This window comes from Arthrospira sp. PCC 9901, assembly GCF_059013425.1.
This window is the reverse complement of sequence record NZ_CP102296.1, coordinates 230686-288356: the sequence shown is the minus strand read 5'-3', so window position 1 is coordinate 288356 and position 57671 is coordinate 230686. Positions and strand designations below refer to the sequence as shown.

The window sequence follows — 57671 nt, the reverse complement described above, 5'->3', positions numbered from 1 at the left end:
AACCACATTTCCGATATTCCGTAGGGGCGGGTTCCGCAGTCAACCACATTTCCCAGCAGTAAGATTAATAAACCCGCCCCCCTCCGCAGTCAACCACATTTCCGATATTCTGTAGGGGCGGGTTCCACAGTCAACCACATTTCCCAGCAGTAAGATTAATAAACCCGCCCCCCTCCGCAGTCAACCACATTTCCGATATTCTGTAGGGGCGGGTTCCACAGTCAACCACATTTCCCAGCAGTAAGATTAATAAACCCGCCCCCCTCCACGGTCAACCACATTTCCGATATTCCGTAGGGGCGGGTTCCACAGTCAACCACATTTCCCAGCAGTAAGATTAATAAACCCGCCCCCCTCCAGAGTCAACCACATTTCCGATATTCCGTAGGGGCGGGTTCCACAGTCAACCACATTTCCCAGCAGTAAGATTAATAAACCCGCCCCCCTCCACGGTCAACCACATTTCCGATATTCTGTAGGGGCGGGTTCCGCAGTCAACCACATTTCCCAGCAGTAAGATTAATAAACCCGCCCCCCTCCACGGTCAACCCAACGCCACCATCTCTCCATCATGTTGGGTTTCACCCAACCTACATGGGTTTTGGGAAGTAAGAGAAAATTACCACCGTTGATTCTGTTAATATTAATTTTTTGGGAAAATTTAGTTACAATATGTAGTAACAGTCAAGGCATGGAATTTGAATGGGATGAAACTAAACGTCTGACGAACCTCCGCAAACATGGCATTAATTTTATTGATGTTCCCCTTGTTTTTGATGGAGATATCGTAACCTTTGAAGATGACCGATTCAATTATGGAGAGCAGAGGTTTGTGACTTTGGGTTTGTTGCAAGGGCGAGTGGTCGCTATTGTCCATACAGAACAAGAAAAATGTATTCGGATTATTTCTGCGAGAAAAGCTACTAAATATGAACAACAAATTTACTTCGAGCAACTCTCAAACTGACTGGAACCGCCTAGACCGGATGACTGATGAAGAAATTGATTTTTCTGATTGTCCTGAAATTACGCCAGAAATGGTTACTAAAGCAGTAGTTAGGCGAGGTTCACCTAATTATCAGACCAAAACACAAGTGACTTTAAGTATTGATAGTGATGTTTTAGACTGGTTTAAATCGCAAGGTCAGAGTTATCAGACTGAGATTAATCGTTTACTGCGATCGCATATGGAAGCCCAGCAATAGCCTTTTTTCCCAATTTGAGTAGGTTGGGTGGAGGTACGAAACCCAACGCCACCGTCTCTCCATCATGTTGGGTTTCACCCAACCTACATGGCTGGGGTTTTGGCAAGTAGTCAACCACATTTCCCAGCAGTAAGATTAATAAACCCGCCCCCCTCCACAGTCAACCCAACGCCACCATCTCTCCATCATGTTGGGTTTCACCCAACCTACTAAAATTATTAATTGTTAATTGTCGCTAATACATCAGCAATAGTCTGGGAAGGGACTCGATCGCTAATAGTTACTGTGCCAATTTCCCTGGGGAGAATAAAGCGGACTTGACCATCTTTCACCTTTTTATCAGTTTGTAGGATATCGATGATTTCATCAATCTTTAATCCTTGGGGAAGATGAATAGGTAAACCTGCCTTTTTAATCAGTAATTCCTGGCGGCGATCGCCATCATTTCCCCATAATTGCATCTTCACCGCAATTTGACTAGCAGCAACCATCCCAATAGCCACCGCTTCCCCGTGTACCAATTCCAAGTATCCCGTCAGACTCTCCACCGCATGACCGATAGTATGACCATAATTCAAAATCGCCCTCAGTCCCGATTCCTTTTCATCCTTGCTAACCACATCAGCCTTACTTTGACAGGAACGAACTATAATTTCGGTGAGTAGTTCCCCCGTCAAATCATCAATGCTATGGAGGTTATCTGCCTCTTCTAGGCGTTCAAATAACTGTTTATCCCAAATCACCCCATATTTAATCACCTCCGCCATTCCCGCCCGAAATTCTCGTGCTGGTAGAGTCGTCAAAACCTGCGGATCTATCACCACTAAACGGGGTTGATGAAAAGCGCCAATCAAGTTTTTACCCTGGGGATGATTTACCCCTGTTTTCCCACCAATAGAAGCATCCACCATAGCCAGTAGAGAGGTGGGAACCTGTACAACATTAATTCCCCGCAGCCAGGTAGCAGCAGCAAACCCGGTCATATCTCCAATTACTCCCCCCCCTAAAGCGATCATAGTGGAACTACGTTCTAGGCGGTGTTCTAGGGCGCTATTATAGATAGATTGGACGGTGGAGAGTGTTTTATACTGTTCTCCAGCGGGAAGGACTACTGAGGAAACCTGAAAGCCAGCATTCTCCATTGAGGCGATCGCCCTTTGTCCGTAGTGTGCAAAAATTTCCGGGTTAGATACCAATAGGGCTTTTTTTCCTAACTTCAGGGAAGACACCAAAGACCCCAAGCGGTCTAAATTCCCCGCCGCCACAGAAATATCATAGGACATTGGCCCCAAATTCACCCGAATGACAGACGACATGATGGCTTCCTCGCAAATTCCGCTAATTTCCCATAGAAGGCTATATTCTAGCGCAGGTCGTGTTTCAATGGAAAATGAAAAAGTTAACTTATCGGGAGATATTGACGATGACCATTGATGGTGCGATCGCTTATGCTTTACTCTATGTAGTAGCTATCGGCGCTGCGGCTGGCATTATGTTCACCCTGCGACTGGTAAAACTGATCTAAATAGTCTCATAGGCTAATTATGCTGTATCTGCGAACTTAATCTGATTCGCCGATGCAGCATTAATCTATAATTGGGGAAATTAGCGATTTTCGGTATTGAGTTGTTTCTCCAATTTCCGACTGGCTAAAGACATTAAATAGCAGAATAGCCAGTAGATAATACCCACGAATAGATAAACCTCCGCATAGCGTCCCAAAAATTGAGGGTTAGCTAAAATTGAACGGCTTATCCCTAGCAATTCTACCAGTCCGACTATGGCTAATAGGGTGGTGTCTTGAAACAGGCTAATAAACTGACCGACAATGGAGGGGATGGAGATTTTTAGGGCTTGCGGTAAGATAATTAAAACCATAGTTAAGGGTGCATTCATACCTAGGGCTTTGGCGGCTTCATATTGACCCCTGGGGATAGCTTGTAGTCCGCCTCGGACGTTTTCTGCTAGGTAGGCTGAACTAAACATGGTTAAACCTACGATCGCCCTCAAAATGCGATCGGGTCGCATTCCTTCTGGTAAAAATAGGGGGAGAAGAATTTGACCCATAAACAGAATGGTAATTAGGGGTAAGCCTCTGATAATTTCAATATAGGCGATGGATAATCCTCTAATTACTGGTAAATCGCTTTGTCTACCTAAAGCTAATAAAACGCCGATGGGAAAACATAGTAAAATGCTAATTACTGACATCAGCAAGGTTAGCATTAATCCTCCCCATAGGTCGGTGGAAACTCCCCTTAATCCTAAGCCGCCACCTATTAACCACAGGCTGATAATTAATAGCACAAACCAAGAAAAAGGCAGCCATTTTCCCAGTAGAGGTTTCCGGCTGCCAATTTTTCGCCCTCCCCAACTGCTAAATACTAGGACACATAATAGGGCGATCGCTATGATACGATAAGATATGGCAGTTGGTAATAAAGCCATTAACATGGCGACGACACTCAGGAAAATGACAATATTTTGGCTGAAGAGGATGGTTTGGCGGCGGGCTAAAAATCCCCAGGTCAGACCTGATAAAATGCTAACTATTCCCAACAATAACCACAAGCGCCAATATTGATCACTGGGAAACCGACCGACCATAAATAGGTGCAAATTGGCGGGGATTACTTCCCATTGGGCGACTAATCTCGCCCAGGATACAAACCCTACTAACATCCATAGTAGGAAACTGGCGATCGCTATGGTAACTAACCCATTGTACCAGGTATTAAACAGGTTATCACGCAGCCATTGGGGAAAGTCTGTTGACTGGGAAGGGGCTTGACGGGTTAAGGTAGGTTCAGGATTTGCTGTCATTTTTAGAATAGGTAATTCTTAACTGTGATGGTGGGGAAGGTTGGGGATTTTGAGATTTGCTAAAACCGCCCTGATAGTCATGGTTAACTCTAGTTATCTTTCCTGAAGTTTAACCCGGCGATTAAGGAAGTTCATAAATAGGGAAATAATCAGGTTGATGGTTAGATAGGTTGCCATAATAATTAGCATGACCTCTACCGCCCTCCCACTCTGGTTAAAGGTGGTGTTAGCTACATTATAAAGGTCAGCATAAGCTACAGCGATCGCTAAACTGGAATTTTTCGCCAAGTTCAAATATTGACTATTGAGAGGAGGAATAATCACCCGCAAAGCCTGGGGAAACACGACCAGACGCATGACTAAACCTGATTTTAACCCTAGGGATCTGGCGGCTTCCCATTGTCCTTTGGCTACAGATTGAATCCCGGCGCGGACAATTTCGGCAATATAAGCAGCAGTATAAAATACTAACCCCACTAACAAAGCACTAAATTCAATAGTTAGCCTGAGACCACCTCGTAAAATGGGATTGTTTTCGCTTCCGGTAATGGCGGGAACTTCCCAACCAAAGCCAAACAGGATGATTAACAACGACACTAGGGCGATGATACCTAGGGCGATTAATTGGGGTTGACCAGAAACCCCCTTTTCTACCATAATTTTAGTGCGTTGTTTCCAAATTACAAAAGAGGCGATCGCTGCTATTACCAAAAACCCTAACCACACCCAAATTAGAGAACTAGATGGCCAAGGAATAAACAGTCCCCGCTGAGTTAGGAAAATGGCATTAAAAACCCCCAGGCGATCGCTAACTGGGGGGAGTTGTAGAAATATTCCATACCAGAATAGTAGTTGTAGCAGTAGGGGTGTATTTCTGACTATTTCTACATATACTAACCCAATTTGACGCAGTAGCCAGTTACTGGAAAAATAGGAAATTCCCGCAATAATTCCTACAATGGTCGTCAGGATAATCCCAAAAAACATCACTCGCAGCGTGTTCACTAAACCCGCTAGGAGAACCTGTCTATAGGGATCTGTCGGTTGGTAGGGGATGATACTTTCACCGATCGCAAATCCGGCGGTACTATTTAAAAATCCGAACCCGAACCTAATTCCGCTTCTTTGTAGGTTCTGATTCAGGTTAATGGTAAATATGCTAATAATCGCGATCACAATTACTAGGATGATTACCTGGAAGGCGATTTTCCAGAAGCGATCGTCTCGCCAAAGGGGGATTTTCGGTTGATTTGGATTCGTTGTCATTTTCCCTGATTTGTGATTTTGGGTGCGGTATTTTCAGCATAATTAACTATTGCTAAAATAGCCGTACAAATTGCTACTAATTAACTACTGATTTTTAGACATTTATTGAGAGTTTTTATCATTAGTTAATATTCTTGCCCACAATAACTGGGATGATCATAGTACAAAATTAGCCCATGTAGTCAACTGGCAATCAACCAGGAAAACCCGATAAATAGCCACGCCACCACCGCCAGAGGGGTTGAAAGTCCCATATATACCCGCAACCGCGCCTAACCAGGAGTGGGAAGCGGGCTGATCTTGTCTCATCTTACTACCGCGCCATGTTCAACCGCAATCACTTTTGGCGGCTGACTCGGGCAAATCCCCATCTGGGAAAATTCCATAAAACTTAACAGGGACTTAGTGAGAATATATACGAATAATGTCCTATGATGGTAGAGGGTATTGATTGGAAACTTTATCAATAAACCCGGCGCACAGTTAAAGGAAGGTTAACAGAACTAACGATGTCTGAGTCTGCTATCTTGGATATGGTAGGGATATCAAAGCAGTATCCCAACACTTACACCCCCGCCGTCGAGGATATAAGCATAACCTTGAACCAGGGAGATATTCTGAGTCTACTGGGTCCGTCTGGATGTGGTAAAACTACTCTGTTGCGGATAATTGCAGGGTTTGAACAGCCAGATAGGGGAGTGGTAGAGATTGCGGGACAGGTGGTTTCTGGGTTCAAACAGTGGGTTCCCCCAGAACGTCGGGGGGTGGGTATGGTGTTCCAGAATTATGCCTTGTTTCCTCACCTGACAGTAGCCCAAAATATTGCTTTTGGTTTGGAAACTCTCCGCCAAAAATCCCCCAAACAACTACAGTTGCGAGTGGCGGAAGTGTTAGAATTGGTGGGGTTGTCGGGATATGCCGATCGCTATCCCCATGAAATCTCTGGGGGACAACAGCAACGGGTGGCTTTAGCACGAGCCTTGGCCCCTAATCCGGCGTTGGTATTATTGGATGAACCCCTGAGTAATTTAGATGTACAAGTGCGGCTGAAATTGCGCCAGGAATTGCGGGAAATTCTGAAAGCAGCACGAGCATCAGCGGTGTTTGTTACCCATGACCAAGAAGAGGCTTTATCAATTTCTGACTGGGTGGCGGTAATGCGCCATGGACATTTGGAACAGTGGGGGACTCCAGAGGAAATTTACCTAGAACCGGCTTCTCGGTTTGTGGCGGAGTTTGTTACCCAGGCTAATTTTATCCCAGCACAGCGCCGGGGGAATTTGTGGGAAACTGAGGTGGGCTGTTTTGCGATCGCCTCTAACTTGGATTTGGATGATGATTCCGATATCACTGAAAAAGCAGATTTGATGGTGCGCCAAGAAGATTTTATCCTCAAACCTGACGAAACGGCTTCGGTGGTGATTCGCGATCGCCAGTTTTTGGGTCGCGAACTTCATTATTGTTTACAGGTTCCTTCTGGAGGTGAACTGATTGCTCGTACTCCCTTCGGAGGGGGATCGCTTCCTGTCGGTATGCGAGTACAGGTGATGTTTCCTCAAGACTCCGTGCGCGTGTTTCCCTCTGTTTCTGGCTCTGGAACTCCCAGATCAGCTTATGTATCGGCTCCCCATTAAGGTAGTCCCCCCGAATTTTGCTTTACAAAACTTTAAATTTTTCCGGTTCTGATCACAAAGATTAACCAAATGTTGAATTGTGATCAGTTTTTGGTAAGATCTGGTTAGAGCAGCTAAGTTGTAGAACGGCTGAGGAGGGGGTAATGCCAAGAAAGAAAAAACGGGGAGTCACGACTTTGTATTCAGAAACTAAGGTAAAAATAGGGGTGTCGCTAACACCCACAGGAGCGAAATTATTAAGCACAACTGCTAAAGAGTTGGGTCTGTCGCGTTCGGAATTTGTCGAACGTATTGCTAGGGGTGACTTTAAGATCTCTATGGATGAAGAAGGCACAACTATTAGCCTGGCTAACACTAATACACAAACAGAAGTTGATGATCAATCCGATGATAGCCCGGCTATTACCGCCGAATTAGAAAAGCGATCGGCTGAATATGATCAACTTCAGCAGGAATACGAAACCCTGCAAAAACAAGTTATAGAACAGGCGAATACTATCGCTGAACTAGAACAAAAACTAGGTCAGTTGCCAGAATTACAAGCGCAACTTGAAAATAGTGTTCCGGCTAAGGAATATCATCACGTTCAGCAAGAACTCCAACAACATAAAGACTCAATTACTGACCTTAAAAAACAGCTTAAACGGATTGGAGAACTTGAGAGTAAACTGGCGAACACGGTTTCTCTGGAAGACCACGAAGCCCTGAAACAGCAAAATCAGGAAACTCTTAATCAACTCCAAAGCCAACTGGGTGACTCTCAAAAACTACAACAGCAATTAGAACAGCAGAAATCTACTGTGGCTGATTTGCAATCACAGTTAAAACAAACGGTGACGGCTGAGGTTCACCAAAAGCTACAACAGCAATTAGAACAGCAGAAATCTACTGTGGCTGATTTGCAATCACAGTTAAAACAAACGGTGACGGCTGAGGTTCACCAAAAGCTACAACAGCAATTAGAACAGCAGAAATCTACTGTGGCTGATTTGCAATCACAGTTAAAACAAACGGTGACGGCTGAGGTTCACCAAAAGCTACAACAGCAATTAGAACAGCAGAAATCTACTGTGGCTGATTTGCAATCACAGTTAAAACAAACTGTGGCGGCTGAGGTTCACCAAAAGCTACAACAGCAATTAGAACAGCAGAAATCTACTGTGGCTGATTTGCAATCACAGTTAAAACAAACGGTGACGGCTGAGGTTCACCAAAAGCTACAACAGCAATTAGAACAGCAGAAATCTACTGTGGCTGATTTGCAATCACAGTTAAAACAAACTGTGGCGGCTGAGGTTCACCAAAAGCTACAACAGCAATTAGAACAGCAGAAATCTACTGTGGCTGATTTGCAATCACAGTTAAAACAAACGGTGACGGCTGAGGTTCACCAAAAGCTACAACAGCAATTAGAACAGCAGAAATCTACTGTGGCTGATTTGCAATCACAGTTATCTGCAAGTGTTTCCATGGACACCTACCAGAAACTCGAACAGGAAGCAGAACAACACAAAAACCTGATTAATCAGTTACAAGAACAGTTAGAAAATCGACAAACAGAAATGGCTGAGGTTCGGCAAAAACTTACTCGTATTGCGGAACTGGAAGCTATGCTATCACAAACTGTTCCGGCGGATAAGTATAGCGCTTTACAAATACAATCAGAACATCAGCGCTATATGGTTGAAACCATGAAAAAACAGTTGTGGGATTTGGTCAGTTCAGAGAATAACCTAGAGTTTGGAGAACTGGAAACTGTTGATGGTCTGGTTAAATGCTGTGGGCTGGTTAGGCAAAAATTAGAGTCACAGGCGCGGGCGATTTCGGCTTTGCAACAAAGAACTCAGGAGTTGCAGAGTTTGGCAATGTTGGCTGAGTCTCATTTGAATAAGTGGAGTAACCGCATTTTTTCTAAGACTTATTAATGGCTGCTGTGGGTTTCTCTATTGGTTAATTTAAAGGCTAAAAAAAGGGCGCATCAGTTAGATAAAATGCGCCCCTAGAGTCTTGAAAAGGTTAGTGATGATTAAACAGTTAGATTAAACAGTTAACTGCTCGATCGCTTTTGTTTCCGGGTTGATGGACATTTTTTTCAGCCAGCTATAGTTAGCAGCTAAAGCACCAAAAAAGGTTTGATGTACGGCATAATTAACCCCAAATTCTTCACAAACTTCTGCTAAAATCGGGGCGATTTTAGGATAATGGATGTGGCAGATATGAGGAAATAGATGGTGGACGGTTTGATAGTTTAATCCCCCTACATACCAGTTAATAATTGGGTTTTTGGGGGCAAAATCAACGGTGGTTTTTACTTGTGCGATCGCCCATTCATCATCAATGTGTAAATTGTCGGGGTCTAAAAATTCCGCCGGTTCAATGACATGGGCTAACATAAATACGACACAGGCGATCAGTCCATGGGTCATATACACAATAGAAGCGCCGATAACTGCTTCTAAGGGAGAATAACCAACGGCGATCGGTATAATTAAAAACACAGCCACACCGAAGGCTTTAAAGGCGAGCAAGGTTGCTATATCTACCCATGTCGGGGGGGGGATTTCGTGGTCATGATATTGGCGCTTAAATAGCATAGTTTGTACATCTGCTATAGACCAATAGTAGGGGATAAACGGATAGACAAACCAAATGAACCAATGTTGATAGCGATGATACCAGCGATATTCCATGCTAGGAGACATCCGCACCAATTCATCCCCATGAATTTCCACATCATGACCTAAAATGTTGGTGTAGGTATGATGAAGTACATTGTGGCGAAACTTCCATAAATAACTAGAAACTCCGATCGCATCATGGGTTAATCCAGATAGATAATTCACCCATTGATATTTAGAATAACCTCCATGATTTCCGTCATGGCTAATGTTAAAACCGACGGCGGAAACTCCAAAACCTAAAACAATGCAACCCAGTAGTTTCATCCATAGCACATCAGGACCAAAAACCACGAAGGTCCAAGCTGATACTACCCAAGCCAAAATAATTGCTGTTTTCAGGTACATGGCGGGGTTATCACGAGGGGAAATATTCTCCGCTTCAAAATAAGCGTTTACTCGACGATTTAGTTCTTTGCGGAACCCAATACTTTTCCCAAAAGTTACTTTTGACGTTGTTGATGTCATTAAACCAAAATTTTATTGATCACAAGCATGAGATTATAACACTGGTGGCAAAAAAAAACTTCACTGTCAACCCATGTCCCTAAAAATTAAGGTTTTTTTAAGACTTTTGTGGAGATAGCCCACACCAGGGCCAGCCCTTAGGGAATCATGGAACTTGATTATATTTCGCAAATATCAACAGTGGACAACATAGGCAAATGTCAATAATTGCTGGCAAAATTAGCCCCAAAAAATTGGTATTTTGGCAAATTTATTGTATAATTTAAATGGGGATATTAACCTTAAATATCCTCACCTGAAATAGGAGAAAGTTATGCAAGAAATGTCTCAGGGGGCAACGGGACTGCGACAACGTATCGCCCAACTATCAGCCAATCCTAATGCTCAAGCCATTGCCATTGGAGTGACAGCAGTAGCGCTGACTCCAGTGGTTTTGCCCCTGGTTAAGCCAGTTCTGAAGGCTACGATTAAATCGGGTGTGACTTTGTTTGAAAAAGCTAAAGTCGCTATGGCTGAAACTGGGGAAATGGTGGCAGACATAGCAGCAGAAGCCAAAGCGGAAGCCTTGACCGAAGCCCAAAAAAGGGCTAGTTTAAAGTCGGCTATTTCTACCCCGCAACTCTCGCCCAACCAGGAATAAGCTAAAGGGGGATTGAGACTATAATTATAGGTGGCTTGAATATTCTATCAGCCACCTGTGGATGTATTACGATTAATTCAAAACTGATAATTCGTGAGCATTCCCATGGTTGAAAGCCTCAGAACTTGGGGTAATCATGGGCTTATAGATAGAATTGGATAACTCCCGTTCCTTAGCTTCTGCTATCCACTGGGAGAGTGGAATTTCTCGACGACGTGATGAAGATAACCGGGGTTTACTAACTGTCTTGGTGTTTGTGTGAGAAATTTTAGTAATAGCTGGCAGGAGTTTTGGCCCTAAAACCAACACCCCCAGACCTACCCAGGTTAAGGGATGATTGCCATGTCCATCCTCGATCATCTCTTTGAAATGAAAGGTGAGTACCGATTTTTCCAAATGAATCAGAGACATAACTCGTTCGACTCAAATATAATAACATCAAAATTCTGCTATTTATCAGGTTAGCAGGATTTGGCACATAACTGACAACAATTTGCAACAATTTGTATCGGGGGAGGAACTAGCCCCACCCGGAGGGCGGGTTTATTCATATCGTCCTGGGGAATTGAGAATTGACCATTATCAATTATCCATTATCCATTAATTACCGGGTGGGGTGGGGTGGGTTTATTCATATCGTCCTGGGGAATTGAGAATTGACTGCGGAACCCACCCCTACAATTATCCATTAATTACCGGGTGGGGTGGGGCGGGTTTATTCATATCGTCCTGGGGAATTGAGAATTGACTGGGGAGGCGCGCCCCGACCATTATTAATTATTAATTATTAATTATTAATTGTTCATCTGGTGTTCAACTAGGGGTCGGAGACTATTCATTCCGGCGGCGATCGCCGAACCATTGTGGATAGCAGTAGCCACTAAGGGATTAAGTCCTACGGTGGAAGCCAACCCCAAAGCTGCTAAATTCGGGGCGACGACGAGAGCGATATTTTGGTCAATTAAATTGCGAGTTTGACGGGCGATATCAATGGCTTCTAAAACGTCTAAGAGGTTATTATTCATCAACACTACGTCGGCGGTTTCACGAGCAATATCAGAGCCATGTTGAAAGGAAATGGAAACATCCGCATAAGCCAAAGCGACGGAATCATTTAATCCATCTCCGATAAAGGCGACAGTCCGACCGGCGCGATGTAAATCACGAACAATACGAGCTTTTTCATCGGGGAAGGCTTCGGCATAAACCCGCGATTTGGGAATCCCTAATTGTTCAGCAACTAAGGCGGCGCGTTGGGGGTTATCTCCGGTGAGTAAATGGACTTCGATCGCATAATTTTTTTGCAGGGCTTGTATGAGGCGATCGCTTTCTGGTTTCAGGGGGTCAGTATATTCAATCACCCCTTGAAAATCGCCATCACAAGCGACATAAATTTGGGTCATTTGGCTAGTAGAAATCAGGGAATTATCACCCCAATTAACCCGCTGTTGTTCGAGAAAACGTTGACTTCCCACCAATACCTGATGACCTTCAATTTGCGCTCGTACTCCCAAGCCTAAATCATAGAACCATTCTCCTCGTGGGGGAATAGTAATGTCAAGTTGAGCAGCATAATTAACGATCGCCTCGGCGACGGGGTGATTAAGTCTCATTTCCGCGGCCGCCGCCAGTTTTAGCAGTTCGGTTTCGGACATTCCTCCGGGAAGCGTCCGCACGGCAGCGATCGCAATTTCACCCTCGGTCAGAGTTCCGGTTTTATCAAAAACCACGGTATCAACTTCGGCGAGTTGTTCCAAAGTACGACCACTGCGAACCAAGATACCATGGCGGGTTGTATGATTTAATGCACCCCAAAAAGCTGTCGGAATTGACACTCTAATTCCGGTGACAAAATCGAGGGTAAGAATAGCGGCAGCCCTAGCAGCATCTCGGCTAGTAACTAATACAATACCCGCCAAAAGTAGAGAAGGCAAGATTAACCTATCTGCGACTTTTTCGGCATAATTAGCCATGCGGGTATCATAAACGGGAGCCTTTTGTAATAATTCTATACTCAAAGCAGCCCTAGTTTGAGAACCGACGCGATCGGCTTTTAAGTAAAGCTGTCCTGAACGCACCAAAGTCGAAGCTAAAACCGACTCTCCCACCCGTTTAACTAATGGCATTGCTTCCCCAGTTAAACCCTGTTCATCAATAACGGCTTCTCCTTTTAAGACAGTACCATCTACGGGGATTTGTTCCCCCGGATAAACGACGACTTTATCCCCCACCTGAAGGCGATCGCTTGGGATTTGTTTCGGGGGTAAATCATCATCCACCACCACCCATGCAAACCTACCAATAGCATCCATCAAACTCGCCGTGCGTACCTCCGTCGCCCGCGCCGTTTGTTCCCGAATTACATCCCCCAATTCATGCAGTAAAATCACCATAGCCGGGGTAACTAACTTACCCTGAGTCGCACTTAAACTCAGGGCGAGAAAATCCAGACAATCAATATTCAACCTTCGCTGATTAATCAGGCTGTTAAAAGCCCGTTTAGCCACAGGAAAAGCCGCTAGAATAAACGCTATTCTCGCCACAGGGCGCAATGGTGTTAATTGCGGAAACCGACTTAAAACCGCCAACGCAGTCGCTATAATTGGCAGCCGCAGACTCGACTCAGTTTCCTCTAAAGTCCCTGATTCTTCCTGGGTTTCCGGCTCATTATTAACACCATAAATTGGCTTATCATAAAATTGATGATTTGTCAAGTCTTTGACTACATTAATCACCAAATTTGATAAATCAACCGCCGCTAATTTATTCGGGACATATTGCACCACCATACAGGCGGCTATGGGGTTAATCCGCACATAGGTAATACCGGAGTTTTTTGCTAAAATCGGCTGAATTTCAGTAGCTAATTGGGGATGTTTAGCTAATAGGGGAATGCGAAAGCGAGTCCGTCCAGCTACCTGATGAATAACCTGGCATTCTTGATTAGATAATGATGTTGATATCGCGGTGGTCATGATGTGGGTTCAGAATCATCGGAGACGGAATTTGTATCAGGTTCAGCAGTAGTTTCAGCCTTTTCTAGGATAGTAACTAAATACATACCTAACTCCAATTCCGAAACCCCAGCCGGGTCATATTGAATAATCAAAGATGCAGCGGTGCGGTTAATGCGTACCGACTTAACTAGCTGTTCATCAGACAACAGTTTTTCTAAGCGTTTCGCATAGAGAACATCAGTCATTAAACGGGGAATACGCAGCCGAAGCCGTCCGGGTATAGAATGAACAATAGTATAATCTTCGGTTTCAGTTGTGGTAGCTTTCGGACTATTATCTTGATGGTTATTAGGACTTGTGGCTTGAGTGGAATTAGTAGCGGGAGAGTTAGCTTTAGCCTCCTGCTTCAATTGTCGAACTAATTGGCGAATAATTGCAGCCATTAACAGGTTAACCATCAAGGCTTGCGCCCCCCGTAGCCGCAGGCGACTGGTAACTAATAAACCCGCTAACACAGGTAAAATCGTCACCACTTCCTCATAGTCTTCTAACCACCGACCTATTTGGGGAAGAATGTCGGGATTTTCTGCTGTTTGAACTTCGGTAGATAATGCTGAATCCGTCATGGTCAATTTACCTTATTTTCAGGACAGTATACCATCGATAATTTACCAACTATATAACTAGGAGAATTGACAACCTCTCCGGCGCTGATGTCGGTGTCCACCATAACAGTTGTTTTGATTAGATATGGCTATGGTTTGACTACCTCTGGTGACACAACGTTTAAAGGCGGGTAAATGGTTTTCTTGGGATGCACGTTGCAAATTTAAGAACACATTTTGTACATCCCAGTAATTTGATGTGTCTTTCAATAACCTTTGATACATTTCCCCATTTTCAATTTCGGCTTTAACTCCTTGTTCGCAGGCTTCTTGTACTGAGTCGGGGGGAATTATACGAGTTTCCCAATCATCCTCTGGTATGGGAATATTATACCTTATAAACAGTGGAATTAATGCCTGTATATGCCTTTTTTCGGCTGCGATAATATTCACAAATGGTCTAATCGGTCCGAATTTTTGGATAATTAACCGATAGGTAGCACAGGCTTTATATTCATCCTGTATGGCTTCACATAAAGCCTGTTTAAGACTATCCAGGGCTGGATTATCTGACATTTTGATTAACTCCTGATTAACTCATTAAATTAGGGAGATATCCATTGGTAAAACTCGATCGCTTCTGGGGGGCAACTATGACAGCCCCCGCAGGCTTTACCCTCCACTTTACAAACTCGCCCCTTTCTAATTAATTTGCCCAGCATGAATCGCAGGGTATCAGCATCAATTTTCATCTGATGTTCTAATTCTGCCAAAGAAACGCGACCATGATTTCTGAGATGATTTTGCAGTTGTTGAAGTAGCATAGTTGACGACGGGATAAATGGTGCGATCGCTAGTCTCTATGGTATCATGAATATACCTGTTAACACCGATAACCATAAATTCACAAATCCTTGAGACTAGCTACAGCCAAAAGGCTAATAACCTGCTTTTTTGGCAAGTCTAACCCTGGCTACAAACGGGGAGAATGGCGACGGTTGCTAACAGCTTTGAGACTAACTAAAGTAGCACCCATGACGATACAGAGTCCCATCAATAAACCCAAAGCCTCTCCGGTATTTTGTGATAAAGTCATAGCCTGATAGTAGAAACTAGCAACCCAGTAGGCTAGTCCAGTAGTCCAAGCAGCCACAAACACCGTCCAACCGAGATTAGTTTCCCGGTAAACAGCAGCAATGGCAGACACACAGGGGAAATAAAGCAACACAAATAACAGGAAAGCAAAAGCGGCGGTAGAACTACCAAACCTTTGAGACATTTGACCAAAGGTGCTATAACTAACCTCCTGTGCTGTGGCGGCTTCTTCCTGATTATCAGTGCTTTCCATAATACTTAAACCAACCGGATCAAGTATTTGATTACCTAAATCAGCTAAGTTAGCGGGAATACTAGCAAAGGCTTCGGCGATACCTCCCCAAAAACTAAATTCTTCTTCGGGTTCTTCCACTGAGTCGGCAGCGGATGCTTCATCAGCCCCTAATTGCTTATAAAGGGCATCCATACTGCCAACCATGACCTCTTTAGCAAATACTCCGGTAAATAAGCCGACAGTAGCCGGCCAATTATCTTGAGTGATTCCCATGGGGCTAAAAACTGGGGTAATTGTGCGACTAACGGCACTTAAAAGAGAATCCTGGCTATCCTGTTTCCCAAAAGAACCATCAGTTCCGACAGAATTTAATAAACCCAGAATTAACACGACAATAACAATCATTTTCCCAGCGCGGGTGATAAAGGCTTTTAACCTTTCCCAAGCGCGGATTAATACACCTTTGGGGGTGGGAATATGATAGGGGGGTAATTCCATGACAAAGGGGGAAGATTGACCGCGTAAGAGGGTATGCTTCATGACTAACCCGGTGAACACGGCTGCTAAAATCCCGATGATGTAAAGCAAGAAAACGATATTTTGTCCGTTTCTGGGGAAAAATGCGGCTACAAACAGGGCATAAACTGGCAGGCGCGCCCCACAGGACATAAAGGGATTCATTAAGACGGTCATTAGACGATCGCGAGGATTTTCTAAAGTGCGGGTTGCCATAATACCGGGAATATTGCAGCCAAAACCGACCATCATTGGCACAAAAGACTTACCCGGAAGCCCCATAAACCGCATAAACCGATCCATAACAAAGGCGGCGCGGGCGAGATAGCCAGAGTCTTCTAAGATGGCTAGACAGATAAACATTAAGGCAATTTGGGGGATAAATGTAGCGGTGGTTTGGATACCGCCGCCAACTCCTTCGGCTAGAGTACCGATTAACCAACCGGGGGCGTTAATTTGCTCAAGGCCATGAGCCATGCCATCTACAAATACGGTGCCGAAGGCGATATCAAAAAAGTCGATAAATGCGCCACCAAAGTTAATGGAAATCAGGAACATCAGGTACATGACTACCAAAAAAATGGGTATACCCCAGGCGCGACTGAGGACTACCTGATCAATGCGATCGGAAACGTGCTGTTGTACTAGGTCCGATCGCTGTGTGATACCCTGTAACATCTGATGAATCCAGCTATAGCGCGCATCAGCAATCAATAAGTCGATATCTTCTCCCAGGGTTTGGTGTATGCGGTGGCGGTGGGTGGCAATTTGCTTAACGACATCTTGATTAACCAAACTTTGGCGATCGTCATATTGCAATAAACTGAGACTTTGCCAACGATGGTCTGGGGGTAAGTAGTTATATTGTTGGGCTACCGATTCGGTAATTTCACTTAGGGCGGCTTCGATAACGGCTGGATAGGCGACTTTGGCTTGGGGGCGGTCTGCCATAAGTATGGCATCTCGGACAATTTCCCGCAGTTGTTCTACCCCTCGCCCAGAACTAGCACTCATGGGAATTACCGGACAGCCTAAGCGATCGCCTAATTGTTGGGCATCAATGGTAATTTGCCGCTGCTGGGCTATATCTATCATATTCAGGGCGATCGCGATCGGTAAACCCATTTCCAGCAGTTGGGTGGTTAGATACAGATTTCGCTCTAGGTTCGACGCATCTACGATATTGATAATTAGGGTGGCTTCACCCGATAGTAAATAGTCTCGCGCTACCTGTTCATCTAATCCAGTGCTGGCATCTTCCACGTCCAGAGAGTAAACCCCTGGCAGGTCAATCACCTTGATGGTCTGGTTTTGATAACGATAGCTTCCCTCTTTCCGTTCTACGGTAACTCCGGGCCAGTTACCTACCCGCTGATTACTACCAGTTAAAGCATTAAATAGGGTCGTTTTCCCACAGTTAGGGTTTCCCACCAAAGCAATACAGGACATCGCTGCCTTATTATCGGTTTGGCGGTTCAGTTCCATAGACTGACTCACAATTTTGTTCCTCCTTTAGGATGGGTTGATTAATGCCACCTGAAGGGCATCTGCTTCGTCTTTGCGTAAACTCAGGTTAAATCCCCTGACCTCAATTTGGGTCGGGTCTCCTAAAGGTGCGTGGCGTTTGACTGTAAATTCCACCCCTGGAGTTAATCCCATGGCTAATAATTTCCGTTTGTAGCTACGCGCGCCGGGGTCATAACCAACCACCCGCAACCGAGAACCGATCGCCGCATGGCGCAACTGCACAACATTAGTCTTATTCATTGATGAGAGTTTCCTTTTCGACTGGGTGAGGTTTTCTGTGGCGACCTGAATATTCTCAGCCATATCTGCCCCCAGTCCTAAGCGATGGTCGCCTAGGGCGATAATCACTGATCCACTGGTTGTGGAACTAATGACATTTAATTCTACACCTGGCATTAACCCCATCCCCATTAGACGGGTATTGCCTCCGGCACAATTGAGAGCAACTATATATAAGCGATCGCCTACCTTCGCCTCCGACAAAGCAAAGGTTCCCGGAATTGATGATTCGCCCACTACAACCAATGATTCTGGTGATTCACTTATGGTGCGAGCATGACCAGTGTTGTCTTTGAGGTAAGTAAATCCTGACCAGCTTGATCCACCATCAAAGCAGTTCACGGATACATCGGCACAGTAGTTATCATTGTCCATAATCTATTGGCTCTATGTTGAGCTAATTGAGAATTAATTTTAACTAATACCATGTAACTAGGTGAAAAATCCCATTGTTAATAAATTTTTAACAAACCCCTATATCTTGAAAAAACGAATAATTATACCAAAAAAATTAATTTTGTCAACCCCTTGCAATATTTGTTTGCAGTGTGTTACATTTGTTTACAAGAAGTAAGAGAGGCAAAAATATTATGGTTCGTGGACAAATTATGGAAGAAGGCGGACGCGCAAATGTTTACGCGATCGAACCCCAAGTATATGTAGAGGAAGCGCAACAATTCGGTTTCAACAAATACGCAGAGAAACTCAACGGACGACTAGCTATGATCGGGTTTATATCCGCCCTAGCCTTAGAAGCGTTAACCGGACATGGTTTAATTGGCTGGTTAACTAGCCTGTAAAACCCAGATTTTCTCAGCCTATAATTCAGTAGCATTTCGGAGACTTGTATGAAAACAGATTTTAACTTTCCTAACAAATACTTAATCGGACCTGTAATCTTTCGACCGGACTTTAACAGTACCTCAGAAGTAATTACAGCTAACCAAGCCTGGTCTTTATTCTTCACAGGTGGTCAGGAAGACAAAGCCCTTGGTTATAATGCAGAATACGGCAGGTTTTTTACAAATTTACTGATGGCGATCGCCGTTAGTGGCGCTATTGGGGCTTTGATTTTCACTAACTTAGTCTAAGTCATCAAATTTACCTATCTCTCCCTATTCACTAATAACAAACCGTCCCTGTTTAGAAATAAGCAGGGACTTTTTTGGTTTTTCCCCGAATTCGCCCAACCTGTGATAAGATATTCCCGATATCGGTTCTAAGGGAAATCAGCCCTTAGAGGAAAGGGGGAAAGTCCGGTGTAAGTCCGGCGCTGTCCCGCAACTGTGATGGGACTCTGTTAGTCTCTCAGTCAGAATGCCCGCCGATAAGTAACCTATTGTTGATTCATCTGCGAGGTATGGATGATGGTTGATTTAGTATTTTCACAATCTAAATATCATAGCGATCGCCCATCTAAACTCTAGGAAAATCTCAACATTTATAGATAGCAAATCGCTATAATTTCGGAGGAGTCAAAAAACCGTGCATAAAATTCCTGTAACCATTATCACCGGATTTTTAGGGGCTGGAAAAACCACCCTGATCCGCCATTTACTGCAAAATAACCAAGGTCGTCGGATCGCGGTATTAGTCAATGAATTTGGCGAAGTAGGTATTGATGGCGAAATCCTCAAATCTTGCCAAGTTTGTGACGAAGAAGAAACGGAAACTAATATCATCGAATTAGCGAATGGTTGTCTGTGTTGCACCGTCCAGGAAGAGTTTTTGCCGACTATGCAAGAACTACTTAAACGCCAAGATGCGATTGATTCGATATTAATAGAAACCTCTGGTTTGGCTTTACCAAAGCCACTGGTTCAAGCCTTCCGATGGCCGGAAATTCGCACCAAAGCGACGGTAGATGGTGTGATTACGGTAGTTGATAGTGAAGCCCTAGCCAATGGTCAACTGGTGGGAGATTTAGAGGCTTTAGAAAAGCAGCGTCAAGCGGATGAAACTTTGGAACATGAAACACCAATCGAGGAGTTATTTGAAGACCAGTTAGCTTGTGCTGATTTGGTACTTTTGACGAAAGGCGATCGCATTGATGAAGAGTCTCAGCAGCGGGTTCAGCAATGGCTAAAACAGGAGTTAACCCCAGGAGTGCAGACGGTTTCCTGTCAGCAAGGTAAAATTTCCGCTGACATATTATTAGGCTTTAATGCAGCGGTAGAAGACCATCTGGACAGTCGCCCAAGTCACCATGACCAGGAAGAGGAACACGAACACGATGATGATATCAATGCTGTGCATTTAGTCTTAGATCCAGTCAGGGACTCCGCCAGTTTAGTCAATCAACTAAAGGCGATCGCCCAGCAGTGGGAAATCTACCGCATCAAAGGTTTTATAGCCGTAGCCAATAAACCCATGCGGATGGTAGTTCAAGGAGTCGGAAACCGATTTGATACCTTCTTCGATCGCCCCTGGAAAACCGACGAACCTCGCCAAACTCAACTGGTGTTTATTGGTCGTAGTCTTAATCAGGAACAAATAGCGGCTTCTTTGGAATCAGAAACCATGGCGTTAAACGGGTAGAATTTGAGATATTTTAGGGGTAGTTGATAACCTCTCCCCAAGAAACCCGGTTTTTCCACAAACCGGGTCGATAATTCCCCCCCCGATTTTAGAAAAGATGAAAACCGTTAAATTTATAGATTTATTCGCCGGAATTGGGGGATTGCGACTCGGCTTTGAGCAGGCGGTTGAGTCCTTCGGTTGCATCCCTGATTGTCTCCTCAGTAGTGAAATTGATAGGGATGCTAGACAGGTTTATCAAGCCAACTTTTCCGAAACTCCCCAAGGGGATATTAAGACCATTTCCTCCCTTCCCCCCCATCATGTTTTGCTGACTGGATTTCCTTGTCAAAGTTTCTCATACGCCGGTAAAAAAGCCGGATTTGGAGATACGCGGGGAACCTTGTTTTTTGAGATTTTACGCCTCATAGATAGCCAACAACCCCAGGCTTTTATTTTTGAGAATGTTCGCGGTTTAGTCACCCATGACCAAGGAAAAACCATTAACACAATTCGCCAAAAAATGCAAGATAGGGGTTATAGTTTTGACCTATTTTTACTGAATAGCTCCAACTATGGTGTCCCCCAAAATCGCGTCCGAGCCTATATGATGGGTGTGCTGAACCAAACCCCTCACTTCAACCTGGTGTCAGATTTGGGTGCTAAGGATTCTCACTCTTATCAGTCCGGTCAACTGTCTTTATTTTCTGGGTCTAAAACTCCCTGTACAGTCAGAGATATTTTAGAGGATAATCCCCCCCAACATTATGATTGTTCTGCGGAATTTACAACGGCGTTACGAACCTTTCTGAAGGGGGACTTAGAGAAATTACATGGGGTGAGACTGATTGACTATCGGGGGGGAAACTCGATTCACTCTTGGGAGTTGGGGTTACGGGGAGACTGTACCCCCCAGGAAATTGACCTGATGAATCGCTTGATTACTAAACGCCGCCATAAGGTTTTTGGTCAACATCAAGATGGGAAGTTACTTACCAAGGCTCAAATTGCTAGTTTTTATACCCATCCTAATTTAGCGCAATTATTAGCCTCTTTAGTTGACAAAAACTATCTGCAACTTATTGATGATAAATATAAGCCAGTGGCGGGTAATTTTTCCTTTGAAGTATATAAGTTTCTCGACCCCGATAAAATATCGGTGACTTTGGTGGCTAGTGATGGGAACCGATTGGGGGTATATTATGGGGGAAGAGTCCGTCGAATTACTCCCCGTGAGGCGGCGCGTTTACAGGGGTTTCCAGATTCTTTTCAACTTCACCCCAATCAGAATAAGGCTTATCGTCAGTTGGGAAATTCGGTTACCATTCCGGTGGTTAAAGCGATCGCTCAAGAGTTGTTACTAAACTTAATACCAACAGCTAAGACCCCATTTCTTGGGAAACCATAAATTTCCCTAAGCATTGGTAAAATCCCCTAATTAATAGTAGATAATATCGACATAAAATTGTGGGATTCATTTACATTATACCAGATTGCTGGATGGCTTGATTCAGTGATGCGGAAATGTTAAGATATTCTGACCATTGCCAAAGATAGTCTAAGTCGAGGCGTTCTCGTTGTATTTTCAGCACACCTAATATATCTCGCCATTGTTTCTGGGATTCGTTTTGGGCAATTCTCATCCAGACCAGCTTTTGTAATATGGTATCTTCTGGAGTGCAAAGATAAAAGGCTTGTTCTGGGTTTTCTTCCGGGACATAGAGTTGACGGCGGTTCATTTGGGAACGAGAAAAATCATCGCTTCGGGAGATGAAAATATCGGCTTTTTCGAGAGATTCAAAATTGATTAAGTTCAAGTAACTGCTGACACCTAATATGGCATCTTTTACCGCGACATCACTGACATAAAAATCCGAGCTGAATGTTTCGATGAAAACTTCGACTTGAGATAATTCGAGATAAATAACCAAGTCAATATCTTGGGTGAATCTGGCTTCACCTTGTAGGGAACTGGCGACGGAACCGCCGATATAGTAGGGGATATTTAAGAGATTGAGTTTGTCGATAATTTTATAGGCGATCGCGATCGGATCTTCTATCATCAATGGCTCCCTTTCATCAAACAGGTTATTATCACTATAAGTAGCAAACAGTTCCCCCCAGCGTCTGCGGACGTACAGTTGTTTGAATGTCAAATTGTCGCCATTGGGGGATTGTTGGTGAATTCCCCAGCAGACCAATTTTATACCCCGTTGGATGATCCGTTTGAGAAATGCCAGTTTTTGACTGGCGCTGAGTTGACGCGATCGCCCAAATTGCATCAATTCCGCATCGATGCTGGTATCTTCTGATTGGGTTTTGTAATGGGTTAAATTTAGGTGCGATCGCATTAATGATACCCGATAATCTTATCTCTACTGTCTCTGGATTGCTCATCCGATTCTCTCTTATATCCCCCACTTCTCGACCCATTCATATTGGTGAGTTAAGCTGAGTGGGATGCTTCCTTCTGCTTCTATGGCTGGGTTATCCGCCTCTAAATTGATGCACTTTTGGCAACGTTATCGGCTGGGGAATTATCGCCACAGTCTTGAATAGCGATCGCAGTTATCCGCGATCGCCGTTGATTTTAATCTGCTCTATAAAACTTAAACAAAACCGGACATAGCCGGATCTTGATGTTTATTTCTTGCTTCGTCCGGGACTGTCGGCAGCACCCCGTCCACAAGTGTAATCGTCGGAACCAGGCGATTTTTCTAAATTTATACTGGCGTTCAAATCTCTATCAATCTTCAGCCCACAGTTCTGACATTCAAAAGTCCGACGGACTAGGGGCATTTTTTGACGATGGCCGCAATTAGAACACAGTTGACTGGATGGATAAAATCTATCGGCAATAATCAACTTTGAACCATAACGTTCTGCCTTGTAACCGAGTTGACGACGGAACTCATAAAATGAAGCATCAGCGATAGAACCCGCCAAACCATGATTTTTCAGCATACCTGACACATTCAAATCTTCAATGACTACTTGGCTGTGGTTCTTAGCCAAGAAAGTAGTTATTTTATGAATCGTGTCCCGCCGAATGTTTGCTACTCTTTGATGTAGCTTTTGAACTTTTAAGAGACATTTGGCCCAATTTTTCGAGCCTTTGACTTTGCGACTTAAATGACGTTGTAATCGAGCTAGTTTTTTGGTGGCTGCTTTATAAGCCTTGGGATTAGAGAATTGGGTCCCATCGGAGCAAGTCGCCCAATTGTTAATTCCTAGGTCTACCCCGATTCTCTCTCGATATTTAGGTGTGATTTCTGGTGTGATTTCTACGAAAAAGCTCATATACCAGTCACCTGCCTGGCGCGTTATAGTGACTTTCTTAACCCAACTTTCGGGTAGAGCCTCAAATGTAGAAACCCAGCCCACAAAAGGCAGCTTATGGCGAGTTCCTGACAGATTGAATGGTTGGCCGCAATTGTCAAGGGTAAAGCTATCATGGTGGCCTTTCTTCTTAAATTTAGGATAACTGCTTATTCCTTTGAAGAAGCGCTTAAAGGCATCCCCTAGATTAATGAAGGCATATTGATAAACTCTAGAAGACAATTCGGACATCCAAGGATATTGAGGTTTCACATAATTCGTAAAAACCTTTTTGATGGAGTTGACGTTAGGCTTGAGTCCCTCTTCATAAGCTGACATCCATAAGTGTAATCCCCAATTGAACACAAATCGAGCATACCCCGCGTGTTTGGCCATCAAGGTGGCTTGACGGTCATTGAGTTTTAGTTTTGTCCGGAAAGCTTTGTAAGCCATGATTTGATTTTACCATGAAGAATCCGACTTGATGAGTATGTCGTCAGGGAAATTTGACATGGTCTGGGGTTTGACCGTATACTCATTATTGAGTTGCGAATCTTTTTGGGTATTGTACCTTATTGTCCTAAGATGTCAAGCAAATCTTGGATTAAATTCTGGCTCTAACCGAGCCGAGTTTTTCCACATCTTCCACCGACAAGGACAAAGCCTCAGCTACTTGCTCTATACTTAAACCCATTGACAGCAGTTTAGGAATGGCTTCTCGTTGGCTTTGTTCCGCGCGATCGGCTCGTTGGCGTTCGAGTTTAGCGAGTTCGCTACCAGTGAGCAATAAATTACCCTGGTTATCCCACCACCGTAACCATTGCTGGGTCTGATTTTGATAGCTACCTTCCCACACGCCTAACTCGACTCCCATAGTGGCGATCGGGTAACGTCCGCGATCGTTGGCTTCCCAGCGATCATAGCGACCACCCACCCAGCGATAAACCTCTAACTCATGGGTTTGAATCAGATAAATGACATAATAGGGAATGCGAATAATCTGCTCATAAGCCCAAAATTTTCCAGGTCTTTGGTTAACGCCTTCTGGCGATCGAGAGAGGGGGGTTTTGTCTCGTTGTTCCGAACCATCACCGCTGGTTAATTCAATGGCAATAAAGGGAGCGGCATACTCCCGCCATAATACATAAGAACGGCGATATTGACCATCTAATTGCGGTGGCACATTGGGAACATAGAACCAATCTGGGGCTTCGGCACCCCGTTCCGGCGGGTCAGTTTCCCGCCAATAAATGCCGGAATTTTGACCGATCGCATATTGTCCATTGGGGTGGAGGTTTTGCAATGTACTTTCCAGAGAATCGGTCAATAAAATACTCTGGGGATGTTTGAAAAAGTTTTGTGTAAAGAGTATCGTCGGATTCAGGTAATTGGGTATGATCGGGAAAAGCCGGCGGTACTATTGTCGGGTCTGGGCTTTGAGTCATGTCGATCCGTTGGTGAAACGAGAGAAACTGAGAAAGTTCATTTCATTATAGCAATTTCAGCTAAGGGTAGCTAAGTCCTCTTTTTATTCGGACTCCCATTGTTGGTTGGATATGTCTGGAGAAATTTGATTTTCCTTTATTAAACTAAGTGCGATCGATGCCTCCGTTTCCCGTGGCTTTATTGCTGACTGGGAATCCTTACCCTTGGGCAGTTTAATCGGATTGGGAATAGTTGCTAAAGTCAGGGCGCGAGGGGTACTTGTCAGAGCCTTCAAGTCTTGTAAAAAACTCCGCTTATACTGCCTTTTCATTCTTTCTCAAGTTCAGCTAGGGCGGCTTCCAAGTCCAAGGAAGTTTCATTTTTGACTTCCATCATGGCTTGATAAAGTCCCTCTTGTTCAATAACTTCTAGCAGTCGCTGATAATCACTGAAATCCAAGATGACTTTACGAATTTGACCAGAAACATCTGTAATCAATTCTTGGACAAATGGATATTGTTCTGCTTGCATATTCTCTTTCTCAATTCACTTTATCCGCAAATTTTACTGATAAAAATAACACAAACTTAGGCAGCCGCTTTTCCCGGGAAGACTCTTCACGGTAATTCCGGCACCCTCAAGCGTTATTCCCGTCCCCGCCAGGGATACTCACCGCGCTGACAGCCTTTTCTCAGATTATAATCAGTTTATCCCAAATACAGAGGGGCGATCTATGCTTCATACCGAGTACGGGCGAATGGCTATTGGCTCCTACAAGAAACCCGGTTTCTGAAAGCAGAGACTTTATCCGGTCATGCTTCGTCCTTTATGAGATTAATCTGACAACCACTCTAAAGCGGTCTGAAATATGATGAAAGACAAGTGCATTGATGAGTTAATTGATATTCTGGAAACTACTACCGATGAGCGGACCCGCAGACGAGCGGCAGAAAACTTAGGTCAAATCGGTAAAGGTAACAAAACGGCAATTTCGGCGTTAGTCAATCTTCTGGAAACTACCACCGATAAGTCTACCCGCATACAAGCGGCAGAAAACTTAGGTCAAATCCACCCAGAGCTAGGGCGTGAGTGGTTAGCTCATCCATTCACTTTAACGAAGCCGAGCGATTCAGCCGTTTATTAGCCTTGCTCACCCTTGCTTTTACTTGGGCTATGAAGCTGGGCTTGTGGATTCACCAACACTCGCCTATTCCTTTGAAAGCTCACGGACGAAGATCAAACAGTCTTTTCCGCACCGGTTTCGATTTTCTACCCCGCACTTTCTCCAATCTGCCTTTGTTTCACGACTCGTTTCAGCAGGCTCTGCAACTTTTGTCCTGTACTTAGAGAAATTTAACATGGAAGCACATCCCAGAAACTGTTCGCAAAATATAAAAATAAGATAAAAAAATCAGTCTTCAGATAGTTTTTATGCTTTGATAGAGATATTTTTACAACCAACCCATTTCTAAAGATGAATTTAAACAGTTGCCCAGTTTGTGAAGCAGAATACTCAGAGAGACAAGGTTTACGCTGCTCTAATTGTGGATGGAATTTAATGGCTGATATTTCCGAACGTACTCCCACAGAAATATCACAAAAGCAACTTCTTCAGCAAGCCTGGGCTAAAAGCTTGTGGTTGAAGGCAAAAAGTCAGGTAAATTTAGAAACATTTAGACAAAGCTTAGAATCAGATCATAACTCTTATGTGTCGGTAAACTATCAGAAAAATAAATTAGAAAATTCGGATTTTTGTCCCGTTTGCCAAACCGAGTATATTGTCTCTGAAGTCAGCAAATGTGTTACTTGCCAATGGGATTTAACTCCTTATCCCTTGATTCTAGGTAATATTCCTGATGCTTTTATTCAACAACAGAAATCTAATCTCCACTGGGCTAAACAATTATGGAGGTTATACCATCAAAATTTACCTTTAACAAAAGAGCTATCAAATTGTCTAGAAATAGGTGACATTTGTTTCGAGACAAGTCAGTATGGTGAAGCATTGAAACGGTATCAAAGAGCATTAGAGATTGCCCAGCAGCTTCTCGACAATGATCAAATCGCTAGTGTTTTGATTAGTATATCAAGTATAGCACGTTTATCAAACAATTATGTCGAAGCTTTAAATTTTGTTCAACAATCTTATGAAATTTATGAAAAAATTAATAATATTTTGGGGAAAGCAAATGCTCTCAATGCTCTGGGTTTAATTTACACTTCACAAAGTCAAAATCCAAAGGCAATTCAAGTTTATGAACAAGCTCTTACCCTGTATCGAGAATTAGATAATCGTTTAGGAGAAGCTAATGTTTTATCAAACTTGGGTAGTCTTTATGATACTCTCAGTGAATTTGATCAATCCATGCAATTCCAAGAATCAGCTCTCAAAATATACCAAGAATTACAAAATCGTTTTGGTGAAGCAGATTGTTTCTATAGTTTAGCAGGGATTAATATATCCATTAGTCAATTTCCAAAAAGTCTTGCTCTGTATGAACAAGCACTTAATATTTATCGCGAAGGTGGACGTAGATTAAGCGAAGCTAACTGTTTAAGAGGAATCGGAGGTATTCACAGATTATTAAGTCAATATCAAGAGTCAGTAAACTATTTAGAACAAGCTCTGGTCATTTATGAAGAAATTGAGCATCGTTCTGGAAAAGCCAATGCTCTCAGCGAATTGAGCAGCGCATATAATGGCATCAAAAATTACCCAAAAGCAATTGAATTGGCAGAAACATCTTTGATGATTTGTCGAGAAATTGGAAACTGTTCAGTCGAAGCATATTGTTTGGGACTGCTGAGTAGTATTTACTTTAACCAGGAAAAATATGATCAATCTTTAGAATATGGTCAACAAGCCTTATCTTTATATGAAAATATAGGTGATAAATTTAGGGCAGCTTATTATGGTTATTATTGTTGTGGTAGAGCATTAGTTTTTGGTGATTCACTACATCTTAATGAAGCTTATGAATATATACAAAAAGCTTATCGTATTCTATGGTCTATAGGCGACAGATACTACATCAATCAGGTAAGAGATCAGTTCTTTAAGATTGGAGAAACTTACATTTCGGGACACAAGATAGATAATGCAATTTTACTATATCAAAAACACATTAATTTTGTACAAGAAATTGGTGATGAATCTGGTTTAGGCTGGGCAGTGGGAAAATTGGGAGAAGTTTATTATTATCAACAAAATTACCTGAATGCGATTCAATATCACAGTCAACAATTAGAAATTTCTAAAACACTCAATGATACGGCAATGGAAGACATGGCTTTAGCTTGGCTAGGTTGTGATTATCGAGAAAGTGGACAGCTTCAATCTGCAATTGATTGTTTTGAACAACGTTTAACTTTAGTTCAAAGACTTCAAAACCTTCACCACGAACAGGAAAATCTAGGATGGATGATAACTATCTATAAAAAGCTAGGGTTAGCGGAAAAAGTTATTACTTGTTTTGAGCAACAATTAAAAGTGCTTGAGCAGTTAAATGATACATCTGTTCAGCAACAAGTATTATATAATTTTGGTTGCTTTTATAATGAAAATCGACAAGATAAATATGCTTTAGAATGTTTTCATAAATCTTGCGAACTGGCTAAACAGCTCACCAAACCCAGTGAGACTGCAAACAGTTATTATATGTTGGGAGCAACTTATAAAAATTTAGGTCAAAATTCTGAATCTATTTCTAATTATTCCCAAGCAGCCGACCTTTATAGCGAAATGGAAAGTTGGGATTGGGCAAGAAGTAGTTTTTATGAATTAGGTAGTCTTTATTCTCGCCAAAATCAATATCAGCAAGCTTTAAAATCATATACAAAATCATTGACTTTTGCTCGACAACAGGCGGATATAAATAACATTGCTAATTCACTTTATATGTTAGGTATAACCTGTTGGAATTTGGGTAGACTTGCGGAATCTATTTCTAATTTTAATGAAGCAGAAAAGCTTTATACAGAATTAGGCAATACAGAGTGGGCAACTAACTGTCGCGAACGGCTAAGAGCTTTAGGCGGTGTTTGATTTTTATGACTCAGACATTAATCAAAATTTCAATGAATACCTGAGACGATTGAAAACATCGCGAGCATCGCAATGACACCAATTATAGATAAAAGTAGGAGTTCGGAACAACAACTGGAGCAAAATAATTTGAGTAAGATTTAAAAGTTTGCCTGACACTGGATAAAACGCGATCGCTATCACTCCCTTGAGGATAATGCTGAAGATAATTGTCCACCCAATCACACCCTGGACGTAACAGTTGACTTTGATCCAAAACCTGTGGTAAATTCCAGAAAATAACCGTTTGATCATTACTCGCAAAAGCCAGGGTCAAACCATCCCAACTAAACGCCACTTTAGGGACTGCTCCGGTGTGGGTATTGAGAGTTGAGAGTAAAACCCCTTGAGGACTCCAGAGTTTTACTTAATTATGTTTTCTGGCATAGTGGCGATCACATAATGTCCGCGATTTCCTCCGCGACTCTTCGCGAACGTTGGGTTCCAACCGATCATAGCGACCATTTAGCCAGTTATAAACCTCTAACTCATGGGTTTTAATCAGATGTCGGGTCTAGGCTTTGAATCATGTCGATCCGCTGGTGAAAGGACAGAAACTTTATTTTAAGTATCTTATCCGGCTGGTTGGTGAGTCGGTTAGTTTACCGATGGTTCACCAATAAACAGATATAGAGATGATCTAATTTACCATGAGCGGTGGGATTGGCAACCACAGACCCAGAAAGAACCCAGAGAAGAGGGGGAGAGGGGACGTAATCTTTAATCGGATATCTGGGTAAGTAAATCGCCGCGAACCCATCCCTGGCGATCGCTTTCGGGAAGCACAACCTTATACCAAATATAACCATCCTCAGAATTATCAATGCGATCGACCACCTCCACCACCGTCCCCTCCGATAACCTAGCAATACTTCCAGTGTTGAGAGTAGCCAGTCGGCGAACATTTACCCGATTACTCCTAATTCTAGCCTTGGCTCGCGGGTAAAAATCAGCACCCCGAAACTCACCATCAGGAAAATTGCGCCTCACCTCTGGCGGCGTTTCCCCCTCAAAGCCAGGATTCCCCACTATCGGCTCAAACAGAGCATCCCCATTAGCCTTCAAATCCTTTTCAGCATCAGGCCTGAACGCTAAACCAATAGCGATCGCACCTACTGCCAGTATAATAGCACCCAGGACAACGAGCCTAATTTTGGGTTTAACCTTCCTCATGGGATCAATAACTGTTAACCACAGTAACTGGTCAATTATCCGGTTCTTCTGATCTTCATGATCGCTATGATATGAGATCCTAGGACTCTAATCTATAATGTAATTTCCGAAATGCCTGAGAATCCAACCCGCAACGAATTAGAAGTTCGTGCCAAAAAAGTCGAAGAATTGCGTAGTCAGGGTATTGAACCCTATCCTAGCGTAGCTTTTGAGCGATCGCACCTCGCCCAAGAAATTCACGATCACTTTTCCCAACCACAACACCAACTCGCCAACGGAGAAGCCGACCCCCAAGCACTTCCCCTGCGAGTCTGTGGTCGCATCACCTTCAAACGTGATAGCGGTAGTATTGGCTTTATTGGCTTAACCGACGCATCAGCAACCATTCAACTCAAAATCGAGAAAAAACTCGTCACAGGCGACCCCGGTTTAACATTCAACCAAATTAAAAAACTTCTCGATATTGGCGACTTTATCGGAGTCGAGGGTATTGGCTGCCGCACCAACCGGGGGGAACTCTCCATTCAAGTATCCCGCCTTGACGTGATCTCCAAAGCTACCATACCCTTCCCCGACTCCTACTATGGCATCAATGACCCCGAACTCTGTCGCCGCCACCGGGAAATAGACCTAGTTAGTAATTCCACATCCCTACAGCGGTTTAAACTCCGTAGCCGCATTATCCGCAGCATTCGCACCTATCTATGGAATGCCGGATTTGATGAAATTGAAACCCCCGTCCTCCAGACTATTTATGGCGGCGCGGCGGCGCGACCCTTTATCACCCATCACAATACCCTAGATATTGATTTATACTTGCGTATTGCTACCGAATTGTTCTTAAAACGTGCCGTTTGTGGCGGTATGGAAAAGGTTTTCGAGATTGGTCGTGTCTTTCGCAACGAGGGAATTGATAGCACCCATAACCCAGAATTTACCTCCATTGAAGTCTATCAAGCCTATGCTGACTATTTCCAAATTATGGCTTTGGTTGAAGACTTAATCTGTGCCGTGGCTACAGAGGTTTTGGGCGGGTCTACTCAGATTGATTATCAGGGAGATAAAATCAGTATCGATCGCCAATATGACTACAGCAATATTTATCCCACATTCACCGGAAAACATTGGCGGGTTAAAACTATGGTCGAAGCTGTCCGAGATGAAACTGGCTTAGATTTTGATACCTTGGAATTCTCAGAAGCTAAATCCAAAGCTGAAGCGATCGGCGTGAGACTCACAGACTTAAATACTCAAAATTTGGGATATTTACTCTATGCCGTCTTTGACCAAAAGGTAGAATCAACCTTAATTGAACCTACATTTATTATTGATTTTCCCGTAGAAGTCAGTCCCTTGGCTAAACGACACCGTTCTAAGCCGGGATTTGTAGAGAGGTTTGAATTATTTATTCATGGCACTGAATATTCTAACGGGTTTTCCGAGTTAAATGACCCCGTAGATCAACGCCAGCGATTTGAGGAACAATTGGCTCAAAAACAAGCCGGAGATGATGAAGCACACCCCATGGATGAAGATTTTATTCAAGCACTTTCTTTGGGGATGCCTAACTGTGGTGGTATGGGAATTGGAGTTGACCGCCTAGTTATGTTTTTAACTGATACCCAGAGTATCCGCGATGCTATTTTATTCCCAACTATGCGTTCCTTCAAAGATACTTAATTCCCATTAATTTTAGGTCTGGGGGTAAATTAACTATTGATTATCCCCTGACCTCAGCGCCATGGCTTTACCAAACCTTTACTAAAATCATCCTGAAAGTTTACACCAGCCTATGTAATTTCACGGAGTCATCATGTTAAAGTTGCCTTACCATGTACAAATTACCCCAATTCACACCAGGGCTGGTTATGAAAAGCATCTACAAAAGCATCTCATTGACTACTAGCATTATTGGTGCGATCGCCATAGGTATAATTACCGAGACCTCAGCGATCGCCGCCACCTTTAACTTTAGTCAAATCTATACATTTGGAGATAGTTTATCGGATACAGGTAACGCTTATCAAGCCACTCGCGGAGCCATTTTTCAAGGTCTACCCTACTTCGACCAACGAGCATCTAATGGATTACTATGGGTAGATTATTTAGCCTCAGAATTCGGTTTAAATCCGACTACATTAATAGACCCAGACTCTCCCATTGACGGGGTAAATTTTGCCTTTAATGGAGCGACAACCGGAGATTTTAACGCCACCGCCCCAGGATTTTTACCAGGTTTATCAACTCAATTACAGGCATTTATTGCCCCTTTATTAATGTCCGGTCAATCCGCCAATTCTGATGCGTTATATATTCTTTGGGCGGGAGCAAATGATTATTTAGGGGGAAGGGAAACTGATGTAAATATCCCCGTTAATAATATTACGCAAGCTGTAAGTTCTTTGTATGGTGTGGGAGCCCGTAATTTTCTAGTGCTAAATTTACCGCAATTAGGAAAAACACCCATTGCCCAATTTAATCCCTTCGACCCAGTTGACCCTTTTAATTCCTTTAATCCCGCCGAACTTAATAGCCTCAGTATCCAACATAATCAAGCCTTACAGCAAGGAATCTTAGGGTTAAATCAAAGTTTATCTAATGCCCATATTAGCTTTTTTGATGTGGGTAGTGTATTTGATAATGCGATCGCTAACCCTCAACAATTTGGATTAACCAACGTAACTGATAGCTGTCTATCCTTAATATCAGGCACAATTTGTCAGAACCCCCACGAGTATTTATTCTGGGATTATATCCACCCCACTACCACAGCCCATCAAATTATTGCTAGTGGCGTTTATCATCAAATGCAAACAGAATATAATAAGAAATCTGTCCCCGAACCTTCAGCGACTGTAGCTTTAATTGTTTTAGGAGTTGGTGCTATGGTTAAAAAAGGCAAATCGAAGCCACAATAACATCCCCATTCAAGCAACATGATAGGGGTGTATTGATTGTCAGTAGACACACCTCATAATTAGACCACATCAATCTGGATCTGAATCCGTTATCGCGTTTAAGAAAGTGTGAGGAGTAAACTTGATCAGGGAAATGAAAGGCGATCCAGATTTGAGTGCTGGTATTTACAAGGAAGGTTTTTCAAATCTATCCCATGTTTTGATTAGGGGGAAATAGGGTCATTGTTTGGGGGATAGTCAAGACAGTTCAACTTCCCAATTGTTGGCTAAATATGATTAGGTATCAGTCCCAGATGTTCTCTGACTTATGGCTCGAACTAAATCAACTAATCCATTAGCCAACCGAGACGCAACCACAGTTCCCTCAAACTCAAATTCATGATTTTGTAGGGCTTCAACCAACATCCATTTACCTGTTTCTGTTAATAAAACCATTGGGACTTGGTTTTCTTTATGAATCTCAATCGCCCCAGCATTTTTGAGATCCTCATAGAGTCCCTGATAAATCCCGACTTTCTTACCTTGTCGTTTTTGTTTGACTTTACTGGTCAGATCACTTTTCTTAACCTTAGTCTGTGTTCCTCCCAACGCCCATAATGTCAGAAGCAAACGGGCTTTAGCCTTATCATCCATTTCACCCGTGATGGGTTTCGGCGTATTGTTGTAATCCATTGTTGACATATCACTTATAGATTGAGAGACCAAAATACCATCAGATTGTACAACAAATAATAATTAATCTAATAATTCGGATCATAACTATACCTAACAACAGATTAGGGACCCAGGTATAAGGGGAAAGCTAAATCATAGAAAACTACCATATTTCTATGAAATCATGCGATCGCCTTCCCGGGGGATCAGGATCTAAATCATCATTTCACCATTTTTGATCAAATAGCGCCCACCCCTAGGTACATTGTCCCAACCAGAGTCACCCCCATTAGCATAACCCTCCATTTGAGAGATATTTAAGCCTCCACCCCTCTCCCTGACAGATATGGGAAATCAGAAAATAGCCAAAATACAAGACCCATCAACATATCACCATATCACCATAAATTTTTGTCAAACCTTCCCAGCCAAAATCTATACTGGGTAAGATGTGTGATCAACAAACGAAGACCTATAAATCAAGCCTGGGTTAGGGATAACCACAACATCGACAAGAAACTAATCAGGAGAATTTTTCATGTCCGAACTCATTCAGAACGTAATTGATAGCGACGAAAAACAGGATCTGCGACAATTCGCTAGTGAACTGAGAATCTCAGAAAAGCGATATTTACTCCGCAATGATATCCTACAAGCCTTTGCTGATTATTGCCTGAAATTCCAAAAATCAGATCATTTTGTTCATAGTTCTAACCTCAGTAAACTGATTTACTATACCCAAGAAATTATTCTCGAAAATGAAAGCATTTGCTTGATTGTACGTCCCCAGATAGCCACCCAGGAAAGGTTTCGTCTCCGACCTGATCTATCCGTTGATGTCATGAGTGTTCAGGAATTGCTCGATTTACGAGATCACTTCGTGGACCATCACCATCCCCATGAAGGTAATATTTTCGCCATAGACTTTGGCCCCTTTTATGACTATTCTCCCCAACTGCGAGACTCCAAAAATATCGGTAAAGGAGTCCGTTATCTCAACCGCTATTTATCGAGCAAACTATTTCAAGACTCTAATCAATGGCTGGAATCTCTGTATCAATTTCTGAGCCTCCATTCTTATAATGGCTTACAATTAATGATTAACGATCGCATCACTAATCAAAACCAACTTTCCCACGCCATTAAAAAAGCCATTTCATTACTTAATAAGCGTTCCCCCAAAGAACCCTACGAAAACTTCCGGTTTGAATTGCAAGAAATTGGCTTTGAACCCGGATGGGGAAATACCGCCAGACGCGCCTTAGAAACCCTAGAAATGCTAGACGAACTTCTGGACTCTCCCGACCATCAAGTTTTAGAAGCATTCCTCGCTCGTATTCCCATGATTTTCCGTATCGTTTTAGTCTCTATTCATGGCTGGTTTGGTCAGGAAGGGGTCTTAGGTCGTCCTGATACAGGCGGTCAAGTTGTCTATATTTTAGACCAGGCGCGTAGCTTAGAAATGGAACTAGAGGAAGAATTGAAACTCTCTGGCTTGAGTGTTTTGGGGGTGCAACCAAAAGTCCTCATTTTAACTCGTTTAATTCCTCATAGTGATGGAACTCGTTGTCACCAACGATTAGAAAAAGTTTATGGGACTAAAAATGCCTGGATTCTCAGGGTTCCCTTCCGGGAATTTAACCCTAATGTTACCCAAAACTGGATATCTCGGTTTGAGATATGGCCTTACCTAGAAACTTTTGCTATTGATGCTGAAACTGAAATTTTGGCGGAGTTACAAGGTCGCCCTGACTTGATTGTTGGCAATTATTCTGATGGTAATTTGGTGGCATTTTTGCTGTCTAAACGCCTGAATGTTATTCAGTGTAATGTGGCTCATGCTTTAGAAAAATCTAAATATGTGTTTAGTGATTTGTACTGGCAGAATATGGAGGATCAATATCATTTCTCCTTGCAATTTACCGCCGATTTGATTGCTATGAATGCCGCTAATTTTATTATTAGCAGCACCTATCAAGAAATTATTGGCACTACTGATAGTGTCGGTCAGTATGAGTCTTATAAGTCTTATACTATGCCCGGTTTATATCATGTGGTCAATGGTATCGAACTATTTAGCCCGAAATTTAATGTGGTTCCCCCTGGGGTCAATGAGACCATTTTCTTCCCCTATACTCGCACCGAAGAACGCATATCAAGCGATCGCCAACGACTAGAAGATTTGATTTTTCACCTGGATGACCCTAACCAAGTGTTTGGGAAATTGGCTGACCCAACTAAGCCACCCCTATTTTCTGTCGCTCGTTTAGACCGGATTAAAAATATCACTGGTTTGGTAGAATGCTATGGTCAACATCCCGAACTCCAAGAAAAAGCTAACTTGATTTTTATTGCGGGAAAACTGCGGGTTGAAGATTCTAGCGACTATGAAGAAGCCGAAGAAATTCAAAAGATGTATCATCTCATTGAGCATTATAATCTTTATGATAAAGTTCGCTGGCTCGGTGTCCGTCTTTCTAAAACTGATACCGGGGAAATGTATCGGGTAATTGCTGACCATCATGGTGTCTTTGTACAACCGGCTCTATTTGAAGCCTTTGGGTTAACTATTTTAGAAGCCATGATATCCGGTTTACCTACCTTTGCTACTCAATTCGGTGGACCCCTGGAAATTATCAAAGATAAAATTAATGGCTTTTACATTAACCCCACTAACTATGACGAGACTGCTGCTAAGTTAGATGAGTTTCTGGTTCGATGTCAATATAATATTGGCTTCTGGAATGAAATTTCTCAACGGGGAATGGATCGGGTTTACAGCAGCTATACTTGGAAAATACACACTTCTCGATTGTTGACTCTTACCCGCGTCTATGGGTTCTGGAAATATGTCTCTAAAGAAAAACGCGCCGATATGATGCGCTATTTGGAGGCTTTATTCTATTTGATCTATAAACCCAGGTCTCAGGAGTTATTACAACAGCATCTACAGCGTTAGAGATAGCTTTGTCTCCGCGAACCGGGCTAGAGATTTGAGTCATTTGGGATCGGTTTGAGTGTGTCGGAAAACCGATCCGGATGTTACAATGTGATCTCGGATAGCTTAACTAACAGCTATAACCTCAAACCATAACACGCACGCTTAGTCACAATGGGTATCAAAACTGCTATCATTGCTGGCCTGATGGCTTTAGCAATTCCCGGCTTTACAGGTCCCGCGATCGCCACGTCCGGGACTAGATCGGCGATCGCTGAGTCCGAAATTGAACGACTTCTCCAACTAACCCAAGATCGTCGGAGTTTCTCTGATGATCAAAGTCTATTCTCGGAACCGTTTTATCAGCCAGAACAGCCAATAGGCGATCGTCTCACCTTACCTGAACCCTCCTATCAACCCAGTGAGGAAATTCGCGAAGAAACTACCTTTGCTGAACCCTTCTATCAATCCGGTGAGGAAATTCGCGAAGAAACTACCTTTGCTGAACCCTTCTATCAATCCGGTGAGGAAATTCGCGAAGAAACTACCTTTGCTGAACCCTTCTATCAATCCGGTGAGGAAATTCGCGAAGAAACTACCTTTGCTGAACCCTTCTATCAACCTGAAGAAAACCAGGTTCGACCTAGGGAAATGACCCTAGCGCGAGGAACTCAAGGAGCACAGGTCGCCGGTTTACAGCAGCGCCTGGAAGTACATGGCTTTTCTGTCGGTCGTGTAGATAGTATGTTTGGACCCCGCACTGAACGATCCCTCATTCAGTTTCAATTGGCTAAGGGTCTCAGACCTACTGGAGTGGTCGATCGCAGCACTTGGCAGGCTCTCTCAAAAGATCCTCACCAGCAGACTATAGCAGAAACTCTCATTAAACAAGGCGATCGCGGTTCCAAGGTCAAAACTCTGCAAACTCGCCTAGAGTTGACTGGACATGATCCGGGTCCCGTTGATGGTATATTTGGTCCGAAAACTTTGTCGGCTGTCTCTGACTTTCAGTTGGCTATGGGCTTAGAAGCTACCGGGGTTGTAGATGAAAAAACCTGGAAAGTTTTAGGCGATCGCTCTAACTAGCTTATCAACCTGCCGCTTTTTTAAAAAAAATTATGGCCCGCCCGCCCTAGTAAATAGGGGTTGACACGGCGGCGCTACTAGGCTATGATAGGAGTATATTAAATAATCGGATGTGAGCCAAAATATTATTTTCGCAACTATTCCCATTATCTTATAGTGTAGCACGGACTCACTGAAAAAGATAGGGTTTTCTGAAAAAAAAAGCGCGGGGGCGCGCCCAGAAAATTTTTTTTTGGCCACCTAGGTTTACTTTTCCGAAATTCCCGCCTGGGGACAAATGCGATCGCCCCAATTCTCAGGACATTGAGGCACATTAATATAATTATCGAATCGCTCGAATTTCTATGTCCAAATCGAGATTGCACCAGGCGCGATCGGTCGTAAGTGCGGGTAAATTTAGCTTCAATGCCAACGCCAGACAAGCTCTATCCCCCAGAGACAGTCCCAGAGAGCGAGTTGGTATTCTTAGTTTGGCAATATCCCTCGCCAGCTCTGCATCTATTGGATAAATAATTAATGCTCGCTCAATTGACACTCCCCGCGCTAAAGCGACGGGGATTCTTCACTCAACGAGCCAACTTGCTCAGACAGGATTGCTCCAGCCAAAGTAGAGGTCGATTCTCCTGAAGCGTTGCTTGCGTCTAGCGCCAAAGTTCCGGTATGCCCTACCGTACTCAATCCCCGACTAAGGATGTTTCTCGCTGCATTATAGTCCCTGTCCATCACACATCCACATCGACAAACATGAGTTCGAGTGGATAAAGTCTTCTGCACAATGACACCGCAGCGAGAGCATTCCTGGCTTGTCCTGTGGGGTGGAACAGCAATAGTGCTCTTGCCGAACACCTTGCCAAAATATTCCAACCACACCCGAAACTGATACCAGGAAGCGTCGCTAATCGATTTAGCAAGGCTGTGATTTCGCACCATATTCCTGATTCTCAAATCTTCATAGGCTACCAAGTCGTTAGACTGGATTACGCATCTTGCCAACTTCACAGCCAAATCTTTACGCTGCCTACTTATCTTGAGATGGCGCTTGCCTAGAACCACCTCGCCTTGGCTCGATTCTGACCCCTTTCTTCCTTCTGGAAACAGTGCGCTGCGACTGCTTTAGTCGTGATTCACTTTTCCTGAGATGCCGGGGGTTTCCAACTGTTTCACCGTTGCTATCGGTGTAGAACTCTTTGAGTCCAACATCCAAGCCGATGGCTCGACCAGAGGGTTCAACAAATTCAGTCCGTTCTACACGAATACAGAACTGAACATAGTAGCCATCGGCTCTTTTGACGAGGCGAACTCGCTTAATCTGCTCTATTGGATAGAAATGCAGATCACGAGTGCCTTTGAGCTTTAGTCTACCAATGCCCTTCTTGTCGGTGAAGGTGATTGCCTTGCGATTCGAGTCTAACTTCCACCCAGAGGTTTTGTACTCTACCGAGCGGTTATTTTTCTTAAAAGAGGGAAACCCTTTCTTTCCGGGGATACCCTTCTTGCAGTTTTCGTAGAATCGAGAGATTGCACTCCAGGCTCTTTCTGCGGATGCTTGCCGAGCCATGCTGTTGAGTTCAGCAGCAAAAGGGAATTCCTTAGCAAGTTGAGCACATAGCTTTTGCAGGTCGTTCTGTCCAGTTCCCTGGTTGTCCATCCAATAACGGATGGCTTTGTTTCGGATGAACTGAACTGTTCTCACCGCCTCGTCTATGGCGCTGAATTGCTGGGGTTTTCCGTAGGCTTTGAACTCTAGTACAGTTAAACTAAGCCGGGTAGTCGCCCACCCGACTCGTCTCCAAAACCGGACTTGAGACTTTAACCTCATCCGGCTCCTCGATAACTTGGCTCTTGTCATGAGAACCGTGACTACCATCTAAGGCCGTCTTAACGTCGTGACAGTGACGGTGAAGAAGTTGGAGGTTCTTGTATGTATCCTTTCCGCCTTTCGACTTAGGGATGATGTGGTCGATTTCCATCACGTCTTCTTCCCGGAATGTTAGTCCGCAGTGGGCGCACTTCCCTTTTTGTTTCTTCAAGAGCTTTGACACCCTTGTAGGAATTCCTGGTTGTTTGCCCATTCTTGTACTCCAGTATTTAAGATTACCGTCGTATGGACTGGCTTCGCCTTTGACCTTGGTGTGGTGGATAATTGGTGTTTCTGCATGGCTTCGTAACTGCATCGGGTTTGACTCCGTGCGAGTCGCGAAAGCCCAATTTCTACTTCCAATCTTCCGCCAATATTTCCGAGCTACCCATTTCCCAGTCTTATTTGAGTGTCTTCTTTTTCCCCATCTGGCTAATTTCCAATAGAGGAGTTCGTCCAATTGGGAGAATATTTGTTTTGACACCGCAGTTGAGTAGTAGTTACTCCATCCCCTGATGACCGGATTAAGGTGCCTAATTAGCCCCTCTTGTGGTGCGACGATGTGAGAATCTACTATCTGTTTCAATTTCTGGTAATGGGACTTGACAGCCTTCTTGCTGGGTTTGATGATGGTTTTGAATCCTAGAGGCTCATTATGGGTATTCTTCCCGGTTTTGTATTTGCCAACTTTATGTTGTCGGATGTTAAAACCGAGAAAATCGAATCCCGGGTTATCACCCTCAAGAGTGTGAGTGATATGAGTTTTTTCCTCTTTGAGTTCTAATCCCATCCCTTTCAACCATTCCTGGATGTGGTCACGACATTTCTCGATTACCCCAAGGTTTTCGTGAATGATAACGAAGTCATCTGCGTATCTGATTAAGGATACTGCTCGTCTTCGATTGGTACGACTACCTTTTCCAGGTAGTTGTTCCACTAATTCCTTGATGCTCTCTTCCATGCCGTGGAGGGCAATATTTGCCAGTAGGGGACTTATTACGCCTCCCTGTGGTGTCCCCTCATCGGTCGGGAATAGCTGTCCAGAATCTATTACCCCAGCTTTTAACCATGCCCGGATTTGTCGTCTGATGGCGGGTATCGTTTCGAGCTTGTCCAATAGTTTGCCATGGTCAATCCTGTCAAAGCATTTAGCAATGTCGGCGTCTAATACCCATTTAGGTTTGCACCTAATGGCATTGAATATTGCCCCGATTGCGTCCTGACAAGACCTACCTGGTCTGAACCCGTATGAGTTAGGTTCAAATTTGGCTTCCCATTGGGGTTCGAGTGCCATTTTGACTAAGGCTTGTAATGCGCGGTCGTATATTGTGGGTATTCCTAATGGTCTCTTTTCGTCTCTTCCCGGTTTGGGAATCCATACCCGACGTGCGGGTTTGGCTTTTGAGTTGAGCTTCAATTGACCTACAAGGCGCATACGTGCTTTTGGGGATAGGGATTTAACCCCATCCACTCCTGCCGTCTTTTTGCCTTGATTATCTTGTGTAACCCGACGAGCCGCTAACATTCTGGCTGACCAGCTCTTCAGCAGTAACTTTTGGAGTCCGCGAACTGTTTTTATGTCACCACGACGTTCGGCTTGATGAATCCGTTTTTGCAGGCGGAAGACTCGACGTTCGATTGATTTCCAATCAACATCTTGCCATTCCAGCACCACCGTATTGTTTCCAATCGTTTTGGGCATTTCCATGCTACTAAGGCTCCATCTTCCAAGTTATCGTGAGTCCGTCAGCATATCCTGGGCATTACCCCAGACATTCGCTTCTGACTCAATCCTTCCTCACGTTGGCTTGCGGATGGTTTCCTACTCAGGATTTCGACCTTATTCCTGAGAGCAACAACGGAGGTTACTTCGTTCCAGATATCGATTGATTGTGCCTTTAGGATGCCACTTTACGCCGGGTTTATTTGGGTGTATGAGAGGTCTGTATGATATCAGCCTCCCCTTTATCCTTTAGCCATTTTGGCTCCTGCGTGTCAGTCTAATTTTCGCAGGTTTATAGTAACGACGCTTTCGGACGTGACTTCGTTTTCTATCCATGGACACTTGCTCAAGAGGTGCGCCCGTTTAGACCCAGGCTTACTCCCTTTCATCCCCGCTTCACAGATTGATGACCAGTCGCTACTGTGGGGGACGTGCTTTCACGCGATACACCTCGCGGGATGGACTTTCACCACCATCGATATCTAGTTGTCAAGGTTCAATGCCCTTTGGGGGCTGTGTTCCTTGCCCCGCCTACGTTTCAGGAATTTTCCTTCTACTTTTGGCGGGAACGAATCGCACATCATGGCTATATCCATGCACACAATATAAGCCGTCTTGGCAGGACGGCGACTCAAGTCGCCGTGTCGTCTTTCATCCCCGCGCTAAAGCGACGGGGCTTTCAGACTCCCGCACTATTGTCGTAAAGCTGAAGCATCCAATACAGCACGGGGATTTTGACTCACCATTGGTCGTCCGGCTGTGTTTCGGAACGCCGTTCTCGAATCAGTTCGTCGGCGAGACTTACACCGTTTGAAATATCTTTAAAAATTCCCCGGAGTTTTTGGACTTGCTCACGCCAACTGACCAGACGCAGGCTGCCATCTTTTTCAAGGGTTAAAGTGAGTTGATCGCCCGCTTGCAGGTTCAGTTGTTTCCGCACAGGTTCGGGAATCATTAACTCGCCGGTTTCTTCTAGGTTAACGGTGTATTGTTCCAGGGGGGGAGACATAGATATTTTATATTTGCAATTTGCACTGATGACCCTAGCCCGGATGCAAGGGTATTTATGATCGAACAAGCTGGCATTCTCACCACGAAAATTGCTACCAGTGCGATCTAGTATATCAAAAAGTAGTGAAAAGGGGGTTGACACGGCGGCGCTAGTGGGCTATGATAGGAGTATATTAAATAATTGGATGTAAGCCAAAATATTATTTTCGCAACTATTCCCATTATCTTATAGTGTAGCACGGACTCACTGAAAAAGATAGGGTTTTCTGGAAAAAAAAGCGCGGGGGCGCGCCCAGAAAATTTTTTTTTGGCCACCTAGGTTTACTTTTCCGAAATTCCCGCCTGGGGAAAAATGCGATCGCCTCTATGGGAAGCCAACTATAAATCAATGGCAAAACGTTCACCCGGCTGAGGATTAAGCACGCGAGTTTTCAGGTTATTGCGAGCGATGAGAGAGCGAAAATCTTCGAGGTTTCCGACTACCTTTAAAGCGGCAACTAATAATCCCTCATAGGAGACATCACCAGCGGCGGCGGTTGGTAATATCACCTGTGGCTGTACCATTTTGGTTAACTCTAGAGCGGATTTTGTGCCGCGAATAATGGGACCTATCAAGGGTAAAGCCAAATCCATAATAGGAGTAATTACGACATCAATGGGAGCCAATTCTTTCAAAGTGGGGGAATGATAGCCGTGGGGTTCATAATAGAGACTGTGGTGAGTAGTAGTATCAGAGATGACATAGCCATTTTCCACCAAAGTCGGACCAATAGGGGAACCGGGAACCGCCCTAATTTCGAGGCTGGCGCCCAGTTTAAAAGTTTCCCCATGATTCAAAGAATGAACCTGAGTATAGCCCAATTCTCGCACCACCTTAGCCGCATTAGGGGAAGCGACGACGGGAATATTTTTATCGAGTATTTTTAAGGTAGGAATATGAGCATGATCTTCCAACCCCTGAGACAGAAGGATAGCATCAATGCGATCGGGAATGGGGCGAGTTTTCTGTTTTTCCCCTTTAAATAACCAGGGTAAATTACCAAACACCAAAGACCCGACCAACCAAGGGTCAACCAGGATAGACTTACCAGCCATCTCCACTAACCAAGAGTTACTGTCCAACCAAGTTAGATACATAAGGCATAATTGCAGATTACATCAAGATTCTATTGTGACACCAATCAGAGCTTGAAGGGTGTCGAGTCCTAGGAAGAAGTAGGAAGAAGTAGGGGGGGGGTCGGGGAGAATGACGGAAAACGGGAATACTCCTCCCCCCCAACGGACACGCAGGAAAAACCAGTTAAACCTAGTGGATTAACTCGATCGCTCTTTTAGTCAAAGTCTCAGCAGTCAAGCCATTAAAAGCCATCAACTGACCCGCACTAGAAGTAGTTTCTCCCCGTTTCCAGGCGAAAGTATCGCGGCGGACACTACTACGCAACATAATCGGTTCCAGCATCAAACTAGCGCCGCCTGTCACCCCAATCAAAGCATCCCCACCAAACAAATTATCGAAGAGTTCATCACTGATAAAATCGCCATCAGGTTCGGAACAAGTATCCCAAGCGACATCAGTAGGACGATACAAACGGCGGGGGTTAATCACGGAGACAATGCGAGTACCAATTCCCTCAGTTTCCAGGTAAGCCGCCGCCTCAAAAACGGGGATTAAAGTCATATCTCCAATGACAGCAAAAACGACAGTTTTATCACCTTTGACTTCTTCCAAAATCACGGCTCCATCTCGCAAGCCTTGGCGGGTTTGTTCAAAGGTAGTACGAATCGGTAAAGGAGACTTACTAGCAGTAATAGTAATGCCCTTATTTTTAGTATTGAGTGCCCATTGATAACAGACCTGGATACTATTAGCATCTGGGGGAAACAGAGCGAAAACATTACCGTTGCGTAACATAGCGGCAAAATAAGCCTCAATTTCCGGGCGTTGGTGAGTCCAGCCGTTGCGTCCCTGTTCCAAAGCGCCGGCGGTAAATAGGGTAATGGTGGAGGGGGTGAGGTGGCGCAACTCAGCCATAGCCTGGGTGACAGTTTGCCAAATTGGTAAACCATTAATAGCAAAAGACTCGTAGGAACACCACAGGGTCCGTGCGCCCATTAAGGCTAAACCTGCAGCCATTCCGGCGCAAGCGTCTTCACTGAGTGGCTCATAAACCTGTCCATTGGGTCCCTGGAAATAGGTATCATCAGGGGTAGGGTGAATAATTTTCAGGGCTTGGTTAATGTTGTTAATACCGGAAGCGGCGTTACCATCGGCGTTGGTGACGAGAAAATGGGGGTCTTTTTGGCCAACATGACCAACGATCGCCCCCATAGCGGTAGTTGCGACTTTCGGATCACCGCCGACTGTATATTCTTCTAAGGGGAGTGTACCCAAATCGGCGATCGGGTACTCAAACTCAGTTACGACTGTCTTAGAAGCGGGACCACCGCCTGCTCGTTCAATGTTTTTACGCACCAACTCCCAAGCGGCTACTGGTAGCGATCGCTCCTGGAGGGCCTTAATAATATGGGGACTGTCGAGGGTATCTCCGGGATAGAGATTATGGGATTTCGCACCCCGGGCATGAACACCGGCCCCTTTGAGTTGTTTAATAATAAATACGGTCAATGTACCATTTAGGGCGGATTTGGCGGCTTTGTCTACTGTTTCCATCACCGCCTGGGTGAAAGCCATGCGCCGATCAATGGAAAAAGCGGTACTATCAACATAATCTCCGGGTTGGTTTTGGTCGTCGAAGTCTTTAGCATCGACTAGCAAGACTTCTTTGAAGCCGTTACCTTTCCAATAGGCGATCATTTCCTCATTAGTTTTAGTGGAGACCATGCTGTGATGTTCCTGGCTGTAGCCATTCCACACTAATACTGGCAGGAAGTTGGTTACATTAGGATAGGCTGTGTTAAAATGCGCCATGCTGCTCATGGGGTAAGGCTCTCCCATACCACCATCGCCTAGGGTGAAGGGGAAGAGTTTGTCCCTGTGTAAGAGGGCGGCGGCCATGGCGAAATGCTGCCCTTGTCCTAGGGGTCCGGCGGGGTTCAGTAGACCGGGAATATAACCGGAAAGATGCCCCAGCAGTCCGTGCATTTCCCGGAAGCGATCGCGCAGTTGTTGCACGGTGTAGATTTCCATGTCTTCTAAGGAGCGATCGAGGAAAACCGCGCTATAGAAGCCTGGCGCATGGTGTCCCACTTCCGTAATAATATTTTTATAACCCAGCATGACTAAGGCTGCATAGGCTTCCGCTTGGCTGGCGAAACCCCCTGGGTGTCCTGATGCCTTACTACCTGTTACCTGTAGAATTAAGTACCGCAGCGCGTCCGCGTACAGCAGGGTTTGATATACTGCTACGGGGTCTTTAGGGTCGGAAATAGCCACTGTACCCTCAGCTATGGCTGGCTTCTGGCCGTAAGTTTCTAATCTGGGGAATGTTTCGCTAAAATACTGGATGCCCTGACAAAATTCGGGAATGGCGGAAACGGGTTTTGATGTGGTTGCGGTCATGCTTTATACCTAATTGTCTTTCCGGTTTTGATTAATATGGTAATTGATTTTACCGAACAATTGGGCGAATTTCTCCGGCTAAAGGTGGTGCGTCAGATGAACCAATTGGCCCTTGACCCGATAGGTTATCCCTGTGACGCACCCTACGGCGGTGATAATTATTAATTGTAGAGGCGGGTTCTGCTGTTAGTTCTCCCACCCCACCGTTTGCTTAGAAACCCGGTTTCTTTGAGAAAACGGGTTTCTTGACCACGATAGGGGTGGTGGGTCAGATGAATCAAATTTGCCGTTAACCCGATAGGTTATCCCTGTGACGCACCCTAGGAGGGTGATAATTATTAATTATTAATTATTAATTATTAATTATTCATTGACGGGGTTTAGCTGTTAGCTGGTAGGGTTAGACCCATCGATAATCATTGATTGATGACAGATACAAATCAACTCACCCACCAATTGAGCAGTGATGGTATGATTATGTCGTCTCCCATCAAACCTTCTATCCACAGATGACGATTCACCCCACATCTATAATTGAACCGGGTGCAACATTAGGCGAGAATGTAACAATTGGACCACTTAGCTATATTCAAGCGGGGGTGACAATTGGCGACCACTGCACGATCGCATCCCATGTTACCATTCTATGTGGAACTACCCTAGGCGATCGCACCCAAGTTCATGCGGGGGCGGTATTGGGGGACACACCCCAAGATTTAGCATTCTTAGACGAACCATCCTCAGTCAAAATAGGTAATAATTGTGTAATCCGTGAAGGTGTAACTATCCATCGCGGCACTAAAGCAGGTTCAATGACCCTGGTGGGTAATGATTGCCTATTGATGGCTAACTCCCATATAGGTCATAATGTGAAAGTAGGCGATCGCGTGATTATTGCCAATGGAGCCTTATTAGCTGGATATGCCCAAGTAGGTGATCGGGCTTTTATCAGCGGTAACTGTCTCATTCACCAGTTTACCAGAGTTGGGCGATTAGCCATGATGTCTGGCGGCTGTGCTATCCAAAAAGATGTTCCCCCCTTCTGTATCACCCGCAGCCTCAGCACTAATACCGTTATGGGTTTGAATGTGGTCGGACTGCGACGGTCTGGCTTCAACGAAGGACAGCGCCGAGAACTTCAGCAAGCCTTTAAAATCCTGTATAGGTCAAATCTCAATATTTCTCAAGCCCTGGAAAAACTAGAATCTGAGTTTACCTCAGAATTAGTCCGGGAATTGTGCGAATTTATCCGCACCTCCGAGAGAGGATTATGCAAATTTATTAAATAAAATTCAGTAATTGCGATAAAATAATAACTGGAGATTTTCGAGTTTCTCACATTTTGGACAGTAGGGCTATGCAATCAGCAGTCAATCCCAATCCCGAAAAGACAATCGATGAACCCAAACCCGGTTTACCTGTCACAATTATTACCGGTTTTCTCGGTAGCGGTAAAACTACCCTTCTTAACTACATACTCTCCAACCAACAAGGCTTAAAAACGGCGGTTTTGGTTAATGAGTTTGGCGAAGTCGGAATTGATAACGAATTAATTGTGGCTACCGACTCGGATAATACTATGGTAGAACTCAGCAATGGTTGTGTTTGTTGTACCATTAATGAAGATTTAGTTAACGCAGTTTACAAAGTCCTGGAACGCCCCGAAAAAGTCGATTATATCGTAGTTGAAACTACGGGTTTGGCTGACCCGCTACCGGTGGCTTTGACATTTCTGGGGACGGAATTAAGAGACATGACTCGCCTCGATTCCATTGTCACTATGGTAGACTGTGAAAACTTTAGTTTGGATTTGTTTAATAGCCAAGCGGCGGAGAGTCAAATCGCCTATGGGGATATTATTATCCTCAATAAAACTGATTTGGTAGATGAGGCTGATGTGGATCTGCTAGAAGTTCGCCTCCGAGACATGAAAAAAGATGCTCGAATCCTCAGAACTAAACGTTCTCAAGTTCCCCTTCCTTTGATTCTCAGTGTGGGTTTATTTGAGTCTGACAAGTATTTCCAACACAGGGAAGAATCAGACCATCATCACCATGACCATGACCATGAACACGAACATCATCACCACCATGACCATGACCATGACCATGACCATGAACACGAACATCATCACCACCATGACCATCATTCTAACCACCTAGAAAATGATGGGTTTACTTCGATTTCCTTTGAGAGTGATCGCCCCCTATCCCTGCGGAAATTCCAATATTTTTTAGACAATCAATTACCAGCTAATATATTTCGCGCTAAAGGAATTCTCTGGTTTGATGAAAGTCCGAAACGTCATATTTTCCACCTCAGCGGTAAGCGATTTTCCATTGATGATGATGAGTGGAAAGGTTCCCCAAAAACCCAACTGGTGTTAATTGGTCAAAACCTAGATAAACCCACCCTAAAATCTCAGGTTGAAAATTGTTTCTGTAAACCTTCCCCAACTCGCGGTCAAGGCTTTTCGAGGTAGTTAGATGGTAGTGGCAACCTTCTATGGTTGCCTACCCTCTCAGTCAAATTAAGCAATCAGTAACCTATGCGAGTTGTTATCCAAAGAGTTAAATCTTCACAGGTCACAGTTAATGGTCAAATTATTGGTAAAATTAATCAAGGACTAAATCTGCTGGTGGGTATTTCAGCGACGGATACAGAAGCAGAACTAGACTGGATGGCTAGAAAATGTCTGGATTTGCGATTATTTCCCGACCCGGATAATCATAGCGGACGTTGGGATAAATCCGTGCAAGATATTGGAGGAGAATTATTAGTTGTGAGTCAGTTTACCCTCTACGGAGATTGTCGCAAGGGCCGCCGTCCATCCTTTGAGCGTTCAGCGGCTCCAGAAGCTGCCGAAAAGTTATATCAGTTATTTATTGAAAAGCTCCGAATAAGTGGGTTAAAAGTCGCCACAGGTGAGTTTGGAGCGATGATGAATGTGTATATTGAAAATGATGGTCCTGTAACCCTGTTATTAGAACGGGAAGCTGATAACTAGATGATTCTCTCATAGTTGTTTCAAGTTTAACATAAGATTCTCTGTTTGAGCAAGTTCTCAGCAATGATGCTTTCCACTGGCTTAGAAAAATAGTAACCTTGTCCTTGGTCACAGCCTAAACTGCGAAGTTTAGCGAGTTGTTCGGCGGTTTCTATACCTTCCGCAACTACGCTAATTTGCAATTGATGAGCGAGGGTGATAATGGCATCAACAATTTGTAGGTTTTCGTTAGGTGTGCCAATACAAGTAATAAATGAACGGTCAATTTTTAAAGTGTTAACGGGAAACCTATGTAAATAACTTAGGGAGGAATAACCGGTGCCAAAGTCATCCAAACTCAAATGGATATTGCGATGAGTAAGCTGTTGTAAAAGTTGTCTAGCAGCTTCGGGATTTTCGACGATCGCCGTTTCGGTTATTTCCAGCTTTAGGTAACAACTTTGAAAGTTATTTTTAACCAGAATACGGTCGATTTCTTCAATCAAATAAGGCTGAGTAAACTGCTTAACTGACAAATTAACACTCATCCGAAACCCGTGAGTAATTAACCCTTTTTTTTGCCACTCATTTAACTGTTTAACCGCCTGGTCTAAAACCCATAAACCAATAGGAATAATTAACCCAGTATCTTCAGCTATGGGAATAAATTCGGCGGGGGAAATTATGCCATGTTCGGGATGATGCCAACGCAAAAGGGCCTCAAAGCCTATGACGGAGCCATCTGCGAGTTCAATAATAGGCTGATAGTTGAGGACAAAGTGATTATTTTCTATTGCTAATCGCAGGTCATTTTCTAGTTGAAATCTGCGATGAGCATCATCGTGCATTGTGCCATCAAAAACCCGATAGCAGCCGCGACCTTGACTTTTTGCCTTATACATAGCAATATCAGCATCCCGCAAGATTTGTTCGGGTTCTGTGTATTCTGATGTACCGATAACAATACCAATACTAGCCTCTAAAAACAAGTCTTGATCATCTAGTTGAAACGGCCAAGTTAAGGCTTTTTGTAGGCGTTTAGCAATATTGGTAACGGCTTGGGGACTCTCAATATTTTCCAGTAAAATTGTAAATTCATCTCCTCCAAATCTCGCCAAATTAGTGGGAGACATTTTTAAGGTTAATTGCAACCTTCTGGCTAAGGAAATTAAAAGGCGATCGCCAGTTAAATGTCCGAGGGAATCATTAACGACCTTAAAGCGATCGCAATCCAAAAATAACACCGCAAAGCGATAATCTGGATTTTGTTTAGTTTGGGATATCGCTTGCATCAATTTATCCATAAAAAACACACGATTAGGTAAACCCGTTAGTGCATCATGGGAAGCCATGTGTAACAGCTTACTTTGTGTTTGTTGGTGATGAAGAATCTCCCTCTCTAAAAGACTATTCATTTTTTTTAACTCTTCATTAGCGGACTCTAGTTCTTCAGTTCGTTGTAGAACCCGCTGTTCCAGTTCAGAATTAAGGCGCTGAATTTGCTTCTGAGCCTGTTTGAGAGCAATCTGATTTTCAATGCGAGCAATAACCTCCTCAATATGAAAGGGTTTAGTAATATAATCAACCCCGCCGACCTCAAAGGCTTGAACCTTATCAAAAACCTCATTAAAAGCACTAATAAAAATTACCGGGATTCCCCGTGTGTTTGGTTCAGATTGCAGTTGTTTACAAACATCATAGCCACTGATTCCCGGCATATTAATATCCAGCAAAATCAAGTCTGGAGGACTAGCTTTTGCTCCCATTAGTGCCATTTCCCCGCTAATTGCACGCCGGACTTGATGACCGCGTTCTTCTAACAAATTTGTCAAAAGATTAAGGGTTTCCAGAAAGTCATCAACTATTAATATATGACCAGGAATAATATTCACCTCATCAGATTTCATAACTTCAATGCCGATTGGGTCAAACTAAGAATCATATCAAACCGCACCCTTTCAACCAAATCAATTAAACTCTGCTTCAATGCCAGTTGGTCTTCGGAAATCTCTTCAAGAAGTTGTAGAACTAGCTTATCATCTAATTCAGTAGCTGCCTGGTGAAGTTGCACAACCCAGTCTGTTGGCATCACCATCAAACAATTCGCCTCTAAGGGCTGATGTTGAACCACACGCGCAGGTTGAGAGCTTATCTGTTTTTCATAAATATAGCGAACACCTAGATGTTTAGCCATTTTCTCAAACAAAATCTGTTCTTCAAAAGGTTTGCGGACAAAATCATCACATCCAGCGGAGAGGACAACTTCACGTTCTTCCTCAAAGGCGCTGGCGGTGAGAGCAATAATCACGGTGGCTTGACCCTTTAAATGGGATTTAATTCGTGTAGTGGCTTGGTAGCCGTCCATAACTGGCATTCGCATATCCATCCAAATTAGATGAGGTTCCCATTGATTCCAGATGGCGATCGCTTCTTGGCCGTTTTCAGCTTCCCGTACCTCAAACCCTACAGGAATGAGGAATTTAACCAAAAGCTGTCGGTTACTTTCGCGGTCATCGACCACCAAAATCCGATATTTCGGTTGATTCGGAGCCAAGGAAACAATCTTTTGAGTCAGGAGTTGACTGCTTGATATTTCTTCTGGGTATCCTAAATTTACCTTGATATTAAATTTAAACACACTACCGACCCCTCGTGTACTAGATACGGAAATATCACCCCCCATTAACTGGACAAATTCCTGACTAATCGGTAAACCTAAGCCAGTTCCTTGCTGATATTTTCGGCCAGTTTCCGTCTGTATAAATGGCTCAAAAAGCTGGTCTATATCTTCGGGTGCAATACCGGGTCCGGTGTCTTCTACTGTGAACTGTAAAACCATCTCCGCTTCCTGTTGGTTGTCAATTTGGCTAGGTGGGTCAATAACTTCGCTGTGGAGAGTCACAGAGCCACTTTCCGTAAACTTCACGGCATTTCCGATTAAGTTAATTAGCACTTGTCGCAGTTTCCTTTCATCAGTTTTGATATAATGGGGGAGAGTCGGCGATCGCACAAAAATTAATTTTAATCCCTCCGCTGCGGCTCTGATAGAGAACATCTCCTCTAAAGAATCTAGTAAACTCCACAGGTCAAAGTTATTCTGATTAAGGGAGATTTGACCAGCCTCGATTTTCGACATATCTAAGACATCATTAATTAGTTGCAGCAGATGTTCCCCACTGCGTTGAATAATGCACAGATGCTCTCTAAAATTATTCGGGTTATGGTTATTTTCTAAGCTAATTTGGCGGAGCATCAGTTGAGTAAAACCAAGAATTGCATTTAATGGGGTTCGCAGTTCGTGGCTCATGTGAGCCAAAAATTGGCTCTTAGCTTGATTGGCAACTTCGGCGTTTTCCTTGGCTTTGCGGAGTTCTGCTGTGCGTTCTTCGACACGAATTTCTAGGGTTTCAAATAATTCTTGTAGCTGGCTGCTCATCTGGTTAAAAGTTTGGGATAATTGCTCGGTTTCTTTGATTTTTTGGATATGCACTCGATGATTAAATTCTCCATTAGCGATCGCTTCACTAGCTTTAATTAATTGTAAAATCGGTTCTGCGATCCAACGGGAAGTGTAAACACCAAGGAAAATTGCCACAATTAAGGCTAATAAACATAACAACAAAGTGGAACGAGCGTTACTGTGAATCCTCTCCATAAAATTCGACTCAGGAATCACCACGACAATTAACCAATCTAAACCCAGATCATCCTGATATGGTAAAACTTGTAAAAATTGCCGCTCTTGATTGATTATTAATCTCGTATTAAACCGATTATTTATATTAGATAGTCCTCCAAATTTGTCCCTTAAAAATGTGTTAACTTTTCCGCTTAAATTATCCTGAATATACTCAGGATATATGCGGGATGCTTGGTTGTTCTCAATTAAAAAAGGCTGTGATATCGTAGAACTAGCTACGACTAATCCCGAACGTTCCAAAATCAAAATTTTACTATATCTACAAACATCTAAGGATTGCAGAAAATCACTAATCTTATTCAAGAAAAAATTACTGCCAAATACCCCAATCACTTCCCCTTGAGAATTCCGCACAGCTACACTAGCAGCTAAAGCCATTTTCGGATAAGCATGATAGGAAAAAATATCCCCCCAAACGGGATATTCAGAGGCGATCGCCGCCTGATACCATGTCCGACTTTTCACCGGAAAATCAGGTTTTTCATTGACCATTACCAGAGGATTTCCTGATTCATCCAGGCTAAAAAATTGAATGTTGCCATTAGTTTTTTCCCCAGCAATCATTAAGTGAGGTTGTTTACCGTCAATGCGTGCCAACCCGACAAATTCACCAGTGTCACTTCCCCAAAAAATCGAGTCAATCAAAGCAAAATTATCTAATTGACTAAAAAACAATTTTTGCAGTTGTTGATTATCTTGCCAATCCAAGTTATTGTATAATACCTGATCGCGATTAAGTTGATTAATCAAATTCGGAGTCATCAAGAACTGATCAAGTTTATCCTCAATCCGATTAGTAATTTCATCCTGAAGCTGATTGACGGCTTCATTAACAGCTTGATCGCCATTACTCCAGGACAACCAACCGGTTAAGCCAACAGCGAGAAAAATCTGAGTAACAAAAGGAACAATCAGAAAAAACTGTAGGGGTAAATGGTCAAAAAAATTACGGAACACTTTTAATCCTTCTCCCCAAATACCGATGCTAACGATTAAGCAGGCTAACTGCTCAATATCTGAGAATGTCTCAAGGAAACTTAAAACTCGGAATAAATACTAAGCAGACTTTCCTACTACTATTGTATCAAAAGTCACCCCAAATGGTTTAAATTCAACAACTAATCTTGTATAATGTCTGGTATGTAACTGAACCAGAAAAATGTGGATTGTTGTTTTAATGAATGTCACCATTGCCATAGGCTGTTTTTCTTTGGCCAGACGGACTTGGAGACTTCATTATAGACTAGAACGCCTAGAACGCCGGATACTTTTACTAGACCGACGGGTAAATACGGTTCTGCAACAGACGACCCATGTTTTTGAAAAGCAACAGGTCGTCAGTTCTAATCTGAAACAGCGATATTCGCGTCTTGAGGTCCAAATCCAACAGCTTCAGAAAATATTAACCCTGGTAAATTTGGGCCTAGGCCTGTGGCGGTGGCAACGACGGAGGAGATAGAATCAAATAGGGGACCTGCTCAGTAGTATCTAAATTTTCTTTCGTTGAACAGATTGCCTAAAATTATATGTACAGATATTGATCAGAAAATATGTCAAAAAACCGTTCTGGATTATTTGTTAGCGGTCTAGTGATTGGGTCTGCCCTTGGTACAGTAGTCGGTCTACTGATTGCGCCGCGGTCTGGTCGCGAGACTCGAAAACTATTACAAAAATCGGCGGCGACTCTCCCGGAGTTAGCGGAAGATGTATCAACCACAGTGCAAAATCAAGCTGAACGAATGTCAGCATCAGCTTTGCGTAGTTGGGATGATACGCTAGTGCGACTAAAAGAAGCGATCGCCGCCGGACTAGAAGCGAGTCAGATGGAACGTCAGACTCTATCGGAACTTGAGAATCAGAATTTGGCTGAACCCCAGGAGACGAAAAGCGATCGTCGCTAAAAATAGTTATCGTGTTTGGAGCGAAGAGTTACGTCCTGTTAGCAAATTAACTGAACATTGCTTTACAATACTCAACAATCAGTCTAAGCTAGATAAGTACACAACAAGCGAGCTAAATGCCGAAATATACATCCCCAAGTGAAACGGCTCAATACTTTGGTGTATGCTTACATACTTTAGTGCGAAACGTTTAGGAGACCAAATAAGGCTGCGATGCTTGAAATAACCTCCTAGTAGGGATTTCAACCCCTTGGTTGAATACAAGAAGCGCACTCCTGACCATCCCCATAACTGTTTATATGTCCCGACGATTTGTATCTTATGATATCAAATCAAGGCAGGGAACCCAAGGTCAATACACTCTGTAACAAATCGTAATAATTCTTAACATAACGGAAGTTACGAAACAGAGATGAGGGTAACGGCGATAGCCACCCCCGGTTTCAGGAATCACAACCCTGGGACTGAAGCGGGGAACGGAAGGCGTGAGGGAAAACCTATTCACAAAAGTCCGACCACTGCCAATCATTCATGATTAGGGAAACCGAATGTCCGGCTTGAACCATCGTCATAAGCAGGCAGCGAAATAGGTTGATACGCTGCGCTCAAAAGAGCAAGGGGAAAAGTAGGAGCCTTAAAGTGCTACCTACACAGACCTTTAAAGTACCCCGGTGGATAGGACAAATCTAAAGATGAAATGCCCATATAAACGGAACGTTTTAAGTCCTCATGGACTCTGATTATCTGGTCGAGATATCAGTAGGGATAAGTGTAACCGCAAGTCCTAGAGGATGAGAGATGTGACCAGAAGCCAACGCCCGACCGTAATGGAAGGGATATGCTAACAGGTCACGGTTTGATTGCCAAGAATAGAATCTAGTAGGTGTACAAATGGCGATAGCGAGTTTAAAGAACGGTTTTGGCAAGCCCAAACCAATCAAGACTACGAAAAACGCATGGAGTGCGACTCGTTTCTGCCAAAAGTAGAAGGGATAATCCCCGAAACGTGGGCAGAGCAAGGAACACAGCCCCCTAAAAAGGGCATCGAACCTTGACAACTAGATATCGATGATGGTGAAAGTCCATCCCGCGAGGTGTATCGCGTGAAAGCACTTCCCCCACAGTAGAGACTGGTCATCAATCTGTGAAGCGGGGATGAAAGGGAGTAAGCCTGGGTCTAAACGGGCGCTCTCCCAAGCAAGTGTCCATGGATAGGAAACGAAGCCACATCCGAAGCGTCGTTAGTTGTAACCTGCGAAAATTGGACTGATACGCAGGAGCCAAAATGGCTAAGGATAAAGGGGAGGCTGATTTCATACAGACCTCTCATACACCCAAATAAACCCGGCGTATAGTGGCATCCTAAAGACACAATCAATCGATATCTGGAACGAGATCACCTCCGTTGACGCTCTCAGGAACAAGGTCGAAATCCTGAGTAGGAAACCATCCGCAAGCCAACGAGAGGAAGGATTGAGTCAGAAGCGAATGCCTGGGGTAATGCCCAGGATATGCTGACGGACTCACGATAATTTGGAAGATGGAGCTTTAGTAGCATGGAAACGCCCAAAACGATTGGAAACAATACGGTGGTGCTGGAATGGCGAGATGTCGATTGGAAATCAATCGAACGTCGAGTTTTCCGCCTGCAAAAACGGATTCATCAAGCCGAACATCGTGGTGACGTTAAAACAGTTCGCAGACTCCAAAAGTTACTGCTAAAAAGCTGGTCAGCCAGAATGCTAGCGGTTCGTCGGGTTACCCAGGATAACCAAGGCAAAAAGACGGCGGGAGTGGACGGGGCTAAATCCCTATCCCCAAAAGCACGTATGAACCTTGTAGGTCAATTGAAACTCAACTCGAAAGCCAAACCCGCACGCCGGGTATGGATTCCCAAACCGGGAAGAGACGAAAAGGGACCATTGGGAATACCCACAATGTACGACCGCGCATTACAAGCCCTAGTCAAAATGGCACTCGAACCCCAATGGGAAGCCAGGTTTGAACCCAACTCATACGGGTTCAGACCAGGAAGGTCTTGTCAGGATGCAATAGAGGCAATATTCAACGCTATTAGGTATAAACCTAAATGGGTACTGGATGCCGATATTGCCAAGTGCTTTGACAAGATTGACCATGGCAAACTATTGGACAAGCTCGAAACGATACCCGCCATTAGACGACAAATCCGAGCATGGCTAAAAGCTGGGGTAATAGACTCTGGACAACTATTCCCGACCGATGAGGGTACACCACAGGGAGGCGTAATAAGCCCCTACTGGCAAACATCGCCCTCCACGGCATGGAAGAAAGCGTCAAGGAATTAGCGGAACAGCTACCCGGAAAAGGTAGCCGTAGAGACAGAAGGAAAGCGGTATCTCTAATCAGATACGCAGATGACTTCGTTATCATCCACGAAAACCTTGGGGTTATCGAGAAATGTCGTGACCACATCCAAGAATGGTTGAAAGGAATGGGATTAGAACTCAAAGAGGAAAAAACCCATATCACCCACACGATTGAGGGTGAGCAACCGGGGTTCGATTTTCTAGGTTTCAACATCCAACAACATAAAGTTGGTAAACACAAAACCGGAATGAATACCCGTAATGAGCCTCTAGGATTCAAAACCATCATCAAACCCAGCAAAAAAGCTATTAAGACCCACTACCAGAAATTGAAACAGATAGTAGATTCTCACATCAGCGCACCACAAGAGGCGCTAATTACGCACCTTAACCCGGTCATCAAGGGATGGAGCAACTACTACTCAACAGTGGTGTCAAAACAAACATTTAACCAATTGGATAACCTCCTCTATTGGAAGTTAACCAGATGGGGAAAAAGAAGACACCCAAACAAAACTGGTAAATGGGCAGCCCGGAAATATTGGCAGAAGATTGGAAATAAAAGCTGGGCTTTCGCAACCCG

The 57671-nt window shown here is 43.8% G+C and carries 47 protein-coding genes, 5 pseudogenes and 1 riboswitch (1 of these 53 running past the window's edge); of the genes and pseudogenes, 24 read left to right on the top strand and 28 right to left on the bottom strand.

What is annotated here, in order from left to right:
• The first annotated feature begins 571 nt into the window (after positions 1-571).
• Together NLZ44_RS01470 and NLZ44_RS01465 are read left to right on the top strand one after the other, a co-directional pair.
• Positions 572-967, top strand: coding sequence for a BrnT family toxin (locus NLZ44_RS01470; RefSeq protein ID WP_006624650.1), 396 nt, complete (start codon positions 572-574; stop codon positions 965-967).
• Positions 930-1205 (top strand): BrnA antitoxin family protein, encoded by a 276-nt coding sequence (locus tag NLZ44_RS01465; RefSeq protein WP_006670774.1) that lies wholly within the window; start codon positions 930-932, stop codon positions 1203-1205. The genes NLZ44_RS01470 and NLZ44_RS01465 overlap by 38 nt, the downstream gene beginning before the upstream one ends.
• A gap of 218 nt (positions 1206-1423) precedes the next feature.
• On the opposite strand, the gene aroB is transcribed toward NLZ44_RS01465, so the two are convergent.
• Entirely contained in the window at positions 1424-2521 is a 1098-nt protein-coding gene (aroB, locus tag NLZ44_RS01460) for a 3-dehydroquinate synthase (protein WP_008050342.1), read from the bottom strand.
• A gap of 74 nt (positions 2522-2595) precedes the next feature.
• Between aroB and petL the strand changes: the two genes are divergently transcribed.
• On the top strand, positions 2596-2730 hold the full coding sequence (petL, locus tag NLZ44_RS01455; RefSeq protein WP_315641842.1) for a cytochrome b6-f complex subunit PetL: 135 nt from the start codon (positions 2596-2598) through the stop codon (positions 2728-2730).
• An 80-nt stretch (positions 2731-2810) separates the two neighbouring features.
• On the opposite strand, the gene NLZ44_RS01450 is transcribed toward petL, so the two are convergent.
• A complete protein-coding gene (locus NLZ44_RS01450; RefSeq protein ID WP_493751654.1) occupies positions 2811-4028 on the bottom strand; it encodes an amino acid ABC transporter permease in 1218 nt (405 codons plus the stop codon).
• Positions 4029-4121: 93 nt separating this feature from the next.
• Entirely contained in the window at positions 4122-5294 is a 1173-nt protein-coding gene (locus NLZ44_RS01445) for an amino acid ABC transporter permease (protein ID WP_493751653.1), read from the bottom strand.
• Between the two features lie 509 nt (positions 5295-5803).
• On the opposite strand from NLZ44_RS01445, the gene NLZ44_RS01440 reads away from it, so the two are divergent.
• Together NLZ44_RS01440 and NLZ44_RS01435 are read left to right on the top strand one after the other, a co-directional pair.
• A complete protein-coding gene (locus tag NLZ44_RS01440) occupies positions 5804-6928 on the top strand; it encodes an ABC transporter ATP-binding protein (RefSeq protein WP_493751652.1) in 1125 nt (374 codons plus the stop codon).
• A 143-nt stretch (positions 6929-7071) separates the two neighbouring features.
• On the top strand, positions 7072-8853 hold the full coding sequence (locus NLZ44_RS01435) for a CopG family transcriptional regulator (protein WP_493751651.1): 1782 nt from the start codon (positions 7072-7074) through the stop codon (positions 8851-8853).
• 114 nt (positions 8854-8967) lie between these two features.
• Here the strand turns inward: NLZ44_RS01435 and NLZ44_RS01430 are convergent, their stop codons facing one another.
• The gene (locus NLZ44_RS01430) at positions 8968-10074 is read right to left on the bottom strand and encodes a fatty acid desaturase family protein (protein WP_493751650.1); all 1107 of its coding nucleotides are present in this window, start codon (positions 10072-10074) and stop codon (positions 8968-8970) included.
• 313 nt (positions 10075-10387) lie between these two features.
• Between NLZ44_RS01430 and NLZ44_RS01425 the strand changes: the two genes are divergently transcribed.
• Positions 10388-10714: a DUF5132 domain-containing protein gene (locus NLZ44_RS01425; protein WP_493751649.1), complete on the top strand. Its 327-nt coding sequence runs from the start codon at positions 10388-10390 to the stop codon at positions 10712-10714.
• Between the two features lie 72 nt (positions 10715-10786).
• Here NLZ44_RS01425 and NLZ44_RS01420 read toward each other — a convergent pair whose 3' ends face one another.
• The 7 genes from NLZ44_RS01420 to NLZ44_RS01390 form a co-directional block, all read right to left on the bottom strand.
• The gene (locus NLZ44_RS01420; RefSeq protein WP_111892336.1) at positions 10787-11125 is read right to left on the bottom strand and encodes a hypothetical protein; all 339 of its coding nucleotides are present in this window, start codon (positions 11123-11125) and stop codon (positions 10787-10789) included.
• A 383-nt stretch (positions 11126-11508) separates the two neighbouring features.
• Positions 11509-13689 carry a heavy metal translocating P-type ATPase gene (locus NLZ44_RS01415; RefSeq protein WP_493751648.1) on the bottom strand — a complete coding sequence of 727 codons (2181 nt, stop codon included), beginning with the start codon at positions 13687-13689 and terminating at the stop codon, positions 11509-11511.
• The gene (locus NLZ44_RS01410; RefSeq protein ID WP_493751647.1) at positions 13686-14297 is read right to left on the bottom strand and encodes an HMA2 domain-containing protein; all 612 of its coding nucleotides are present in this window, start codon (positions 14295-14297) and stop codon (positions 13686-13688) included. Before NLZ44_RS01410 ends, NLZ44_RS01415 begins: the two co-directional genes overlap by 4 nt.
• A 57-nt stretch (positions 14298-14354) precedes the next feature.
• Positions 14355-14852 (bottom strand): ferritin-like domain-containing protein, encoded by a 498-nt coding sequence (locus tag NLZ44_RS01405; protein WP_493751646.1) that lies wholly within the window; start codon positions 14850-14852, stop codon positions 14355-14357.
• A 29-nt stretch (positions 14853-14881) separates the two neighbouring features.
• Positions 14882-15100, bottom strand: a complete 219-nt coding sequence (locus NLZ44_RS01400) for a FeoC-like transcriptional regulator (RefSeq protein ID WP_111892328.1) — start codon at positions 15098-15100, stop codon at positions 14882-14884.
• A 149-nt stretch (positions 15101-15249) separates the two neighbouring features.
• Positions 15250-17607: a Fe(2+) transporter permease subunit FeoB gene (gene feoB / locus NLZ44_RS01395; RefSeq protein WP_493752929.1), complete on the bottom strand. Its 2358-nt coding sequence runs from the start codon at positions 17605-17607 to the stop codon at positions 15250-15252.
• Between the two features lie 27 nt (positions 17608-17634).
• Complete coding sequence (locus tag NLZ44_RS01390; RefSeq protein ID WP_493751645.1) at positions 17635-18303, bottom strand: ferrous iron transport protein A; 669 nt, start codon at positions 18301-18303, stop codon at positions 17635-17637.
• A 215-nt stretch (positions 18304-18518) separates the two neighbouring features.
• On the opposite strand from NLZ44_RS01390, the gene NLZ44_RS01385 reads away from it, so the two are divergent.
• From NLZ44_RS01385 to dcm, 4 genes are all read left to right on the top strand, one after another.
• Entirely contained in the window at positions 18519-18728 is a 210-nt protein-coding gene (locus NLZ44_RS01385; protein WP_493751644.1) for a high light inducible protein, read from the top strand.
• A gap of 48 nt (positions 18729-18776) precedes the next feature.
• Positions 18777-19019 carry a hypothetical protein gene (locus NLZ44_RS01380; RefSeq protein ID WP_006624674.1) on the top strand — a complete coding sequence of 81 codons (243 nt, stop codon included), beginning with the start codon at positions 18777-18779 and terminating at the stop codon, positions 19017-19019.
• 106 nt (positions 19020-19125) lie between these two features.
• A riboswitch (cobalamin riboswitch) is annotated at positions 19126-19271 on the top strand.
• A gap of 142 nt (positions 19272-19413) precedes the next feature.
• On the top strand, positions 19414-20466 hold the full coding sequence (gene cobW / locus NLZ44_RS01375; RefSeq protein ID WP_493751643.1) for a cobalamin biosynthesis protein CobW: 1053 nt from the start codon (positions 19414-19416) through the stop codon (positions 20464-20466).
• 97 nt (positions 20467-20563) lie between these two features.
• Positions 20564-21853: a DNA (cytosine-5-)-methyltransferase gene (dcm, locus tag NLZ44_RS01370; protein ID WP_493751642.1), complete on the top strand. Its 1290-nt coding sequence runs from the start codon at positions 20564-20566 to the stop codon at positions 21851-21853.
• Between the two features lie 70 nt (positions 21854-21923).
• Here the strand turns inward: dcm and NLZ44_RS01365 are convergent, their stop codons facing one another.
• The 5 genes and pseudogenes from NLZ44_RS01365 to NLZ44_RS01345 all read right to left on the bottom strand — a co-directional run bounded on the left by NLZ44_RS01365 (position 21924) and on the right by NLZ44_RS01345 (position 25719).
• Complete coding sequence (locus tag NLZ44_RS01365; protein ID WP_111891814.1) at positions 21924-22796, bottom strand: hypothetical protein; 873 nt, start codon at positions 22794-22796, stop codon at positions 21924-21926.
• Between the two features lie 292 nt (positions 22797-23088).
• Positions 23089-24216, bottom strand: a complete 1128-nt coding sequence (locus tag NLZ44_RS01360; RefSeq protein WP_493751641.1) for an RNA-guided endonuclease InsQ/TnpB family protein — start codon at positions 24214-24216, stop codon at positions 23089-23091.
• Between the two features lie 151 nt (positions 24217-24367).
• A pseudogene (locus NLZ44_RS01355) lies at positions 24368-25208 on the bottom strand (Uma2 family endonuclease).
• Between the two features lie 83 nt (positions 25209-25291).
• On the bottom strand, positions 25292-25519 hold the full coding sequence (locus tag NLZ44_RS01350) for a hypothetical protein (RefSeq protein ID WP_493751640.1): 228 nt from the start codon (positions 25517-25519) through the stop codon (positions 25292-25294).
• Positions 25516-25719, bottom strand: coding sequence for a RelB antitoxin-like protein (locus NLZ44_RS01345; RefSeq protein WP_006624681.1), 204 nt, complete (start codon positions 25717-25719; stop codon positions 25516-25518). The genes NLZ44_RS01350 and NLZ44_RS01345 overlap by 4 nt, the downstream gene beginning before the upstream one ends.
• A gap of 337 nt (positions 25720-26056) precedes the next feature.
• Between NLZ44_RS01345 and NLZ44_RS01340 the strand changes: the two genes are divergently transcribed.
• From NLZ44_RS01340 to NLZ44_RS01330, 3 genes and pseudogenes are all read left to right on the top strand, one after another.
• Entirely contained in the window at positions 26057-26332 is a 276-nt protein-coding gene (locus tag NLZ44_RS01340; protein WP_368662937.1) for a HEAT repeat domain-containing protein, read from the top strand.
• Positions 26290-26535: pseudogene (locus tag NLZ44_RS01335) on the top strand (IS4 family transposase); the annotation flags it as partial. The gene NLZ44_RS01340 and the pseudogene NLZ44_RS01335, both read left to right, overlap by 43 nt.
• Before the next feature lie 127 nt (positions 26536-26662).
• The gene (locus NLZ44_RS01330) at positions 26663-29233 is read left to right on the top strand and encodes a tetratricopeptide repeat protein (RefSeq protein WP_493751639.1); all 2571 of its coding nucleotides are present in this window, start codon (positions 26663-26665) and stop codon (positions 29231-29233) included.
• A gap of 82 nt (positions 29234-29315) precedes the next feature.
• Here the strand turns inward: NLZ44_RS01330 and NLZ44_RS01325 are convergent, their stop codons facing one another.
• The gene (locus tag NLZ44_RS01325) at positions 29316-29570 is read right to left on the bottom strand and encodes a hypothetical protein (protein WP_187757922.1); all 255 of its coding nucleotides are present in this window, start codon (positions 29568-29570) and stop codon (positions 29316-29318) included.
• Positions 29571-29992: 422 nt separating this feature from the next.
• Positions 29993-30445 carry an SH3 domain-containing protein gene (locus tag NLZ44_RS01320; protein ID WP_006624683.1) on the bottom strand — a complete coding sequence of 151 codons (453 nt, stop codon included), beginning with the start codon at positions 30443-30445 and terminating at the stop codon, positions 29993-29995.
• Positions 30446-30556: 111 nt separating this feature from the next.
• Here NLZ44_RS01320 and lysS point away from each other — a divergent pair, with 111 nt between their 5' ends.
• Both lysS and NLZ44_RS01310 read left to right on the top strand, forming a co-directional pair.
• A complete protein-coding gene (gene lysS, locus NLZ44_RS01315) occupies positions 30557-32125 on the top strand; it encodes a lysine--tRNA ligase (protein WP_493751638.1) in 1569 nt (522 codons plus the stop codon).
• A gap of 188 nt (positions 32126-32313) precedes the next feature.
• On the top strand, positions 32314-33363 hold the full coding sequence (locus NLZ44_RS01310; RefSeq protein WP_493751637.1) for an SGNH/GDSL hydrolase family protein: 1050 nt from the start codon (positions 32314-32316) through the stop codon (positions 33361-33363).
• A 276-nt stretch (positions 33364-33639) separates the two neighbouring features.
• Here the strand turns inward: NLZ44_RS01310 and NLZ44_RS01305 are convergent, their stop codons facing one another.
• A complete protein-coding gene (locus tag NLZ44_RS01305) occupies positions 33640-34035 on the bottom strand; it encodes a hypothetical protein (RefSeq protein WP_006620051.1) in 396 nt (131 codons plus the stop codon).
• A 520-nt stretch (positions 34036-34555) separates the two neighbouring features.
• Between NLZ44_RS01305 and NLZ44_RS01300 the strand changes: the two genes are divergently transcribed.
• Both NLZ44_RS01300 and NLZ44_RS01295 read left to right on the top strand, forming a co-directional pair.
• Positions 34556-36976: a sucrose synthase gene (locus tag NLZ44_RS01300; protein ID WP_493751636.1), complete on the top strand. Its 2421-nt coding sequence runs from the start codon at positions 34556-34558 to the stop codon at positions 36974-36976.
• 153 nt (positions 36977-37129) lie between these two features.
• Positions 37130-38041 carry a peptidoglycan-binding domain-containing protein gene (locus NLZ44_RS01295; protein WP_493751635.1) on the top strand — a complete coding sequence of 304 codons (912 nt, stop codon included), beginning with the start codon at positions 37130-37132 and terminating at the stop codon, positions 38039-38041.
• 322 nt (positions 38042-38363) lie between these two features.
• On the opposite strand, the gene NLZ44_RS01290 is transcribed toward NLZ44_RS01295, so the two are convergent.
• From NLZ44_RS01290 to NLZ44_RS01260, 7 genes and pseudogenes are all read right to left on the bottom strand, one after another.
• A complete protein-coding gene (locus NLZ44_RS01290) occupies positions 38364-38576 on the bottom strand; it encodes a PIN domain-containing protein (protein WP_493751634.1) in 213 nt (70 codons plus the stop codon).
• An 8-nt stretch (positions 38577-38584) separates the two neighbouring features.
• Positions 38585-39746 (bottom strand): annotated as a pseudogene (locus NLZ44_RS01285) (RNA-guided endonuclease InsQ/TnpB family protein).
• Positions 39747-39798: 52 nt separating this feature from the next.
• Positions 39799-41607, bottom strand: coding sequence for a group II intron reverse transcriptase/maturase (gene ltrA / locus NLZ44_RS01280; RefSeq protein ID WP_493751633.1), 1809 nt, complete (start codon positions 41605-41607; stop codon positions 39799-39801).
• 754 nt (positions 41608-42361) lie between these two features.
• Positions 42362-42631 (bottom strand): AbrB/MazE/SpoVT family DNA-binding domain-containing protein, encoded by a 270-nt coding sequence (locus NLZ44_RS01275; RefSeq protein WP_493751632.1) that lies wholly within the window; start codon positions 42629-42631, stop codon positions 42362-42364.
• A gap of 380 nt (positions 42632-43011) precedes the next feature.
• Positions 43012-43770: an MBL fold metallo-hydrolase gene (locus NLZ44_RS01270; protein ID WP_493751631.1), complete on the bottom strand. Its 759-nt coding sequence runs from the start codon at positions 43768-43770 to the stop codon at positions 43012-43014.
• A gap of 169 nt (positions 43771-43939) precedes the next feature.
• Positions 43940-46153, bottom strand: a complete 2214-nt coding sequence (locus NLZ44_RS01265) for a phosphoketolase family protein (RefSeq protein ID WP_493751630.1) — start codon at positions 46151-46153, stop codon at positions 43940-43942.
• A gap of 49 nt (positions 46154-46202) precedes the next feature.
• On the bottom strand, positions 46203-46352 hold the full coding sequence (locus tag NLZ44_RS01260) for a hypothetical protein (protein WP_493751629.1): 150 nt from the start codon (positions 46350-46352) through the stop codon (positions 46203-46205).
• A gap of 310 nt (positions 46353-46662) precedes the next feature.
• Here NLZ44_RS01260 and lpxA point away from each other — a divergent pair, with 310 nt between their 5' ends.
• From lpxA to dtd, 3 genes are all read left to right on the top strand, one after another.
• Positions 46663-47442, top strand: a complete 780-nt coding sequence (lpxA, locus tag NLZ44_RS01255; protein WP_493751628.1) for an acyl-ACP--UDP-N-acetylglucosamine O-acyltransferase — start codon at positions 46663-46665, stop codon at positions 47440-47442.
• 68 nt (positions 47443-47510) lie between these two features.
• Positions 47511-48635 (top strand): CobW family GTP-binding protein, encoded by a 1125-nt coding sequence (locus NLZ44_RS01250; protein ID WP_493751627.1) that lies wholly within the window; start codon positions 47511-47513, stop codon positions 48633-48635.
• Between the two features lie 66 nt (positions 48636-48701).
• Positions 48702-49160, top strand: a complete 459-nt coding sequence (dtd, locus tag NLZ44_RS01245) for a D-aminoacyl-tRNA deacylase (RefSeq protein WP_006624807.1) — start codon at positions 48702-48704, stop codon at positions 49158-49160.
• Between the two features lie 26 nt (positions 49161-49186).
• On the opposite strand, the gene NLZ44_RS01240 is transcribed toward dtd, so the two are convergent.
• Together NLZ44_RS01240 and NLZ44_RS01235 are read right to left on the bottom strand one after the other, a co-directional pair.
• Positions 49187-51046, bottom strand: a complete 1860-nt coding sequence (locus NLZ44_RS01240; protein WP_493751626.1) for an EAL domain-containing protein — start codon at positions 51044-51046, stop codon at positions 49187-49189.
• Positions 51043-53796, bottom strand: a complete 2754-nt coding sequence (locus NLZ44_RS01235) for a hybrid sensor histidine kinase/response regulator (protein WP_493751625.1) — start codon at positions 53794-53796, stop codon at positions 51043-51045. Before NLZ44_RS01235 ends, NLZ44_RS01240 begins: the two co-directional genes overlap by 4 nt.
• Before the next feature lie 202 nt (positions 53797-53998).
• Here NLZ44_RS01235 and NLZ44_RS01230 point away from each other — a divergent pair, with 202 nt between their 5' ends.
• From NLZ44_RS01230 to ltrA (NLZ44_RS01215), 4 genes and pseudogenes are all read left to right on the top strand, one after another.
• Positions 53999-54298: a hypothetical protein gene (locus NLZ44_RS01230; protein WP_493751624.1), complete on the top strand. Its 300-nt coding sequence runs from the start codon at positions 53999-54001 to the stop codon at positions 54296-54298.
• Positions 54299-54389: 91 nt separating this feature from the next.
• Complete coding sequence (locus tag NLZ44_RS01225; RefSeq protein ID WP_006624796.1) at positions 54390-54740, top strand: YtxH domain-containing protein; 351 nt, start codon at positions 54390-54392, stop codon at positions 54738-54740.
• Between the two features lie 891 nt (positions 54741-55631).
• Positions 55632-55706: pseudogene (locus NLZ44_RS01220) on the top strand (reverse transcriptase N-terminal domain-containing protein); the annotation flags it as partial.
• A gap of 590 nt (positions 55707-56296) precedes the next feature.
• Positions 56297-57671: pseudogene (gene ltrA, locus NLZ44_RS01215) on the top strand (group II intron reverse transcriptase/maturase) (it continues 433 nt past the right edge of the window).

Coding starts and splice junctions, on each gene's coding strand:
- NLZ44_RS01440 (WP_493751652.1), top strand. CDS start 5,804: ATGTCTGAGTCTGCTATCTTGGATATGGTAGGGATATCAAAGCAGTAT.
- NLZ44_RS01250 (WP_493751627.1), top strand. CDS start 47,511: ATGCAATCAGCAGTCAATCCCAATCCCGAAAAGACAATCGATGAACCC.
- NLZ44_RS01400 (WP_111892328.1), bottom strand. CDS start 15,100: ATGCTACTTCAACAACTGCAAAATCATCTCAGAAATCATGGTCGCGTT.
- NLZ44_RS01445 (WP_493751653.1), bottom strand. CDS start 5,294: ATGACAACGAATCCAAATCAACCGAAAATCCCCCTTTGGCGAGACGAT.
- dcm (WP_493751642.1), top strand. CDS start 20,564: ATGAAAACCGTTAAATTTATAGATTTATTCGCCGGAATTGGGGGATTG.
- NLZ44_RS01345 (WP_006624681.1), bottom strand. CDS start 25,719: ATGCAAGCAGAACAATATCCATTTGTCCAAGAATTGATTACAGATGTT.
- NLZ44_RS01425 (WP_493751649.1), top strand. CDS start 10,388: ATGCAAGAAATGTCTCAGGGGGCAACGGGACTGCGACAACGTATCGCC.
- NLZ44_RS01330 (WP_493751639.1), top strand. CDS start 26,663: ATGAATTTAAACAGTTGCCCAGTTTGTGAAGCAGAATACTCAGAGAGA.
- NLZ44_RS01380 (WP_006624674.1), top strand. CDS start 18,777: ATGAAAACAGATTTTAACTTTCCTAACAAATACTTAATCGGACCTGTA.
- NLZ44_RS01310 (WP_493751637.1), top strand. CDS start 32,314: ATGAAAAGCATCTACAAAAGCATCTCATTGACTACTAGCATTATTGGT.
- dtd (WP_006624807.1), top strand. CDS start 48,702: ATGCGAGTTGTTATCCAAAGAGTTAAATCTTCACAGGTCACAGTTAAT.
- NLZ44_RS01340 (WP_368662937.1), top strand. CDS start 26,057: ATGATGAAAGACAAGTGCATTGATGAGTTAATTGATATTCTGGAAACT.
- NLZ44_RS01365 (WP_111891814.1), bottom strand. CDS start 22,796: ATGCGATCGCACCTAAATTTAACCCATTACAAAACCCAATCAGAAGAT.
- NLZ44_RS01435 (WP_493751651.1), top strand. CDS start 7,072: ATGCCAAGAAAGAAAAAACGGGGAGTCACGACTTTGTATTCAGAAACT.
- NLZ44_RS01305 (WP_006620051.1), bottom strand. CDS start 34,035: ATGGATTACAACAATACGCCGAAACCCATCACGGGTGAAATGGATGAT.
- NLZ44_RS01225 (WP_006624796.1), top strand. CDS start 54,390: ATGTCAAAAAACCGTTCTGGATTATTTGTTAGCGGTCTAGTGATTGGG.
- NLZ44_RS01300 (WP_493751636.1), top strand. CDS start 34,556: ATGTCCGAACTCATTCAGAACGTAATTGATAGCGACGAAAAACAGGAT.
- NLZ44_RS01465 (WP_006670774.1), top strand. CDS start 930: ATGAACAACAAATTTACTTCGAGCAACTCTCAAACTGACTGGAACCGC.
- aroB (WP_008050342.1), bottom strand. CDS start 2,521: ATGTCGTCTGTCATTCGGGTGAATTTGGGGCCAATGTCCTATGATATT.
- NLZ44_RS01320 (WP_006624683.1), bottom strand. CDS start 30,445: ATGAGGAAGGTTAAACCCAAAATTAGGCTCGTTGTCCTGGGTGCTATT.
- NLZ44_RS01415 (WP_493751648.1), bottom strand. CDS start 13,689: ATGACCACCGCGATATCAACATCATTATCTAATCAAGAATGCCAGGTT.
- NLZ44_RS01230 (WP_493751624.1), top strand. CDS start 53,999: ATGTGGATTGTTGTTTTAATGAATGTCACCATTGCCATAGGCTGTTTT.
- NLZ44_RS01240 (WP_493751626.1), bottom strand. CDS start 51,046: ATGAAATCTGATGAGGTGAATATTATTCCTGGTCATATATTAATAGTT.
- NLZ44_RS01385 (WP_493751644.1), top strand. CDS start 18,519: ATGGTTCGTGGACAAATTATGGAAGAAGGCGGACGCGCAAATGTTTAC.
- NLZ44_RS01430 (WP_493751650.1), bottom strand. CDS start 10,074: ATGACATCAACAACGTCAAAAGTAACTTTTGGGAAAAGTATTGGGTTC.
- lpxA (WP_493751628.1), top strand. CDS start 46,663: ATGACGATTCACCCCACATCTATAATTGAACCGGGTGCAACATTAGGC.
- NLZ44_RS01275 (WP_493751632.1), bottom strand. CDS start 42,631: ATGTCTCCCCCCCTGGAACAATACACCGTTAACCTAGAAGAAACCGGC.
- NLZ44_RS01420 (WP_111892336.1), bottom strand. CDS start 11,125: ATGTCTCTGATTCATTTGGAAAAATCGGTACTCACCTTTCATTTCAAA.
- feoB (WP_493752929.1), bottom strand. CDS start 17,607: ATGGAACTGAACCGCCAAACCGATAATAAGGCAGCGATGTCCTGTATT.
- NLZ44_RS01450 (WP_493751654.1), bottom strand. CDS start 4,028: ATGACAGCAAATCCTGAACCTACCTTAACCCGTCAAGCCCCTTCCCAG.
- NLZ44_RS01270 (WP_493751631.1), bottom strand. CDS start 43,770: ATGTATCTAACTTGGTTGGACAGTAACTCTTGGTTAGTGGAGATGGCT.
- NLZ44_RS01265 (WP_493751630.1), bottom strand. CDS start 46,153: ATGACCGCAACCACATCAAAACCCGTTTCCGCCATTCCCGAATTTTGT.
- NLZ44_RS01295 (WP_493751635.1), top strand. CDS start 37,130: ATGGGTATCAAAACTGCTATCATTGCTGGCCTGATGGCTTTAGCAATT.
- NLZ44_RS01405 (WP_493751646.1), bottom strand. CDS start 14,852: ATGTCAGATAATCCAGCCCTGGATAGTCTTAAACAGGCTTTATGTGAA.
- lysS (WP_493751638.1), top strand. CDS start 30,557: ATGCCTGAGAATCCAACCCGCAACGAATTAGAAGTTCGTGCCAAAAAA.
- NLZ44_RS01390 (WP_493751645.1), bottom strand. CDS start 18,303: ATGGACAATGATAACTACTGTGCCGATGTATCCGTGAACTGCTTTGAT.
- NLZ44_RS01470 (WP_006624650.1), top strand. CDS start 572: ATGTTGGGTTTCACCCAACCTACATGGGTTTTGGGAAGTAAGAGAAAA.
- ltrA (WP_493751633.1), bottom strand. CDS start 41,607: ATGGAAATGCCCAAAACGATTGGAAACAATACGGTGGTGCTGGAATGG.
- NLZ44_RS01360 (WP_493751641.1), bottom strand. CDS start 24,216: ATGGCTTACAAAGCTTTCCGGACAAAACTAAAACTCAATGACCGTCAA.
- NLZ44_RS01350 (WP_493751640.1), bottom strand. CDS start 25,519: ATGAAAAGGCAGTATAAGCGGAGTTTTTTACAAGACTTGAAGGCTCTG.
- NLZ44_RS01410 (WP_493751647.1), bottom strand. CDS start 14,297: ATGACGGATTCAGCATTATCTACCGAAGTTCAAACAGCAGAAAATCCC.
- petL (WP_315641842.1), top strand. CDS start 2,596: ATGAAAAAGTTAACTTATCGGGAGATATTGACGATGACCATTGATGGT.